The sequence below is a fragment of the Sphingomonas aracearum genome (assembly GCF_003345355.1).
In the GTDB taxonomy this organism is placed as follows: domain Bacteria; phylum Pseudomonadota; class Alphaproteobacteria; order Sphingomonadales; family Sphingomonadaceae; genus Sphingomonas; species Sphingomonas aracearum.
This window is the reverse complement of sequence record NZ_QQNB01000001.1, coordinates 777,642-832,282: the sequence shown is the minus strand read 5'-3', so window position 1 is coordinate 832,282 and position 54,641 is coordinate 777,642. Positions and strand designations below refer to the sequence as shown.

Sequence of the window (54,641 nt, the reverse complement as noted above, 5' to 3'; positions counted from 1 at the left end):
GCGGGGGCGCGGACAGGGGCGCCGAAAGCGCCGACCCGCACGCCAGCGCCACCAAGCCGCACGCCAGAACCCGCCTGATCCGCCGCATCGTTCCCGCCCCTGTTGCGGCGGCGATGGTTCAGGGAAGCGGGACGATTGTCAATGCGGGGTGGATTGGGGCGATCAAGGCCCGGGGCGGGCGGAAAGCGGACCTTTGGCTGCCCGGCGGCACATCTGATTTTCGGCACCGCCTGCGCCCGCGGACCCGGCCCGGCGGTTTTCGCGTTGGGGGGTCATGCGTCTGTCGATGAAGACTGTCTCCCTTGCCGACGCCACGTCCTGGATCGTTATCGGCGGCTTCGCGCTCGCCTGCCTGCTGCTGAGCCACGCCCTGGGTTTCGGCGTGCTGCCGGCGCGCGCCATGCTGCCTGCGCTTGGGGTGGCGGTGCTGGCGGGAGCGCTGGCGCTGGGAAGAAGGCGAGGGGACGCCCGGCTGGTGGCCGGAGCCACCGCGTTTCTGCAGATGACGTTGTTCACGATCCTGGGCGTGGTGCTCGCCTATCTGCTGGCAGCGCGCAACGGGCCGTTATGGGATGGGTGGCTCGCCGCGGCGGATGCACGGCTGGGACTGGACTGGCCCGCGATCCTCGCCGCGTCCGACCGGCTGCCGGCGCCGCTGCTGCTGGTCGGCGGCGTCGCCTATCACAGCCTGGTTCTGCAGATGGTGGGATGCATCGTGGTGCTCGCCGGCACCGGCCGGAGCGAGCGGCTGCGCACAACCGTCGCTGCCGCAATCCTGGCAGGCGCGGTGACGATCCTGCTGTCGGGACTGCTGCCGGCGGTCGGCAACCTGTTCGATCCCGATCGCTACCGCACGTTATGGCCATCCGTCGCCTGGCGGGATCACCCGTTGATCCTGGGTCTGCGCACCGGCGCCGTCCGGCAGGTGGACCTGTCGCACATGACGGGGATCGTCAGCTTTCCCAGCTATCACGCGGCGCTGCCGGTGATCCTCGTCTGGGGGCTGTACCCGGTTGCCCGCCTGCGCGCTCCGGCGGCGATCTGGGCGGGGCTGACGATCCTGGCAACCCCGCTGTTCGGCGGCCATTATGTCGTCGACGTGCTGGCGGGCCTGCTGCTGGCGATCGGTGCCCTTGCCGTCGCCGCGCGGCTGGCCGCGCACGTCCCCGCTCCAAATGGACTGCGCTCGCCCGCTATCCGTGCTACACGTCCCGCACGCGCCATTGGCCCGGGCTGTGCCGGCCGCACGCAGGGCGCCGAGGTAGTTCATGACCTGGTATGAGAAACTGCTGATCGTCCTGGCCATGGTGCTGTTCATGGAAGTGTTCGCCTGGGCGACGCACAAATATGTCATGCATGGCTGGGGCTGGGGCTGGCACCGCTCCCACCACGAGCCGCGCGAGGGCGCCTTCGAGCGCAACGACCTCTATGCGGCGACCTTCGCGGTGATCGTGATCGCGCTGTTCGCCCTCGGCACCGTCTGGGAGCCGGTCTGGTGGGTCGCGCTCGGCATCACCGTCTACGGCGCGATCTATGCCTTCGTCCACGACATGCTGGTGCACCAGAGGTTCGGGCTGCGCTGGGTGCCGCGGCGGGGCTATTTCAAGCGGCTGCACCAGGCGCATCGGCTGCACCATGCGGTGAAGGGCAAGGAAGGCGGCGTCAGCTTCGGCTTCCTGTTCGCACCCGATCCCGTCCGGCTCAAACGTCGGCTGGCCGAACGCGCCGAACGATGAGCCGGGAACGGCACGGGGGCGATGCGCGGCATGGCCTGGTGCTGGCCGCGGCGATCGGCGGCGCGTGGGCGGCGGTGCATGTCGGCGGCATCTTCTTCTGGCGGTGGAGCCCCGTTTCCGCGCTGCTGGCGCCGGTCGTCGTCCTCGCGCAGGCCTGGTTGAGCACCGGGCTGTTCATCATCGCGCACGATTGCATGCATGGCTCGCTGGCGCCGGGACGGCCGCGGCTGAACAGGATGGTGGGGACGCTGTGCCTGGGCGCCTATGCCGGCCTGTCCTACGGCGCGCTGCTGCCCAAGCATCACGCGCACCACGCCGCCCCCGGAACGACGAGCGATCCCGACTTTCATGCCGGCGCGCCGAGGCGGGCGCTGCCGTGGTTCGGGGCCTTCTTCCGCAATTACTATACGCATGGACAGATCGCGCGGATCACCGCCGCGGCGATCGTCTACCTGCTGCTGGGCGCTTCGCTTCTCAACATCGTGATCTTCTGGGCGATCCCCGCTCTGCTGGCGCTGGGACAATTGTTCGTGTTCGGCACCTATCTGCCGCACCGCCATGACGACCGGCCCTTCGCCGATGCGCACAATGCTCGCAGCAGCACGCTCAGGCCGCTCCTGTCGCTGATGACCTGCTTTCACTTCGGCGCCTATCACCACGAGCATCATCTCAGCCCGGGCACGCCGTGGTGGCGGCTGCCGGCGTTCAGGCGGGAGACGCTAGCGCGGCGGTGATGGCGGCCGCTGCGCCGGCTGCGCCACCCCCGGCGGCGATCTCGGCGGCGAGGCCATGCGCGGCCCGGGCGTAGCCCGGCCGGTCGATAACCTCCCGCAACGCGTCCGCCAGCGTTCGCGCGCTCAGCCGTCGCGGGGACAGCGTGCGGCCCGCCCCGATGCGAACGAGCCGGGCGGCGGTTGCCGGTTGCTCGAAGCCGATCGGCAGCGCCACGATCGGCACGCCTGCCGCCAGCGCATCGAGCACCGAGTTGAAGCCGCCATGCAAGATCGTCGCGGCGCACCGGCGCAGCACCGCCGCCTGCGGCCAGAAGGCGCGCACCAGCGGATCGCCGGGCAGGGCGGCTTCCTCCTCCCGCGACAGGCCGCCGCCATGGCCGATCACCGCCCGCGCGCCGATCATCGCGCAGGCCTGCGCCATGGTCGCGAACAACGCCCGGCGCGAGCCCTGGAGCGTGCCCAGCGAGCAGAAGACGAGCGGCCGGCCATCGTCGGGCAGGGGCGGCCCCTCCGCCTCCCCCGACCGCCAGGGCGAGCCGTAGCGGAACGTCGGCGGCAAGGCGCGGCGCGGGTAATCCAGCCCCTGCGGGCATTGCGCGACCTGCACGCGGGGCGGCTCGCCCGGCGCGGCGAGGCCCCATTCGCGCCGGTGCGCCTCCAGCACGTGCGCGACCGGCCGCATCAGCCAGTCGGTCACCGCATAGCCGCCCCGGTTCCGGAACCTGCCCAAGGCGTCGGGGCGATAGCGCCAGCCGAGAAAGGGCGGCGGCACGTCGGCCTCCCCCAGCAGCGGCAGGCCGGTGACCGCGACGGCATGCGGCAGGCCAAGCTTCCGGGCGATCAGCGCCCCGGCGGGCTCGACCGCATCGGTCAGCACCGCCGTGGCGCCGATCCGCTCCAGCACCGCCGGCGCTTCGGCCAGCAGGCGATCCGTCATCGCGGCCGTGGCGCGGATCATCCGGTTCAGCCGAACGGGTCCGTTCGGGTCCACCAGCGCCGCCAGATACGCGTCGAACACCGCCTTCGTCCCGCCTGGCAGGGGCGAAAAGCCGAGTGCGGGGTCGGTCACGAAATGCCGCGCCGGCTCCATGTGCACCATGGACACGCGCCAGCCCCGGCCGACCAGCTCTCTCGCCAGGACCCCTACGGGGTTGAGATGGCCCGGCACCGGCGCCGTGATGATGGCGAGGTGCCCTGCCGTCGACGGGCCGTTTCCAAGAGAGCCACTTTCGCGCATTTCGGGTGAGCATGACCGCACGGAAGTTCGGCGCGCAAGGGTGAAAGCACGTCGCCAGCTATACCCGGCACGGCTCGATTAAGGGATGTGTCGGCGGCGCGGTGAACGGACTGTTGGGAACAGGCAGACGTTTTCGAGGTTGCAGGTACGAGCGGGGTCGCTTGCGGGGACGCCCCTCCACCAGCCTTGCGGCTGGTCCCCCTCCCCGCGGAGCGGGGAGGATCGAACGACGAATAGCGGGCGCGCGTGTACGCGGCCCGTGAACACGAGGGAAAGGGATCGACCGGCGCGTCCTAGCCACGGTTTTGCACCCGGGGCTCGACGACTTTTGAGACACTCGCTGTAACTACGAAGCGTCGAGACTTCTTGTGTCTGCCGGGTATCGGCGACGCCCCCGGTACTCTGCCGCACCGGCTCTGGCATGGAGGGATGGTCTGGCTGCTCTCACCTAGCCAGCCCGTCCCTCCGGACGTCTTCAAACCTTCCCCGACCCTGATGAACGGACATCCGACTTTAGTCCCGGATGGCTCCGCGCCGGTCGATCGCCGGGCATGGTGCTTGTGACGGCACCACCACCGGCTGCTTTCGTCCAACCCCGCCGCAGGCCCTTACCGCGGTTCTGAACTGCGGCGGCGTATAGCCATATGGGTTCGTTGTGTCAAGGCCCTTGTTCCCCGGCGGAGGCCGGGGTCCAGTTGGGGGCGGGTGGTTGGGGGTCGCCGCGCTATCACTCCGGCCATCCCAACTGGGCCCCGGCCTTCGCCGGGGAACAGGGAGAAGGGTTGGTTCACGCGAAGACGCGAAGACGCGAAGAGAAGGCAGAAGAATAGGGTTCACGCGGAGGCGCGGAGGCGCGGAGGAGGGTGCGCTTGAGGGGAGCGGGTGGCCGTCTAACGGGATTACTGACGAGCTTTGCGCGTCGACTCCTCTCTCTCCTTCTCTGCGCCTCTGCGCCTCCGCGCCTCCGCGCGAACAACCTTCTTCGCGTCTTCGCGGTTTCGCGTGAACGGATCGCGCTACTTGCGCAGCTGACCGTCTTTGTCGGGCTGAGGTGCGGGCGCGATCGTCGGGGCGCACTGAAGTGCGTCATGGGCGGAGCCCATGACGTCGGTCGCCGCTATCGCGGCGCCGGCCGGAGCGCCGCCAAGCGCGGCCGAGCCGTCAGGCTCGGCCTTGCGCGGCGCTTAGTACACCCGCTTCTTGGGCTTGATATAGTCGACGTCGTCGGTGAGCGTATAGTCGTGGACCGGGCGGTAGCCGATGTCCACCGCGCCGCCGGTGCCGCCCCAGCCGGTGAAGGTGGAGGTGGTGTGCTTCATCCACTCGGCGTCGTTTCGCTCGGGGAAGTCCTCGTGCATGTGCGCGCCGCGCGATTCCTTGCGGTTGGCGGCGCTCTGGATCGTCACCATGCCCTGCGCGAGGAGATTGTCGAGCTCCAGCGTCTCGACCAGGTCGGTGTTCCAGATGAGCGAGCGGTCGGTGATGCCGACGTCCGCCAACGAAGCATAGACCTGCTTCATGTGCTCCACGCCCTCGTTGAGGAGCGCGGTGTCGCGGAACACGGCGCAGTGGCGCTGCATGGTGCGCTGCATGTCGGCGCGGATCTTCGCCGTCGGGAGGCTGCCCTTCGCATTGCGGAAATGGTCCAGGCGGGAAAGCGCCAGCTCCTCCGAGCCCTTGGGCAGCGGATTGTGCGGCGTGTTCTGCTTCAGCGTTTCCTTCAGGCGCAGGCCGGTGGCGCGGCCGAACACCACGAGGTCGATCAGCGAGTTCGAGCCGAGGCGGTTGGCGCCGTGGACGGACACGCAGGCGGCCTCGCCGACGGCATACAGGCCGGGCACGATGCTGTCGGGATCGCCGTCCTTCAGGCGCACGACCTCGCCGTGATAGTTACACGGGATGCCGCCCATGTTGTAGTGGACGGTGGGCACCACGGGCAGCGGCTGGCGCGTGAGGTCGACGCCGGCGAAGACCTTGCCGGTCTCGGTGATGCCGGGCAGGCGCTCGTGCAGCACCTTGGGATCGATATGGTCGAGGTGAAGGAAGATATGGTCCTTCTCCTTGCCCACGCCGCGGCCTTCGCGGATCTCCATCGCCATCGAGCGGGCGACCACGTCGCGCGACGCCAGGTCCTTGGCGGAGGGGGCGTAGCGCTCCATGAAGCGCTCCCCTTCGGAATTGGTGAGGTAGCCGCCTTCGCCGCGGGCTCCTTCGGTGATGAGCACGCCCGCACCGTAGATGCCGGTGGGGTGGAACTGCACGAATTCCATGTCCTGCAGCGGCAGGCCGGCGCGCAGCACCATGGCGTTGCCGTCACCGGTGCAGGTATGCGCCGACGTGGCGGACTGGTAGACGCGGCCGTACCCGCCGGTCGCCAGCACCACGGCATGGCTGCGGAAGCGGTGGATCGAGCCGTCCTCCATGCAGAGCGCGATCACGCCCCGGCACTCGCCGTTCTCCATGATGAGATCGAGCGCGAAATATTCGACGTAGAAGGTCGCGTCATACTTCAGCGACTGCTGGTAGAGCGCGTGGAGCATGGCGTGGCCGGTGCGGTCGGCGGCGGCGCAGGTGCGCTGCACCGGCGGGCCTTCGCCCATGTTCTGCATGTGGCCGCCGAACGGGCGCTGGTAGATGGTGCCGTCCTCGTTGCGGCTGAACGGCACGCCCGCGTGCTCGAGCTCGATCACCGCCTGCGGCGCCTCGCGCACCATGTATTCGATCGCGTCCTGGTCGCCCAGCCAGTCGGAACCCTTCACGGTATCGAACATGTGCCAGGACCAGTGGTCCGGCGAGTTGTTGCCGAGCGACGCGGCGATGCCGCCCTGCGCCGCCACCGTGTGGCTGCGGGTGGGGAACACCTTGGTGATGCAGGCGGTCTTCAGGCCCGTCTCGGCGATGCCCATGGTGGCGCGCAGGCCCGAACCGCCCGCGCCGACGACCACCGCGTCATAGGTGTGGTCGATGATCTTGTAGGCTTCAGCCATTATGCCGCGGCTCCGGTGGTCGCCGTGAAGGCGATCTTGAGGATGGAGAAGATCGCGATGGCACCCATGCCGACCGCAAAGAAGTTCAAGAGGATCATCAGCACGGTGCGGCTCTCGTCATGCTGATAGTCCTCGATCACCACCTGAAGCCCCAGGCGGAAATGGTAGAAGACCGAGATCACCAGCAGCACGAGCGGCACCGCCACCCACATGGAGCCGAGCCAGGCATGGACGCCGGCATAATCGAGCGCGGGCAGGCGCGCGAGCGAGAGCATGAACCAGCCCATGAGGAAGAAGTTCGACGCCGAGGTGAGGCGCTGGCGCCACCAATGGTGCGCGCCGTGCTTGGCGCTGCCCAGGCCGCGCACGCGGCCGATCGCGGTTCCGCGTCCCATCACTTCACCCCCAGGATATAGGCCCAGAACACGGCGGTGAGCACAACGGACACGACCATCGTCGCCATCGCGCCGGTCTTGTTGGTCTTCAGCTCGTAGCCGGCGCCCACGTCCAGGATCCAGTGGCGCACGCCTGTCGACATGTGCTGGAAGAACGCCCAGCTCAGCCCGATCGCCACCACATAGCCGATCGCCCCGCCGGCCAGCTCGCGGAAGAACCACAGCCAGGTGGCATAGGCCTCCGGCCCGGCGGCCTGTGCGGCGAGCCACCAGACGAGGCCCACGGTGCCGCCCAGTGCCATGGCGGTGCCGGTGGCGCGGTGCAGGATCGAGACCAGCATGTGCGGCCCCCAGCGCCAGATCTGCAGATGGGGACTGAGCGGTCGATTGATCGGGCGGCTGGCCAAGGCGTGGATCCTTGCTGAAGCGACAGGGCTGAAAAAGCAGGCGGAATGGCGACCTATTATCGCCCGGGCGGCATGATGCAAGGTGCATCGCGGCAACGCACCATGGCCGTTCACTAACCCGGCCTTAACCAGCACGCGGTTACCGCAAGTGCCAGACAGCCGGCCGGTGGGGCCCGGAACGGTCTACAACAGGGAGCTTCCGCCTTGCCTTCTGACCTGCCTGCCAGCGGCACCATCGCGGCCAAGATCGATCTCGGCACCCGGCTGAGGGCGTTCGATTTCGACGGCACGCTGCAAGGCGCCGCCCGCGACGTGTGGACGGTGATCGAGCCGGAAGCGGGCAAGATCGCCATGGCGTTCTGGCATCAATGGCGCCGCGCCGCCCCCGGCGTGCGCGACTGGCAGCCGCATGACGAACCGCGCATGGTGGAACTGGGCATCGCCTATCTGCGCAACCGCTTCTGCGACGTGACCGGCCGCGCCTGGGTGGAGTCAATGGAGCGTTCGGTCACCGCCGGCTATCAGGCGGGCGTGTCGACCATGGCGCTCCTGTCCATGACCTGCGCCAGCGACCGGGCGGCGCTCGATATCCTGCTCGGCCGCCTGAAGAGCGACGACCCGCGGCTGGCGACGATGATCGACACGCTGATGCGGCTGACCGGGCTGGAAAACGACATCACGGTGGAGATCTTCAACGCGCTGCGCGGGCGGGCCTCGCGCGGCGAGCGCGACCGGCTGGCCGTGGCCTTTCGCGAGGACATCGCGGCGGCGGTGGAGAATGCGACGCAGGAATCGGGCAGCCTGCGCGATCAATCGGTGCGCACGTCCAACGCGGCGCGCGGCATGCTGGGCAAGACCAGCGAGGTCGCGGCCGCCGCCGAACAGTCGGCGGTGGCGATGCGCGAGGCGGCGCAAACCGCGGCGGGGCTGATCCGCGCGATCGAGGATGCGCGGGGCGAAGTGGAGGTGGCGGCCGAGATCGCCAACCGCGCCAGCGACCAGGCGGGGCAGGCGGTGGGCATGAGCGAGGCCCTGAGCGACCATGCCAAGTCGATCGAATCGATCCTGGGCCTGATCCGTGACATTGCCGGGCAGACGAACCTGCTGGCGCTGAACGCCACGATCGAGGCGGCGCGGGCCGGCGATGCGGGCCGCGGCTTTGCCGTGGTGGCGCAGGAGGTGAAGAGCCTCGCCAGCCAGACCGCAAGGGCCACCGACGATATCGCTGCCAAGATCGCGGCGATCCAGTCGGCCACGCGCGGCACGGTGGAAACCAATGCGGGCATCAAGGCGACGGTCGCCGAGGTGCAGGAATCGGCGCAGCGCATCCGTTATGCCATGGAGGCGCAGGCGCAGACCGTAACGGCGATCACCGCGGCAGTGGACGAAACCGCGCTGGCGGCGGATTCGATGAGCAACACCATCGCGGCGATCCGCGAGGACACCGAAGGCGTCGCCACCGAGATCGAGGCGGTCGGCCAAGGCTTCGATGCACTGGATGGGCGTCTAGGCACGCTGAAGAACAGCGCCGGGGACTTCGTGGCAAAGGTCGCCGCTTAAGGAAAGTCGGAACGAGGATGGCGGAAAACGGGCTGGAGCGCTCCGGCACAAGCGCGGCGGCGGAGCGATCCGCGGCCACCCGGCTGCGCGCCTATGATTGGGACGGCACGCTGGCGGCGTCGCTGGCCGAGCTGCCGCCCTTGCTGGAAGGGCGGCATGAGGAGATCGCCGAGGCCTTCTGGGACGCGTATCTCGACCTGCCCGACACCGCGCATCTCCGCCGGTTGCTCGCCGATCCGGCACGCCGCGCCGCGCAGATGACGCGCAGCGCCGAGTATAGCCGCCAGAAATATACCCGCCCGTTCGACGATGCCTGGATCGGCGGCGCGTTCGACAATGCGCGGCAATCCTATGTCGCGCGGGTGCCGCTGCCGCTGCTGACCGCCGCGCTGTCCCGCGCGCACGGCAAGGCGCTGGAGGTGCTGGCGGAGCGGCTGGCGGGCGACCTGCCGCGGTTCCGCCGGCTGGCCGACGTGGTGCAGCGCCTGGCCATGCTGGAAGCGGCGGTGATGTCTGAATTCCTTGCCGCGCAGGCCGAAGGGCAGGCCGCGCGCGAGCGGCGGACCCGGGGCGAGGCGTTCACCGGCACCATCGCCGGCGCGATCGAGCGGATGGCGGTGCTCGGCCGGGGCATCGACGTGCAGGCGCACCAGGTGGCCGAGGCGGCGCAGGGAACGCTGGTGCGCACGAGCGAGGTCGCGGCGGCCGCCGAACAGTCGGCGGTGGCGATGCGCGAGGCGGCGCAGACCGCGGCGGGGCTGATCCGCGCGATCGAGGATGCGCGCGGCGAAGTGGAGGTGGCGGCCGAGATCGCCAACCGCGCCAGCGACCAGGCGGGGCAGGCGGTGGGCATGAGCGAGGCCCTGAGCGACCATGCCAAGTCGATCGAATCGATCCTGGGCCTGATCCGCGACATTGCCGGGCAGACGAACCTGCTGGCGCTGAACGCCACGATCGAGGCGGCGCGGGCCGGCGATGCGGGGCGCGGCTTTGCCGTGGTGGCGCAGGAGGTGAAGAGCCTCGCGAGCCAGACGGCGCGCGCGACGGACGACATCGCCGCCAAGATCGCCGCGATTCAGTCGGCCACCCGCGGCACGGTGGCAACCAATGCCGGCATCAAGGCGACGGTGGCCGAGGTGCAGGAATCGGCGCAGCGCATCCGTTATGCCATGGAGGCGCAGGCGCAGACCGTCACCGCGATCACCGCGGCGGTGGACGAAACCGCGCTGATCGCCGACGGCACTGCCGACACGGTGGCGGCGATCCTTTCCGAAACCGAGCAGGTGGCCGGCGACATCGCTGCCGTGCAAGCGAGCCTGATGGAGATCGGGCAGCGTTTCGACACGCTGAAGGACGCGGCGGAGCGGTTCTCGCAGACGGTGGCTGCCTGATCCTTCCGCCGTGACGCCGGCGCGGCGCCGCGCTACTTTCGATCCATGACCCGCATTCTCGCAACCGGCACCAGCCGCGGCATCGGCGCCGCCATTCTCCACTCGCTGTCCGACCAGCAGATCGTCGGCCATGCCACCCGGCCCGACAACGGCACCGCGATCCCGGCCGACTTCGACGAGCCCGGCGCGGCGAACGCCCTGTGGGACGAGGCGCTGGCGCGGCTGGGCGACGTGGACGTCCTCCTCAACAATGCCGGCATCTTCGAGGCGGTGCCGCTGGACGATCCCGACTGGCTGGCCGGGTGGGAGCGGACGATGCGGGTGAACCTGACCGCCTCGGCCGAACTGTGCCGGCGCGCCGTGCTGCACTGGCAGGCGCGGGGCCGGGGCGGGCGGATCGTCAACATCGCCAGCCGCGCCGCCTATCGCGGGGACAGCCCGGCGCACTGGCATTATGCCGCCGCCAAGGCCGGCATGGTGGCGATGACCAAGACCATTGCCCGCGCCTATGCGCGCGACGGCATCTACGCCTTTGCGATCTGCCCCGGCTTCACCATGACGGGCATGGCCGACGACTATCTGGCGAGCCGCGGCGGGACCGCGCTGCTGGCCGACATCCCGCTCGGCCGGGTGGCCGAGCCGGCGGAGATCGCCGCCATGGCCCGTTTCTGCGCGCTGGATGCGCCGCCGTCGATGACCGGCGCGGTGCTGGACGCCAACGGGGCCAGCTACGTGCGGTGACTGTTCGTATCCTCCCCTGCAAAGGGGAGGGGGACCGCCGCCGAAGGCGGGGGTGGAGGGGCGATGCCAGGAGCGCAGCGTCCGCGGCCGCGCCCCTCCACCAGCCTGCGGCTGGTCCCCCTCCCCGGGCCGGGGAGGATCCTTGTGCCTGGGCTTCGTTGGGGGTGATGAAAGGGGCTTGCGCTACTCCCACAGGTCTATTGACTACGGCTGTAATCGGCGTACGACTACAACCATAGTCAATACGGGAGCGAGTCGAATGGCCGAGCGGATCAGCGACGCGGAACATGCCGTGATGGAGGTTTTGTGGGACGAAAGCCCGCTCACCGCGCAGGACGTGGCGGAGCGGATTTCCCCGGCGCGCGACTGGTCCGCCAACACGGTGAAGACCCTGCTCGGGCGGCTGCTGGCCAAGAACATCATCGCGCATGAGGAGGACGGCCGGCGCTATCGCTATCGCCCGCTCGTCGCGCGGGGCGACTATGTGGAGGGCGAGAGCCGCAAGCTGATGGACCGGCTGTTCGGCGGCAAGCTGACGCCGCTGGTCGCCCACCTCGCCGAGCGCGATGCCCTGACCAGCAAGGACATCGCCGAGCTCGAAGCGCTGTTGAAGGACCTGAGGCAGTGACCGCCCCCCTCGTGCAATCCGGTCCGCTGATCGCCTGGGCGGTCGAGACCCTGGCCGCGTCCAGCGTGCTGATGGCGCTGGTGCTGCTGATCCGCGGGCGCGTGCGCCGGGCGTTCGGGCCGGACGTCGCCTATGCGCTGTGGGCGCTGCCGCTGCTGCGCATGGTGCTGCCGCCGCTGCCCGCCGCGTGGAAGAGCGCCGCACCGGTGGCGGCGGCGGGCGACACGATCACGGTCTACGTGGTGGAGCCGCTGAGCGGCGGGCAGGTCGCCGCCGCGACGGCCGCGGCCGCCTTTCCGTTCGGAACGGTGCTGCTGGGCCTGTGGCTGGCCGGCGCGCTGAGCTTTGCCGGCTGGCACATGGCCAGCCATGCGCGCTTCTGCCGGCGCCTCGTCGGCACCGCGGCGCGCGAGACAATGGTGGACGGCGTGCACCTGATCGAGAGCGACGCGGCCAGCGGACCGCTCGCCTTTGGCCTGCTGCGCCGGTACGTCGCGTTTCCGCGCGACTTTGCCGAACGCTACGAAAGCGACGAGCGCGACCTGGCGCTGGCGCACGAGCTGGGCCACCACCAGCGCGGCGACCTGCTGGCCAACTGGATCGCGCTGGCGGTGCTTGCCTGCCACTGGTTCAACCCGCTCGCGTGGCGCGCCTTTCGCGCCTTTCGCGCCGACCAGGAGATCGCCAACGATGCGCGCGTGCTGGCCGGCTGCAGCGCGGTGACCCGGCATGCCTATGCCTGCGCGATCGTGAAGGCGGCGCATGGCGGGGCGGTGTCCGCCGCCTGCCACCTCCATACCATCGAGGATCTGAAAGGGAGACTGACCATGCTGAAATCCGCTCGTCCCTCACGCTCGCGGCTGATGGCCGGCGGCGCGGCCGTGGCCTCCCTGACGCTGGCGGGGCTGGCGATCACCGCGTCCGGCACCGCCGCGGCCGAGCGGGTGCGGACGTCGGTGGAGACGGCAACCGGCGTCGAGCTGTCGCAGATCGCCGCGCCGGCAGCGCCGGCCGCGCCGCCCGCGCCGATGACGGTCGCCAGCCCGGCCACCCCTGCGCGGCCGGCGGCTCCCGCGCTGGCGGCCCCGGTGGCGCCTGCCGCCTTCTCGGCCGCGCTGGCAACGCCCGCCGTGCCTCCGGTACCCGCCGCGCCCCCGGTGCCGCCCGCGCCGGTTGCCGGCGAAAGCCGCTCCATCCAGGTGACCAGCACCGACGGCGGGCCCAAGAAATACCGCATCGTCGTGCAGAAAAGGGACGGCAGCGTGGAAACCCGCGAGGGCGTGGGCGATCCGGCGGCGGCGCTGGCCGGCATGCCCGAGGTGTCCGAGCAGAACTGCCCCGGCACCGATCGCGAGAAGATGGTGCGGCACGACAGCAGCGGCGGCCGCAACCGCATCGTGATCTGCACCAACCATATCGAGGCGGCGGCCAGCGAAGGCGCCAAGGTGGCCGTGAACGCCGCCCGGATCGAGCGCAACGCGATGCGCGCCGCGCGCGACAGCCTGCGCCAGGCGCGCAGCTCCATTGCCGCCAACCGCGACATGGGCGCGGCGCAACGGGCCGAGGCGCTGAAGGGCATCGACGAGGCGATGGCCGAACTGGACAACGAAAAGGATTGATCGGCCGATAGCGCCGGCCGCTCCTCCGCGAGCGGCCGGCGTTCGTCGCACGGCTTTACCTTTCGTTTACCGCTGCCGCCCGAAACCGGCACCCATGATCCACGATCGCACGCTGGAGCGCATCGCGCGCAAGATGCGCTCCGCCGAACCGCCCGCCACGGCCGAGCAGGTGCGGCTGCCGGACCTGCTCGCCCGGTTGCAGGCGGAGCTGGCGGCGCGCGGGCGGTAGCGACGGTTCGGGTTTGAGCTGACCGTGTGGAAGCTCACCGTCATGCCGGACTTGTTCCGGCAACCATCGTTCCGCCCCCATAGCAGTCGTGGTCTGCGTCCCACTGTGGACCCCGGAGCGGGTCCGGGGTGACGACACGTGCCGGGTGGCGCCCGGATCCTTGCAAGGGTCTGGCACAGGCCAGGGCCACTTGGGACGATGCATGTCACAAGGCGCTACCTGCATCGCGTCTGTCCCCCAGCTGGGCCCCGGCCTTCGCCGGGGAGCCGATGGTGTTTGTGGCAGGCGTCGGGTGATCGTGGGGCTTGGCTTGCCATCTGCGCGCCCCGCCGCCATCTCGACAGGATGAGCGATCAAACACCGGGCGTTGCCGAGCAGCTGGAGCCGCTGGTGGCGCGCGTGCTGGCGAACAACCCCTCGCCGTTCACGCACACGGGCACGCAGAGCTACATCGTCGGCACCGTCGACGTGGCGGTGATCGATCCGGGCCCGGAGGACGGCGCACATGTCGCCGCCTTGCTGAAGGCCATTGACGGTCGGCCGGTGCGGGCGATCGTGCTGACCCATACGCACCGCGATCACAGCCCGGCGAGCCGCCCGCTGGCGGCGGCGACGGGCGCGCCGATCGTCGGCTGCGCAGCCCTGGCGTTCGACGATCTCGGGCCGCGCGCCGATGCGTCGTTCGATCCCGATTACCGGCCGCAGCGGGTGCTGGCGGAGGGCGAGAGCGTGGAAGGCGAGGGCTGGACGCTGGCCGCGCTGGCGACGCCGGGGCATACGTCCAACCACCTCGCCTTTGCCTTGCCCGAAACGGGCGCGCTGTTCAGCGGCGACCATGTGATGGGCTGGTCCACCAGCATCGTCTCGCCGCCGGACGGCAACATGACCGACTATCTCGCCAGCCTGGAAAAGCTGCTCGGCCGCGAGGACCGGGTCTATTATCCCGGCCACGGCGATCCGGTGAGCAATCCGCAGCGGCTGGTGCGCGGGATGCTGGGCCATCGCAAGCAGCGCGAGGGGCAGATCCTGCGGCTGGTCGGCGAAGGGGTGGCGACGATCCCGGCCATGGTAGAGCGCATGTATGTCGGCGTGGACCGGCGGCTGTGGCCCGCGGCGGAGCGGTCGGTGCTGGCGCACCTGCTCGATCTGGAGGGCAGGGGGCTGGTGCGGCAGGACGGCGGCGGGTGGGCAGCGGCATGAACGGTCGCGCGATCGTGCAGGTGGTGGTCGGCGTGCTGGTGATCGGCGCGCTGCTGCTCGCGGCCCGGATCGGCTATGACCGCTACACCGAGCATTATGTGGTGGAGCGGCGCGACGACGGGCAGGCGGTAACGAAGGTGGTGGCCGCAACCTTCGCCAGGGCCAGCGCGCTGAAGGTGGGGCAGTTGTCGGGCACCGTGCAATCCACCGCCAGCGACAGCCGCCTGTGGGGCATGCTGTCGTCCGACAAGGTGGTGAAGGCGCCGTTCCAGGTGGACTATTTCGTCGACGTCTCGCGGCTGGGGCGGGATGCGTACCGCTGGGACCAGGCGAACCGCACGCTGACGATCGACGCGCCCGACATCCATGCCGGCAAGCCCAACGTGGACGAGGCCGCCGCGACGCTCAGCCAGACGCGCGGGCTGTTCGTGACGCGCAAGGCCGCGGACCAGCTCGCCCGGCGCGCGTCGGGCGCGGCGCAGAACGCGGCGCGCGCGGAGGCGGCGAAGCCCGAGCGGGTGGCGCAGGCGCGCGACAATGCGCGGCGTGCCTTGGGCCAGCTCGTCCGCGCGCCCCTGGAGGCGGCGGGGATCGCGGGCGTGCGGGTGATCGTCACCTTTCCGTACGAGCGGGGCGGCGACACTGAGCGCTGGGACGTGTCGCGCTCGATCCCGGAGGTACTCGCCAACGCGCGGTAGCTTTCCAACATTCCTGCCGTCACCCCGGACTTGTTCCGGGGCCCACCGTGCGGCATGCGCGGGGGGAGTGGCTCGGAGCGCAGGATCGGCGGCTCCGTGAACCCCGGCACAAGGCCGGGGTGACGGTTGAGGAGCAGGACGGGAATGGACGCACGTAACGGTTTCGGTGGCTCGCTGGCCGGCACGGACCTGCTGGCCGAGATCGACCGGCTGCGCCGCGAGCGCAAGGCGGTGATCCTCGCGCATTATTACCAGAAGCCGGAGATCCAGGACCTGGCCGATTTCGTCGGCGACAGCCTGGACCTTTCCCGCAAGGCGGCGGAAACCGATGCCGAGGTGATCGCCTTTTGCGGCGTGCGCTTCATGGCGGAAACGGCCAAGATCCTGAGCCCGCAGAAGACGGTGGTGCTGCCGGACATGAACGCCGGCTGCTCGCTGGAGGACAGCTGCCCGCCCGAACAGTTCGCCGCCTTCCGCGCGCAGCATCCCGAGGCGATCGCGCTGACCTACATCAACTGCTCGGCCGAGGTGAAGGGCCTGTCGGACGTGATCGTCACCTCCTCGTCGGCCGAGAAGATCCTGTCGCAGATCCCGAAGGACCAGCCGATCATCTTCGGGCCGGACCGCAACCTCGGCGGCTATCTGGCGCGCAAGACGGGTCGCGACCTGATCCTGTGGCCGGGCGTGTGCATCGTGCACGAGGCGTTCAGCGAGACGGAGCTGCTGAAGCTGAAGGCGCAGCATCCGGGCGCGCCGGTCGCCGCGCATCCGGAATGCCCGGCGGTGATCCTGGACCATGCCGATTATGTCGGCTCCACCCGCGGCATCCTGGATTATGCGATCGCCATGGCCGGCGACACGCTGATCGTCGCCACCGAGCCGCACATCATCCACCAGATGGAAAAGGCGCTGCCGAACAAGACCTTCATCGGCGCGCCGGGGGCGGACGGGAACTGCAACTGCAACATCTGCCCGTACATGGCGCTGAACACGATCGAGAAGCTGTACCTGGCGCTGCGCGATCTGGAGCCGCGCATCGAGATCCGCGAGGACCTGCGGCTGCGGGCAAAGAAGAGCCTGGATGCGATGCTCTCCATGGCGAGCGCCACCGTCGGCATGGGCGATCTGGGCCCGGCAAGGGTGACGGGCGACTGACCGGTGGAGGTCGCCGCCGCCGACCTGGCGCGGGAGCGCGGCGTTGACCCCAAGCGGCTGCGCGCCGCGTTGCGGGCCGAGGGGTTCGACTGGCACGAGCACCACGGCCGCTGGACGGCCGAGACCGGGAGCGAGCAACACCGGCAGATCGTCGCGGTGCTCGACCGGTTGACGGGGCGTGACCGCGGAGAGATGCGCGCGCTGGTCGTCTCGGCGCTGTCGGACGATCTTTCCGGCACCGCGCCGGCGACCGTTGCCGCACCGGTTCGCGGGCCGGAACAGGTGCTGGTGCGGGTGCGCGCGGCGTCGCTCAACTATCCCGACCTGCTGATGACGCGCGGGGCCTATCAGCTGAAGCCGCCGCTGCCCTTCGTGCCGGGCATGGAAGTGGCGGGCGAGGTGATCGAGGCGGCGGCCGGGACCGGCTTTGCGCCCGGCGACCGGGTGGTGGCGGCGACGCGCACCGGCGGGCTGGCGGAGCAGGTGGCGGTGGACGCCGCGCGGGTGCGGGCGCTGCCGGAGGCGCTGGATTTCGCCACCGCCGCGAGCATCGGCGCGGTTTACCTCACCGCCTATGTCGCGCTGGTGCGGCTGGCGCGGGTGCAGCCGGGCGAGTGGGTGCTGGTGCATGGCGCGAGCGGCGGGGTGGGGCTCGCCGCGCTGGACCTGGCGCAGGTGCTGGGCGCGCGGGCGATCGCCACGTCGCGATCGGCGGAAAAGCGGGCGTGGATCGCGGAGCGGTTCGCGGTGCCGGTGCTGCCCGCGACCGGCTTTCGCGCGGCGGTGAAGGAACTGACCGGGGGCGGCGCGGACGTGGTGGTCGATCCGGTGGGCGGCGACGTTTTCGACGAGAGCACGCGCTGCATCGCTTTCGGCGGTCGATTGTTGGTGACCGGGTTCACTTCTGGGCGGATCGCGACCGTGCCGAGCAACATTCCGCTCATCAAAGGCTTTTCCGTGATCGGCGTGCGCGCCGGCGAATATGCACGCCGCTATCCGGAGCGGGGTGCCGAGAACGAGAAAGCGATATGGGACATGGCGGCGCGCGGGCTGCTGCGCCCGCACGTCGATGCCGCCCTGCCGCTGGCGCGGTGGCGCGAGGCGTTCGAGAGCCTGCAAGGCAGCCGCCACCGCGGCAAGCTGGTGCTGCTGCCGTGAGCGACCTGCGGGGCGCCATTGCCGGGCAGGTGCGCGGCTGGGTGGGTTCGGGCGAGATCGACCTGACGCGCCCGCCCGGCGACGACGGGCTGTTCGGCCCGGGCTCGGCGGCGTGGGAAGTGCATGGCGACTTCACCGCCATGATGATCGGCGGCATTTCCGCGCTGCTGCTCCAGATGCTGCATCCCGGCGCGCTGGCGGGCGTGTGGGACCATTCGGACGTGAGCGGCGACATGTCCGGCCGGCTGAAGCGCACGGCGCAGTTCCTCAGCGTGACGACCTTCGGCTCGACCGCGGCGGCGGAGTCCATGATCGCCCGCGTGCGCGCGGTGCACGATCGCGTCACCGGCATGCTGCCCGACGGCACGCCCTATTCGGCGAGCGATCCGGACCTGCTCGAATGGGTGCACGTGGCGGAGGCGGACAGCTTCCTGCGCGCGCATCTGCGCTACAAGGACGCGCTGATGCCGCGGGCGCGGCAGGACCACTATTTCGAGGAGATGGCGCTGGTGGCGGCGAAACTGGGCGCGCCGGACGTGCCGCGCAGCCGCCATGCCGCGGAGCGCTACCTTGCGGCCATGCGCCCCGCCTTGCGCTTCGACGCGCGGACAAAGGCGGTGCAGGAAGCGGTGCTGCGGCAACGCGCGCCCTATGCCGCGCTGGCGCCGGCGACCACGCTGATGCTGCAGGCCGGCGTGGACATGCTGCCCGCCTGGGCGCGCGCCATGCACCGGCTGGACGTGCCGCTGCCGGGCCGCCCGGTGGTGCGGCTGGGCGCGCTGGGGGTGGGGCGGGTGCTCAGGTGGGCGCTGAGCGGGTAGGGCAATGGTGCTGGCGGGAGCGGCCTATTGCGGCACCTGCGTCTGCTTGACGATCGAGCGGACGATGGTGTGCGTTTCGGTGATCGCCCTGCCGTTCGGCCGGGTCCGGTAGAGCCCGCGCAGAAAGCCTCTGTCGACATCGGTCATCTGCGCCGGCGGCGGCGGCCCGTCGTCGAACAAGGTGAGGATCGTATCCGGGCCGCCCGGCCTTTCGGGCGGTCGGGCGCCCGCCAGGGTCCGCATGGCGGCATAATCCGCGAGCTGGGTCAGTGTCTTTCCGGCAAGCGCCTGCGCGTTGATGACCAGAACGGAACGCCAGACCACCTGCTGCGTGGTTTCGAACATGCGGGAAGCGCGCCGCACCACCAGGATCTTCACGCCCTCGTCGGTCGCTCCGCTGATCCGCTCGCCGTCCTCGTTCTGCACCTCCACGCTGTTCCAGGCGTGAACCGGACCGCTCTTCAGGGCGCGGCTGAGTTCCGCAGCGGGAAGATCGTTGAAGATGCCCGGCAGGCGGCGGCGGGTGGCCGTCACGAAGGCGTCGGCATCCTGCGCGACCACCAGCAGGAGATTGGCGGCGCATTGCGGCTTGCCCTGCTTGACCGACGCCTCCGCCGCGACTTGCCGGATACGGTTCTCGATCGCAGCATTGGACGGGGGCGCCAGCCCGACGACAAGCGGGCAGACCGGCGCGGCAAAGCGGGAAAGCTGCCCCTCCCGCGCGGTTGCCACCTGCCGCACGAAGCGCCGAGCCTCCTGCGCGGTGCGCCCGTCCGGCGCGCGGACGACGATGTCCTTCTTGGGCGCCTCCTGTTGCGCAGGCGCGGTGGCGGGCTGAACCGCGAGGAGCACCGCCAGAGCGGGCAGCCAACCGGAAGGCCGACCGGCGCGCATGCGGCGCCTACGGCGCAACCGGCACGCAAGGAGTGCCCGGAACACCCGCCTTCACGCCCGCACAGACCTTGGCCACCGCCGCGGAGGAGGCGAAGGGTCCGGCCTGGAGCCGGGTGAGGCTGCCGGCATGGACCAGGAACGGCTGCGCGCCGGCCAGCGCGGGAACGCCGGCCTTGAGCTGTTCCCACAGCGCCTTAGCGTTTGCTTCGTCGCGAAACGCGCCGAACTGCACGCGCCAGCCCTTGCCGCGGACGGGCACCGGGGCCGGCGCGGGAGCGGGCGCGCGCGGCGCGGGGCGGGTGGTGACGACCGGACGGCTCGGCTCCGCCGGCGGCGGCACCTGGCCGCTGCCGTACACGCCGGGGGCGGGGCGCGAGACGGCGCCGCGGCCGTCCCTCGCGGGTGCCGGGATCGGACGGGGGGCGGCGGTCACGCCCTCGTCCACGGCGGCCGAAGGGGGCACCGGCTGGCCGCGGATCGGGCGGGATGGCGGCGGAGGGACGTTCTGTGCCATCGCGACCGGCGGCAGCGCCGGGCGCTGCGCCTGCGCCTCGTACTGGCGGGCGAGATCGAGGCCGGCGCGGCGCTGATCCTCCGGGATATACTGGTCCATCTGCGCGCGCACCTGCGTCGCCTGTTCCATGCCGGAGCCGGACGCGCGGACCATCAGCGCATAAGCGCGGGGCCAGTCGCGGGGCACGCCGTCGCCATTGTAGAGCATGGTGCCGAGCACCAGCTGCGCGCGCGGCTCGCCGCGGGCGACCGCCTTTTCCAGCCACGGCCGCGCCTGGTCGCGCTTGCCGTTCTGGAACAGGATCAGGCCGTAATTGGTCTCGGCATCGGGATGGCCCTGCGCGGCGGCCTTCTGGTACCAGCTTTCCGCGACCGGCAGGTCCACGGGCACGCCGCGGCCGAGCTTGTAGGCCTGGCCGAGATTGAACTGCGCGTCGGCGTCGTTCGCCCTGGCGGCGGCGCGCCATTCGTTGACGGCGGTGCGATAGTCGCCGCGCTGCCACGCCTCGACGCCCGCCTTGGTGTCGGCCAGCGCCGGCCCGGCCGACGCGAGCAGCGCCGCTGCCGCAATGATGGTTCCCGCCCGCATGATCCTGATCCCGCTGTTTCTTGCCGTTCGCCGCCATAATGCAGCGACGGGCCGACATGGCAAAGATTTCCTTCACCAGCGACCCGTTTCGCCGGCCCGCGGAGCTCCGTTAACCTCTTCTTGATGCCTCCCGTGTCACTTCGGCAGCGTAGACGGGGCAAATCAGGGGCATTCATGCGCGTTCTCGCCATGGCATCACAGAAAGGCGGATCGGGCAAGACCACCCTGTCCGGCCATCTCGCCACCCAGGCACAGCTGGCCGGCGCCGGCCCGGTGGTGCTGATCGACATCGATCCGCAGGGATCGCTGTCCGATTGGTGGAACGAGCGGCAGACCGAGTATCCGGCGTTCGCGCAGACCACCGTGGCGCGGCTCGCCGCCGACCTGGAGGTGCTGCGCCAGCAGGGCTTCAAGCTGGCGATGATCGACACGCCGCCGGCCATCACCATGGCGATCCAGAGCGTGATCGCGGTCGCCGAGCTGATCGTGATCCCGACCCGCCCCAGCCCGCACGACCTGCGCGCGGTGGGCGCCACCGTTGACCTGTGCGAGCGGGCGGGCAAGCCCTTGCTGTTCGTGGTGAACGGCGCGACGCCGAAGGCGAAGATCACGTCCGAAGCCGCGGTGGCGCTGTCGCAGCACGGCACGGTGGCGCCGGTCACCCTTCACCACCGCACCGATTTCGCCGCCTCCATGATCGACGGGCGCACGGTGATGGAAGTGGACCCCAAGAGCCGCTCCGCCGGCGAGGTGCAGGCCTTGTGGTCGTACATCTCCGACCGGCTGGAGAAGAATTTCCGCCGCACCGTGTTCTCCGCGCCCAGCGCGGCGAGCTTCGGGGCGCCGCGCAACGCCTCGGGCGGCTTCGGCCGCCGCGTGGTGAGCTGAGGAGGGTGGCGATGTTCGGACAGCCAAAGCCACTCGCCTCGCTTTCCTCGGGTTTGCTCGCCCGCAAGGGGCAGGCCCGCCCCGCCATGCGCCCGCAAGGGTTCGGCGGGTTCGGCGGACCTGGCGAAGCGCTCGACGATCTCGGCTGGAACGACATGGGCGATGCGTCCGCGTCGGAGCCGACGCCCGCGCCCGCAGCCGAGCTGCCGGCGGAAGCGCCGGTGCCGCCGGTGCTGCGCCAGCGCGAGGCGCTGGAACACGAGTTCGCTCCCTCCGCGGCGGTCGCCGAGCCGGAGCCGGAGCCTGCGGCCGCAAACACCGCCGAGCCGGCCAGGCCGCGGATCGCCCGTGCGCCCGTGACGCGCGGTGCCAAGGCCGCGTTCACCCTGCGCCTGGATGCCGAGCGCCACCTGCGCCTGCGGCTGGCCAGCGCGACCCGCAACCGTTCCGCCCAGCTTCTCGTCACCGAGGCGCTGGACCAGTTCCTCGCCACCTTGCCCGAGATCGAGGAGCTTGCACGCCAATGTGCCGAACCGGGCAAGTCCTCGGGAGAGACTCGATGACCCTTCGTGCCGCCATTGCCCTGGGTGCCTCGGCGCTCGTTCTCGGCGGGATCGCCGCTGCCGGTGTCACCGCCGCCGATCACGGGGACGCCAAGACGCTGAAGGCCGCGCGCCAGGAAGCGGGCCGCGCGGGCAAGCTGCTCGACAAGGCGCGCGCCGAAGAGGCGGTGGCGCATGCCGAGGCCGCGGTGCGCTTCGCGCCGCAGGTGGCGAGCTATCGCACGCTGCTGGGCCTCAGCTACATGAAGGCGGGCCGCTTCACCTCCGCGCATTCCGCCTTTGCCGATGCGCTGACGCTGGACCCGCAGGACGGTCGCGCGGCGCTGAACCTCGCGCTGGCGCAGATCGCCGAGGGGCAGTGGAGCGCGGCGCGCGAGACGCTGGACGCCAATGCCCGGACGATCGCGCCGAGCGACCGCGGCCTTGCCATCGCGCTGGCCGGCGACCCGAGCGCTGCCGTGGAGATCCTGGGCGCCGCGGTGCGTGCGCCGGATGCCGATGCCAAGACGCGGCAGAATTTCGCGCTGGCGCTGGCGCTCGCCGGCCAGTGGCAGATGGCCAAGACGATGGTTTCGGTCGACCTGCCGCCCCTGGAGGCGGACAAGCGCATCATGCACTGGGCGCAGTTCGCCAAGCCGAAATCCGCGTCCGACCAGGTGGCAAGCCTGCTGGGCGTGCAGCCGGTGATGGATGCCGGCATGCCGGTGGCGCTGGCGCTCAACGCGCCGGTGGGCGTGGCGGAGGCGGCGCCGGTGGAGGCGTTCATGCCCGGCCAGTCCGCGGGCAAGGCGGTGGTGGAGATCGCCGTGCCGGCGCCCGCGCTGCCGGGCAAGCCGGTGGAGGTCGCCGCCGCGCCGGCGGAGCTGAACGCCGCCGCCGTGGCGATCCGCTTTGCCGCGCCGCGCGAAGTGCTGCAGGCGCTGCCAGCGCGCAGCGCGCCGGTGCTGGTCGCCCGCGCGCCCTACAAGGCGCGGCTGGCAAGCGCTCCGTCGCTGGCCACCGTGGCGACCGACGCGCCGGCACGGGGCAATTATTACGTGCAGCTCGGCGCCTTCCAGAGCGCGTCGGTGGCCCGCGACCGGTGGGCCGCCATTCGCAGCCGGGCGCCGCTGTTCGCCGCCTATCAGCCGCAGGGCGTGAACGCGTCGGTGAAGGGGGGCAGTTTCTACCGGCTGTCGGTGGGCGGGTTCCCCCGGGGCGAGGCGACGCGGCTGTGCGCGTCGTGGCGCGCCAAGGGCGGCAAGTGCTTCGTGCGCATCGGCGCCGGCGACCAGATGGCGGCGTGGCTGAAGGCGGGCATGCAGGTCGCCTCGCGCTGAGGCGGCGGACCCGAGCCGTCCTTTAGCGGTCAGGCCAGCGCCCGGCCGCCCTTGAACAGCTGAACCACCTTGCCCTGCACCGGCAGCCCGTCGAACGGCGTGTTGCCGGCCCTGGCGCGGAAGCGGTCGCCGTCGATCTGCCACGGGGCGTCGCGGTCGAAGACCAGGAGGTCGGCCGGCCGGCCCACTTCCAGCGTGCCCGTCTCCACGCCCAACAGACGCGCAGGATTGGCCGCGAGCAGCGCGAACAAGCGGTCCAGCGACAGCCGCTCGTCGCGCACCAGCCCCAGGCTCAGGGCGAGCAGCGTTTCCGCCCCCGCCATGCCGGGTGTCGCATCCGCGAACGGCAGGCGCTTCTCCTCCGGACCGCGCGGGTCGTGGCCGGAACACAGCACGTCGATCGTCCCGTCCGCCAGCGCGGCCAGCGCCGCCTGCCGATCGCTTTCGTCGCGCAGGGGAGGGGACAGGCGCAGGAAGGTGCGGAAGTCGCTCATCGCGATGTCGGACAGGAGGAGGTGCGCCGGGGTGATGCCGCAGGTAACGGCCACGCCGCGGCGCTTGGCGGCGCGCACCAGCTTGAACCCCGCGGCGGTGGTCACCTCGCGCAGGTGAAGCCGGGCGCCGGTTTCCTCCGCCAGCAGGAGGTCGCGGGCGATCGCCAGCGGCTCGGCCAGCGAGGGTGCGGAAGGCAGGCCCATGCGCGTCGCCGTCTCGCCGGCGGTGGCGACGGCGTTGCCGGTCAGGCCGCCATCCTCGGCATGGGCGATCACCGGCAGGCCAAGGTCGGCGGCATAGGCCAGCACGCGCCGCATCACGCCCGAATCGGCGATCCAGCGCGCACCGGTGCCGACCGCGCGCGCGCCCGCCGCGTGGGTCAGCGCCATTTCGCCCAGCTCCACCCCGGCCAGCGCGCGGGTGGCGGCGGCGATGGGATGGATCCACAGGTCGGGCCGGCCGATCAGCGCGGCGCGCTGCACCGCGCCGGGCTCGTCCAGCACCGGCGACTGGTCCGGCATCAGGCCGACGCGGACGATGCCGCCGGCATGAAAGGCGGGCAGGTCGATCGCGCGCACGCCGAGGTCGACGATCGCGGGGGCGAGATGCGCGCCGTTGCAGTCGATCACCTCCGCATGCGACGGGATGTCGATCGTGCCCGTCGCGGCGATCGCCTCGTCCACCACCAGCAGCGCGCCCTCGCGCTCGCCACCGGCCGGGCAGACGAGCCGGGCGTTGAGAAAGGCGAGCGGCCTCATGCCCAGCCCTCCACGCCGCGCGCCGACCTTGTCAGCACGTCCAGGCAGGCCATGCGCACCGCCACGCCCGTCTCCACCTGCTCGGTGATGGCGGAGCGCGTCTTGTCGTCGGCAACGGCGGAGGTGATCTCCACCCCGCGGTTCATCGGGCCGGGATGCATGACCAGCGCATCGGGCGCGGCGCGCTTCAGCCGCTCCTCCGTCAGGCCATAGCGCGCGGCGAACTCGCGGTTGGAAGGGAGAAAGCCGCCCGACATCCGCTCGTTCTGCACGCGCAGCATCATCACCACGTCCGCTCCTTCCAGTGCCGCGTCGAAATCGGTGAACGGCGTCACGAACATGCGCTCGATCGCCGCGGGCATCAGCGTGGAGGGCGCGCAGACGCGGACGTCCGCCGCCAGCGCGGTGAGCGCCAGGATGTTGGAGCGGGCAACGCGGCTGTGCAGGATGTCGCCGCAGATCACCACGCGCTGGCCGGCGACCGAGCCCTTGCGGCGGCGGATGGTCAGCGCATCGAGCAGCGCCTGCGTCGGATGTTCGTGGCTGCCGTCGCCGGCGTTGAGCACGGGGCAGTCCACCTTGTCGGCGATCAGCCGCACCGCGCCCGACGACTGGTGGCGAATGACGATCACGTCCGCGCGCATGGCGTTAAGCGTGATGGCGGTGTCGATCAGCGTTTCACCCTTCTTCACCGAGCTTTGCCCGACATGCATGTTGACCACGTCGGCGCCGAGCCGCTTGCCGGCGATCTCGAAGCTGAGCAGCGTGCGGGTGGAATTCTCGAAAAAGGCGTTGATCTGGGTAAGGCCGGCGAGCCGCTTGTCCGGTTCGGCGCGGCGGCGGTTCAGCTCGATCCAGCCTTCCGCCTCGTCGAGGAGAAAGGTGATCTCGTGCGGCTGCAGCCCCTCGATGCCGGTGAGGTGCCGGTGCGGGAAATGGAGGCGGCCGGAAGAAGGGGCCGCGGCGGGCTGGGGCATCGGCGGGTCCGCATGGCAGGAGGAGGATGGGAGGGCGGGTAGCGCCAATCGCCCGCATCGTCCACCGCGCGCTTGCCCCCTTCAGGGGCGCTGCGCGAACCAGAGATGGTGGCGCAGGCCCCTGGCGCCGCCCCGCGCGCGCACCGGGGCTTCCTCCACGACGAAGCCGGCCTGGGCGAGCCGCCGGGTGAAGCGCGGGTCGGGCGCTGCGGACCAGACCGCCAGCACGCCTCCGGGCGCGAGCGCGCCGCGCGCGGCGGCAAGGCCGGCGGCGGAGTAGAGCCCGTCATTGGCCGCGCGGGTGAGGCCGTCCGGGCCGTTGTCCACGTCCAGCAGGATCGCGTCGAAATCCTGCCGCGCGGCGGCGATCGCGGCGCCGACATCGCCGACGACCAGCCGGACGCGCGGATCGTCCAGCGCCTCCCCGGTCAGCTCGGCCATCGGCCCGCGCGCCCAGTCGAGGATCTCCGGCACCAGCTCGACGACGGTGACCGCGGCTTGCGCCGGCAGCACCGCCAGTGCCGCGCGCAGGGTGAAGCCCATGCCATAGCCGCCGATCAGCAGCCGGGGCGCGGGCGCGGCGAGGCGGGCGACCGTCATCGTCGCCAGCGCCTCCTCCGATCCGCTGGACCGCGTGGTCATCAACTCGTTGCCGCCGAGCAGGATCATGTGCTCGCCGCCGCGGCGATACAGGCGCAGCTCCCCGCCCTCCGCGCCCGGCACGCGCGCGACGGCGATGCGTTCGCGCGGGATCATGCGCCCGTCCCCAGGAGACGGTCGATGGCCCCGATCGCCAGCCGGGTGTCGCGGCGCAGGCCGAACCGCTCGCCGCGCCCTTCCGAATGGTCCAGCCAGGCACGGCCCAGCGTGGTGAAGCCCAGCGTGCCCGCGATGCCCGCCACGCGATGCGCAAGGCCGACCGCCTCGCCGGAGGCGGTCGCCGCCAGCCCTTCGACCAGCAGATCGCGGAAGCGCGCCAGCAGCGCGTCGATCTCCGCCCGCCCGAAGACGCGCTGGAGCCAGTCTGCCTCCACCCCTTGCGCGCGCGGGCGCCACCGTTCGGCGCAGGCCAGCAGTTCGGCCGCGGTGCAGGGCTTGGCGAGGTAATCGTCGAACCCCCGCGCCAGCAGGGGCGCCACGTCCTCAAGCCGGGTCGCGGTGAAGGCGATCACCGGAACCGCGGCGTTGCGGGAGGCGGCGCGCATCGCCGCAAGGGTGGCCGCGCCATCCATTCCGGCCATGTGCAGGTCGAGCAGCACGAGCGCCGCCGGCTCGTCCAGGGCGGCGACCGCGGCCGCGCCCTCGGCCACGGCCTCCGCCTGCCACCCCGCGGCGGCGAGCACGCGCTGCGCAAAGCAGCGCTGCAGCGGCTCGTCATCGACGATCAGCACGCGCGGCCGGGGTGGTAAATTCAACATTGCGCCAGATCGGCCCTATTACGCATGGATCATTAACACCGGGAGAATAGTTTTGTCTCCTACGGCAGAGCATATAGCCGGCCACACAGGGCCGAGAAAACAGGGGTTATTGACGTGGCAGGGCGCATCCTTGTCGCAGATGACCATCCGCTTACCCGCGAGGGGATCGCTCTGGCCGCGCGCGCGGCGCTGCCGGGGGCGACGGTGGTGGGGGTGGGGTCCATCGCGGACGCCGCGGCGGCGATGAACAGCCGCCCGCCCTTTCGGCTGATCGTGCTGGATTTCCAATTGCCGGATGCGCACGGCTATTCGGGGCTGCTGAAGCTCCAGCATCGCGACGCCTCCATCCCGATCGTGATGGTAACGGCGCGCGAGGACGCCTCCCTGGTCGAGGCGGCGCGCGCGCTGGGCGCGGCCGGGTTCGTCTACAAGAGCCTGCCGCTGGACGAGATTGCCGCCGTGTTCCGCCGGCTGATCCTGGGCGGTACGTATTTTCCGGTGGCCACCAATGTAAGCCCCGGCATTGCGGCGGCGCGGGCGAAGATCGCCGATCTCACCCCGGCGCAGCGCGACGTGCTGCTGGCGCTCGCCGATGGCCGGTCCAACAAGGAGGTCGCCCGCGACCTGTCGATCACCGAAGCGACGGTGAAGGCGCATCTTACCGCTGTGTTTCGCAAGCTCGGCGTGTCCAATCGCACGCAGGCGCTGCTGGCGGTGCAACCCCTGTTCGGTGCGGAGCGTCCGGGAATGGCGGTGTGACGGCGGGCGAGCGCTGGTCGGCATGGCAGGTGCGCGGGCCGCGCGCCTGGCCGTACATGGCGGTGGCGGTGCTGGTCACGATGGCGCTGGTCACCACCCTGGTGGTGCAGCGCAACCACCTCCAGCGATCCGAAGCGTTGCGCGCGGCGGCCGAACGCTCCTTTGCCCGCCGCGAGCAGCAGGCGGACCTGCTTTCCATCCTGCGCGATGCCGAATCGGCGCAGCGCGGTTATCTGCTGACGGGTGACCCCTCCTTTCTCCGGGCGTATCGCGCGACGCGCAAGAGCATCGCTCAGTGTCTCGCCTCGCCCGCCAAGCCCTTTGCGAGCGCGCCGCAGATTGCGGGACTGGTGGCGATGCGCATCGACATTCTCGACCGTGCGGTGGCCCTGGCGCAGGCGGGGCGCCATGCACAGGCGGTCGCGATCGTCGCGGACCGGCGCGGGCGACAGGTGATGAACCGCCTGTGGCGCACCATTAACGAGGCGATGGGGCGCGAAACCAAGGGCAACGAAGACCGCCGCCGGGATGCGTCAACGAGGCGCAATCGGCTGTATCGCAGCACGCTGCTGGCGGGGGCCGGAACCATGCTGCTGTTCGGCGCCCTCTACATGCTGTGGCAACGCCGCCGCCTTCGCCATGCGCGGCAGGTGGCCGATGTGGAGGCGGCGGCGCGCCACACCACCATTCTCGACAGCACAATCGACGCGATCCTGATCGTCAGCCCCGCGGGCTCGATCGAGACGATGAACGCGGCGGCCTGCACGATGCTGGGCTACCGGACGGTGGAGATGCGCGGCCGCGACATCAACACGATCGTGAACATCGCGCCGGGGGAGGGCAGCTTCGACCAGCGGGTCGGGCTGAGGAACGGCGAACTCGGCCGCAGCTATCTCTCGGACCGGCCGGCGCGACAGCGGGACGGGCAGGTCATCCCCGTCGACGTCGCGCTGGGCGTCATGCGGCTGCCGGGCGGCGATCATCTGATCGTGTCCCTGCGCGACATCACCGAACGCAAGCGGGTGGAGAACGCCAAGGATGAGCTGATCTCCACCGTCAGCCACGAGTTGCGCACCCCGCTGACCTCCGTTGTCGGATCGCTGGGCCTGTTGCGGGCGGGCGCCGCCGGGACCCTGCCGCCGGGCGCCGCGCGGCTGGTGGAGATCGCGGACAGCAACTCCCGCCGGCTGATCCGCCTTATCAACGACATGCTGGACATCGAGCGGGTGGAGTCCGGCTGTCTCACCTTCGACCGCGGGTTGATTGACCTGCGCCATGTGGTGGAACAGGCCTGCACCGGCAGCGAGGGGCTGGCACGCGGCAGCGGCCTGGAGCTGATCTGCGAGGTTCCGGACGAGCCGGTTCCCGTGCACGGCGACGAGGGCCGGCTGGTGCAGGTGGTGGGCAATCTCGTCTCCAACGCGATCCGCGTCTCGCCTGCGGGCGCGCCGGTGCGGATCGACCTTGTTGCCGATGGTCGCGGGCGGGCGGTCGTGCGGGTGGAGGATCGGGGGCCGGGCGTGCCGTTCCAGTTCCGCCAGCGCATCTTCGGACGGTTCGAGCGTGCCTTTCCGCATGATGGATCCGCGGGCACCGGCCTGGGGCTCGCCGCTTTCGGTCTTGTATGTGGACGACGACGCGGACATCCGGTTCATCGTCGACCTGGCCTTTGCCCGCGACCCGGCGATCACCCTGCGCTGCGCCGCCACCGCGGCCGAGGCGCTGGAGATTCTCGAGGGCGGGTGGCGGCCGGACGTGGCAATGCTGGACGTGATGATGCCCGGGGTCGACGGCCCGACATTGCTGGCCAGCCTGCGCCATTCGGCGAACACGGCGACCCTGCCGGTGATCTTCGTCACCGCGCGTTCCCGCCCGGGCGACGTGGCGGCCTACAAGGCCGGCGGAGCGGTGGGCGTGATCGTTAAGCCGTTCGATCCGCTGACCCTGGCCGAGGACGTGCGCGCGCTGCTGTCGGCGGGGGCGGATCAGGGCGCGATCACGCGGTAATGCAGGGCAAGCGAGTAGAGCACGCTGGCTTCACATTCGAGCCGCTCCTCGAGGGTGGCGAGCATCGCGCGGCTTTCCGCGGCGAAACCGGACCAATCGGCGGCGATCCGGTCCCCGGTCCAGCGAGACAGGCAGGCGGACCAGCTTTCGCGCAGCAACTGGAACTCGCGCTCGAATCGGGCGGCCAGCTCGGCATGTCGATCGCCGGCGGCGGCCTCCCGCGTGCTGCGGAACAGGGGCGCTTCCCCGTCGATATGCTCTAGCAGCAGAAGTGCGAGTTCCTGCAGCAGTGCCGCGGCGGCCTTCGCCCGCGGATGGCGCGACGCGACGCAGTTCCGCAGCTTCCGCGCCGATGCCTTGATGGCGGCGTGGCCCGCGACTAGCTCGGTATAGGTCAAGCACGCTCTCCGACCGGTGGCGTTGCGCGCGGCTCCGCGACCCACGCCAGCGCTGCTCCCTCCGATTCGTTTCACATCATGGGACGAATGCCGGAATTAACATAGCCCAATGACGTGGTTTAGCGGATCTGCGCCGGTCCGATGCCGGCGCACCACCGGCAGCCCGGATCCTTGGGCAGCGACAGAGTGCGGAAGCGCAGGGAAAGCGCATCGGCGAGCAGCAGCTTGCCGGCGCTGTCGTCCCCGAACGGGACAATGCAGCGGATGACCTCCAGCGCGGCCAGCGTTCCCAGGACGCCGGTCATCGCGCCCAGCACCCCCTGTTCGGCGCAGGTGTCCTCTTCACGGCCGGGCGCGTCGCCGACGAAGCACCGGTAGCAGGGGCGGTCCGGTTCCCAGCCGCGGAAAACGCCCAATTGCCCTTCGAACTGGTTCACCGCGGCCGACACCAGCGGGATGCGCGCGGCAAGCGCCGCGTCGGCGACGGCAAGGCGGGTGGCGAAATTGTCGGTGCCGTCGATCACCACGTCCATGCCGGCAATCAGTTCGGCCGCACCCGCGGCGCCGACGATGCGCGCCTGGCGGGCTTCCACCTGGACGAGCGGGTTGATCCGCGACGCGGCACGGGCCGCTGCCTCGACCTTGGGCGCGCCGAGGTCCGCATCGCCGAACACGATCTGGCGCTGAAGGTTGGAGAGTTCCACCCGGTCGTCGTCGATCAGGCGCAAGGTGCCGAGGCCGGCGGCGGCGAGATACTGGATCACCGGCGCGCCGATCCCGCCGGCGCCGATCACCGCGACGCGCGCCGCCTTGAGCCGCCGCTGTCCCCGCCCGCCGATCTCCCGCAGCACCAGGTGGCGGGCGTAGCGATCGAGCTCCTCGTCGGTGAGCGCGATCACCGGAGCGTTATTTCCACGTGAAGTTCATCGCCGTGCGATACCAGCCATCGCCCTGCATCGATGCCAGGCGGACGTTGCCGCGGGTGAGGTTCTGCACCAGCCCCACCGTATATTGCTCCACCGTGGGGCAGCCGATGGCGGCGGGCACCATCCGCTTCACCGTGCCGGTGGCGCTCAACTGCACCACCAGCGGCACGCGCACGCGAAAGGTGCCGTCGGCATCCGGCGCGATGTCGCATCGGCCGCTGCGCACTTCCTCCACCACGAAGCGGACATAGCTGCCGCGAAGGCGCGGCACGTTGACATAGGGCAGCTCGGCCAGCGCGCCCCAGTCGGTCGGCACGTCGCCGGCAACCGGGGCCGGCGCAGGGCCGGGCGTGGCTTGCAGGGCAAGAACGGAGGCGAGCAGAAGGGCGGTCATCGTCCCGTCGATCCGAAGCCGCCGATGCCGCGGGCCGTGTCGTCGAGCTCGGAAACCTCGACCATGCGCGCAGGCTGTACCCGCGCCGGCACCAGCTGGGCGATCCGCTCCCCGCGGCGCACCGGGAAGGACCGGTCGCCCAGATTGGCGAGGATCACCTTCACCTCGCCGCGATAGTCGCTGTCGATCGTGCCCGGCGTGTTGAGGCAGGTGACGCCATGCTTCAGCGCCAGACCGGAGCGTGGGCGCACCTGCACCTCGAAGCCGGCGGGTATGCCCAGCGCAAATCCGGTCGCCACGGCATGGCGGGCACCGGGCGCGAGATCCACGTCCTCCGCCGCCACCACGTCGAGCCCGGCGGCGCCGGAGGTGGCATAAACAGGCAGCGGCAGGCCGGCGCCGTGCGGCAGTCGCTTGATCGCGATCGGCAGCGTTTCGCTCATGCCACGGGCTATAGCGGCAGCGAAACGGTTTGTCGAAACCGTCAGGCCTTGTCGCGGCTCAAGCCAGGCTTTCGCCCGAAAGCGCCGCGGCGATCCGCTCGGCCAGCCGCGTCGCCACCGCGGCCTTGGGCAGTTGCGGCCAGCTGTCCACGCCGGCGGCGGTGACGATGTGGATCGCGTTGGTCTCGCCCCCCATCACGTCGCCGGACACATCGTTGGCGACGATCCAGTCCGCGCCCTTGCGCGCGAGCTTGGCGCGGGCATTCTCGACCACCGTGTCGGTTTCGGCCGCAAAGCCGACAACCAGGCGCGGGCGGCGGGCGGCATGGCCGATCGTGGCGAGGATGTCCGGGTTCTCGACCAGGGCGAGGGCGGGCGGGGCGCCTGCGCCTTTCTTGATCTTGCCCGCGGCCGGCTCCACCCGCCAGTCCGCGACGGCGGCCACCATCACCGCGGCATCCGCAGGCAGCGCGCCTTCGGCCGCGGCGGCCATCTCGCGCGCGGTCTGCACGTCGATGCGCGACACGCCCGCCGGGGTCGGCAGCGAGACGGGGCCGGCGACCAAGGTCACGCGGGCGCCCAGCGCGACCAGGGCTTCGGCGATGGCGAAACCCTGCTTGCCCGAGGAACGGTTGCCGAGAAAGCGCACCGGATCGATCGGCTCGTGCGTGGGGCCGGCGGTGACCAGGATGTGGCGGCCCGTCAGGCTTTGCGGCGCCGGTGCGAGCCGGCGCTGGATCGCGGCAAAGATCGCCTCGGGTTCGGGCAGGCGGCCGGGGCCGAACTCGCCGCAGGCCATGACGCCTTCGTCCGGCGCCATCACCTCCACGCCGTCGGCGCGCAGTTGGGCGACGTTGCGCTGCGTGGCCGGGTGCAGCCACATGCGCACGTTCATCGCCGGCGCGGCGAGCACGGGCGTGTCGGTGGCGAGCAGCACGGTGGTGGCGAGATCGTCGGCGATGCCGGCGGCCATGCGCGCCATCAGGTCCGCGGTGGCGGGGGCGACCACGAGAAGGTCCGCCTCGCGGCTGAGCTGGATATGGCCCATCTCCGCCTCGTCCTTGAGGTCCCACAAACTGGTGAACACCTGGTTCTCGCTGAGTGCTGCCAGCGTCATGGGGGTGACGAAATGCTCCGCGCCCGCCGTGGTGACGCAGCGCACGGCGATGCCGGCGCGGCGGCACAGGCGGATCAGCTCGCAGGCCTTGTACGCGGCGATGCCGCCGCCGACGATCAACAGGATGCGCTTCATGGCTGCACTCGCGTCACGGTGATGCGCCGCCCGTCGCGCGCGGCGGCCACTAGGTCGCGCAGGCCATCGGGCAGGAAGGCGAGGCCGAGGAGGAGCGTGGGCGCGACCATCAGCCCCCAATAGAAGGTGTCGGTGCGTCCGAACAGGGACAGGAGCAATGCATAGCCGGCCAGCGTGGCAAGCACGCGCAGCGCCGTGCCGCTTGCCCAGCAGAACCAGCCGAACAGGGCGAAACCGACCAGCAGCGCGGCCAGCAATGCCGGCGCCAGCGCCAGCGCGGTGGACAGGGTCATGGTCTTTACGAAGAAGCCGAAGCCGAGCATCCCGGCCCAGCCCGGCGAGGCGGGATCGAGCGGGCGGACCACCTGCTCCACGGCGCGGGCGTGGAGCACCACCACCACCGCGAACACGGCGAGCGCCCCCGCCCAGCCGCCCGCTTCGCGCCCGCGGCCCTCCAGCAGGGCAAGGCCGAGCATGATCGCGACATACAGCGCGGCGGTTTCCCGGATCAGCATGGCGACGAGGCCCAGCGCGACCGCTTCGGTCCAGCGATCCTCGCGGCGCACCGCCAGGCCGAGCGCGATCAGGAGCCCGGCCCAGACCTCGTGAAAGGTGGCGAGTTCCGCCTGCACGAAGGCCGCCATGCCGGCGATCAGCAGCACCAGCGCCACCGCAAGCGGGGGCGGACGGACAAAGGCGGGGCGCAGCCGGCCGTACCATGCGGCGACGACCCCGGCCGCCAGCGCATATAGCAACAGCGGCACGGCAAAGGGCGGCAGATGCGCCTGCACCACCGCCAGCGTGGGCAGGCGGAAGGTCACAAAGGGGCGCAGCGGGTAATTGCCGGCGCGCAGCGCGTGCGCGGCGACGTCGTAATATTCCCCGCCATGGCGCACGCCGGAGACGATGCCTTCGTACAGCACCACATCGGCCTGGTCGTTGCCGCGCTGCGCCGGATCGTGGCTGACCGGCGGCGGCCCGGGCGAGGCGAGCGCCGTCAGGCAGGCGGCGAGCAACAGTGCAAGCAGCGCCAGCACCAGCCGCGCGCGCGGGCGCGACAGGCCGGCAAAGCGGCTGCCCTCCGCCAGCCACAGCGGAGGCAGGCGCCGCGTCAGCCGAGCACCAGCCATGTCGCCAGCACCGCCAGCGCGGCGCTGAACAACGCCACCGCGACATAGCGCCAGCCGGAGCCGATCCGCACCACCTCGATCTCGCGCAGGGGCGGGGCAGGGGGCGCGCCGCCGGGCGCGGGATAGCGCGCCTCGATGTTGCGGATGAGGTCGGGCAGGCGCGCAAAGGTGCGCAGGTCGGTGATGAGCCGGTCGGCGATCGCGGCCTCGGGGCCAAGCTCCGTGCGGATCCACTCGCGCACGAACGGCGCGGCGGCGTTCCACAGGTTGATATCCGGATCGAGCGCGGTGGCGACGCCTTCCACCATGACCATGGTCTTTTGCAGCAGCAGCAGGTGCGGCTGCGTTTGCATGTCGAAATCGCGGGTGATGGAGAACAGGCCGTCCAGCATCATGCCGATCGACATGTCCTTCACCGGCAAGCCGCGCATCGGCTCGCCCACGGCGCGCAAGGCGGTCGCGAACTCCGCCACGCTGTGGTGCGGCGGCACGTATCCGGCCTCGAAGTGGATCTCGGCCACACGCTTGTAGTTGCCGGTGATGAGGCCGTAGAGGATCTCGGCCAGCCACACGCGGGCGCGCCGGTCGATCCGGCCCATGATGCCGAAATCGATCGCGGCAATGCGCCCCCGCCCGTTGGCACCGGGCAGGGCGAACAGGTTGCCCTGGTGCATGTCCGCGTGGAAAAAGCCCTCGGCGATCGCCTGGCGCAGGAACGCGTGGACGAGCGTGTTGGCCAGCCGCGGCAGGTCATAGCCCGCCTCGATCAGCGCGGTGCGGTTCGACAGCTTGATGCCGCCGATCCATTCCAGCGTCAGCACCTTGCCGCTGGTGCGCGCCCAGTCGATCTCCGGCACGTGGAAGTCCGGCTCGGCGGCCATCGAGTCCTTCAGCTCGGAGGCGGAGGCGGCCTCGCGGCGCAGGTCCAGCTCGCGCGCGGTCCAGCGCTTGAACGTCTCGATGACTAGGCGCGGGCGCAGGCGGGCGAGCTCGCCGCCCATGCCCTCGATCTGCGCCGCGGCCCATTGATAGGTGTCGATCGCGCGGGCGAAATCCTCCTCCACGCCGGGCCGCTGCACCTTCACCGCCACGGTGCGGCCATCGGTGGTGATCGCCCGGTGCACCTGCGCAATGGAGGCCGCGCCGACCGGCTGCTCCTCGATGCGCGCGAACAGGTCCATCGGATCGCGCCCGAACGCGGCGGTCATGGAGGCGTAAACCGTCTCGAACGGCACGGAAGGCAGGTTGTCCTGCAGCCGCTGGAGGTCGAGCGCGGCGGCTTCGCCGATGATGTCGGGCCGCGTGGCGAGCGTCTGGCCGAGCTTCACCGCGGCCGGGCCGATCGCCTGCAGCGCATCGGCATAGCGCGGCACCTTGGGCACCCGCGCGCCAAAGCGGGCGAGGCGCAGCAGGCGGCGCAAATTGGGCGGCGTGTTCGGATCGCGCTCGATCCCGCGCAAGGCGCCATGCCGCGCGAGGATGCGGCCCCATTTCAGGAGCCGCCAGGTATGGACGACGGGAGAGGTCACGCCCTTGATCCTCCCCCGGAGGGGGAAGGGGACCGCCGCCGCAGGCGGTGGTGGAGGGGTAGCGCGCTATCGAGAGGTGGATACCCCTCCACCACGCGCTGCGCGCGCGGTCCCCCTCCCCTTGCAGGGGAGGATCGAATTGTGGCCACCCTCAAATCTTCCAGCCGCTGTGAATGGCGACAAGGCCACCCATGATCGGCTCCACTCTAACCTGCACGAAGCCGGCCTCGGCGATCATCGCCTTGAACTCGGGCATTTTCGGGAAGCGGCGGATCGATTCGATGAGGTAGCGATAGCTGTCGGCATCATTCGCCAGCAGCTTGCCGATCTGCGGCACCAGCTTGTGCGAATAGGCGTCGTACACGTCGCCAAAGCCCGGCCATTCGGTGGTGGAGAATTCGAGGCAGAAGAAGCGCCCGCCGCGCTTCAGCACGCGGTGCGCCTCGCGCAGGGCGGCGGGGATGTCGGTCACGTTGCGGATGCCGAACGCGATCGTGTAGCCGTCGAAGAAGCGATCGGGGAACTGGAGCGTCTCGGCGTTCGCCTCGGTCCAGACGAGGCCGTCCAGCCCGCGCTTGGCGGCGCGGTCCATGCCGACCTCCAGCATCGCCGGGTTGATGTCCGCCACCGTGACGCTCGCGCCGGAGCGGGCGATGCGAAAGGCGATGTCGCCGGTGCCGCCGGCCATGTCGAGGATCTGCTCGCCCTCGCGCGGTTTCAGCTTGGCGACGAAGCGGTCCTTCCACAAGCGGTGCATGCCGCCGGACATGGCATCGTTCATGAGATCGTATTTGGCCGCCACGTTGGTGAAGACGCCGCCGACGCGGGCGGTCTTCTCCTCGGGGGAAACGTCCTGGTAGCCGAAGGAAACGGTGTCGCTCATGGCCCGGCTCTAGCGGGGCCTTGTGGGCGGAGCAAACGCAACCTAGCGGGAAGGCGTGCCGGAGCTACCCGAAGTCGAGACAACCGTGCGCGGCCTGCGCCCCGTGCTGGAAGGGCAGCGCCTCCTGCTCGTGGAGCCGCGCCGCGGCGATCTGCGTCATCCGTTTCCGCCGGATCTGCGCCAGCGGATGACGGGGGCGACCGTCACGGCGCTTGCCCGGCGCGCCAAATACGGGCTGGTGGAGACGGATCGCGGCGACACGATGATCTTTCACCTGGGCATGTCGGGGCGCTGGCGCGTCGATCCGGTCGAGCTGCTGCCGCACGACCATCTGGTGATCGAGACGGCGGGCGGGTGGCGGCTGGCGCTCAACGATCCGCGGCGATTCGGCTTTGTCGATCTCCTGCCCACGAGCGGGCTGGCCCATGCCTATCCGCCGTTCCGCGCGCTGGGGCCGGAGCCGCTCGGGCCCGAGCTGACCGCGGCGCACCTCCATGCGGCCTTTGCCGGGCGGAAAACATCGGTGAAGCAGCTGCTGCTGGACCAGCGGATCGTCGCCGGGCTGGGCAACATCTATGTCTGCGAGGCGCTGTACGAGGCGCGCATCTCGCCCAGGCGCGCCGGCGGGCGAATCGCGCTGGCCCGGCTGGAGCGGCTGGTGCCCGCGATCCGGCTGGTGCTGGAACAGGCGATCGCGGCCGGCGGCTCCACCCTGCGCGACTTTGCCGCGCCCGACGGGGAACTGGGTTATTTCTCCAAGCAGTTCCAGGTCTATGGCCGCGAAGGACTGCCCTGCGGCTGCGGCGGCACGGTGAAGCGCTACACGGAGGGCGGCCGCTCCACCTTCTGGTGCCCCGCTTGCCAGACGTGAGTTGACCGCGCGGGTGCTTCTCGCTAAGGAGCCGCACTTTCCGGGGCCGGGAGCAACTCGCGGCCCTTTTCCATTTGCACCGGCATAGAGGTTTTCATGGCGAACACGCCGCAAGCGAAGAAGCGCATCCGCCGCAACGACCGTCGCGCGGAGGTCAACGGCAACCGCGTTGGCCGTATCCGTACCTTCATCAAGAAGGTGGAGGCCGCCCTGGCCGCCGGCGACAAGGAAGCGGCCACCACCGCGCTTGCCGCTGCACAGCCGGAGCTGGCGCGCGGCGTCGCCAAGGGCGTGTTCCACAAGAACACCGCCAGCCGGAAGTTCTCGCGCCTGACCAAGGCGGTGTCCTCGCTCGGCTGAGCCGATCGACTGCCGGATGAAAGGCCCGTCGGGAGCGATCCCGGCGGGCTTTTTTCGTGCCCGTGACGGCGCAAAACGGAACCTTCCGGGGCGCGCCAATCGGCTGCGGAGAACGAATCTAGAAAACGCAGGATTTACAACGATTCGAGTTGCAGGGCATTTCGCCGGGTCTCCAAAAACTCAGCGAAAACAATGCCTTGTAAGTTTTTCAACGCGTTTCTGCGGCGGAAGTCGAGTCAACATCCTTTATTTCAGTAATGTGGCGTGTCGGGCTCTTGATCGCTGCCCGCCGTTCTTCATACATCGACCTCGCAGCGGCGTTCTGTCGCCGGCTCTTGCACAAGAGCGTTGGCTGGTTCGGGACGAGGCGGGGGCCGCGTCCAGGGGACTGTAGGCATTGAAACCAAGCGCGACGGAGCACCCGCTTCGCCGCATGGAGAGGAGTTGCGCGTGCTGGCCAGGGCTGGAGACCGGATGAGCGACACCGCACGTGCCTGGGCGATCGTACGCCAGCACCTGCGCGAGTCGGCCGGTGCCCGGCTGTTCGAACAGTGGCTGAAGCCGATGGAGCTGATCGAGACCGGCGACCCGGAGCACGTCCGCCTGGGCCTGCCGTCCGCATTCATGACCAACTGGGTGCGCAATCATTATGCCGAGCGCCTGCTGGCCGAATTCCGCCAGCAGCTGCCCCAGGTGCGCAGCGTGGAAGTGGAAACGCGGATCGCGCGTGCGACGCCGCAGGTGCTGACCGCCGCCAACGCGCCGGAGCCCGCGGACGTCGCGGTCGTGCCGGGCCTCGCCGCAGCACCGTCGCCGGCGCCTGCCGCCGCGCCTGCGGTGGTGGCGAGCATCGCCCCGGACGAGCGCCCGCCGCTGGATCCGCGCTTCACCTTCGAGCGGTTCGTGGTGGACGCCTCCAACATGGTGGCGTTCAACGCCGCCAGGGCGCTGGCCGAGCCCGGCGTGCCGCGTTTCAGCCCGCTGTTCCTCCATTCGGGCACGGGGCTCGGCAAGACGCACCTGATGCACGCCATCGCGCACGCCTATCTGGAGGCGGTGCCGGCGGCGCGGGTGATCCTGATGTCGGCCGAGCGCTTCATGTTCGAGTTCGTGCAGGCGCTGCGCAACCGCGACACCTTTGCCTTCAAGGCGCGGCTGCGCTCCGCCGACGTCCTGATGATCGACGACCTGCAGTTCATCGCCGGCAAGGACTCGACGCAGGAGGAGTTCTTCCACACGATCGCCGAGGTGATGGCGGCGGGCAAGCGGCTGGTCATCAGCGCCGATCGCTGCCCGCAGGGGCTGGACGGGGTGGAAGCGCGGATCACCTCGCGCCTGTCCGTCGGTCTCGTGGCCGACATCAAGGCGCCCGACGCCGCGATGCGCCGCGCGATCCTGAACGCCAAGCGCGCCGACCTGCCCGAGTTGCGCGTGCCGGAAGAGGTGATGGAGCTGCTGGCGAGCCGCATCAGCGCCAGCGTGCGCGAGCTGGAAGGCGCGCTGAACCGCGTGATCGCCTATTCGCAGCTGACCGGGGAGGCGATCACGCTGGATTTCGCGGTGGCGACGCTTGGCGAGCTGCTGCGCGGGGCCGAGCGGCGGGTGACCATCGACGAGATCCAGAAGGCGGTGTCGCAGCATTTCGAGCTGAAGCCGCTTGACCTCGTCTCCGCGCGCCGCGCCGTGGTGGTGGCACGCCCGCGCCAGATCGCCATGTATCTCGCCAAGCGCCTGACAACGCGCTCGCTGCCGGAGATCGGCCGCAAGTTCGGCGGGCGCGACCATTCCACTGTGATCCACGCCGTGCGCCGCATCGAGGAGCTGCGCGACAAGGACCGCGACGTGGACTCGGCGGTGCGGGTGCTGCTGCGCCAGCTGGAGGGCTGAGGGCTAAGCCCTCGGGATCAGCGAGTCGGTGCCGCGCACCGCCCCTCCATCGACCCCTCGCTTGTTTCGCTCATGGTGCAATGGGGCGAGGCCGAGATCAAGAATCTCGGGCGCCCAACGTGGAAACCTGCAACCCCATGGTCCGCTGCACGTCCAGCAGCAGCGGCGCGGCGAGCGCGCGGGCGCGTTCGGCGCCGGCCTCCAGCAGCCGGCCGACCTCCGCGCGGTCGTCCAGCAGGCGCAGCATGCGGTCGCGGATCGGGCCGAGCGTGGCGACGGCAAGGTCGGCCAGCGCCGGCTTGAACGCGCCGAAGCCCTGCCCGGCGAACTCGGCGAGCACCGCATCCGGCGTGGAGCCCGAGAGCGCGGCATAGATGGTGACGAGGTTCCTCGCCTCCGGCCGGTCGGCGAGGCCGGCAACGCTGTCCGGCAGCACGTCTGCATCGCTCTTGGCCTTGCGGAACTTGGCGGCGATCGTGTCGTCGTCGTCGATCAGGTTGACCCGCGCCTGTTCGGAGGGGTTGGACTTCGACATCTTGGCGCCCGGATCGCGCAGGCTCATGACGCGCGGCGCCTCCGTGCTGACCATCGGTTCGGGCAGCACGAACAGCTCGCGGCGGTAATCCTGGTTGAACTTGGTGGCGATGTCGCGGGTCAGCTCCAGATGCTGCTTCTGGTCCTCGCCGACGGGCACGTGGGTGGCGTTGTAGAGCAGCACGTCGGCCGCCATGAGCACCGGATAGTCGTAGAGGCCGACGGAGGCGCCTTCGCGGTTCTTGCCGGCCTTGTCCTTGAACTGCGTCATGCGGTTGAGCCAGCCGACCCGCGCGACGTTGTTGAGCAGCCAGGACAGCTCCGAATGCTGCGGCACGCGGGCCTGGTTGAACAGGATCGACCGGGCGGGGTCGATCCCGGCGGCGATCAGCGCGGCGGCCATCTCGATCGTGTGGCCGGCGAGCTCCTCCGGCGCGATCCACTCGGTCAGGCCATGGAGGTCGGCGATGAAGAACAGGCTTTCGCCGCCTTTCGCGGCCACATCGTCCTGCATCACGACCCATTGCCGGATCGCGCCGAGATAGTTGCCGAGGTGCAGGTTGCCGGTGGGCTTGATGCCGGAAACGACGCGCATGGTGGTCATCGGGAAGAGGCTCTGCGACGAAGGAGGGACTTGAGGTCGGACAGGCGATAGGCGCCGGTGACGACGCAGGCGAGGCCATAAACGGCAACGCCTGCGCCGACCAGAGCGCCAAGCGCCAGGCCGCGGCGCACCAGCGAGCCGGTGAGGTGCGGCTCGATCCACGGCGTCACCAGCAGCAAAGCGGCGCCCATCAGCAGGGCGGCCAGTGCCAGGCGCGGCACCTTGCGGCGCACCGCCTGGTCCAGCACGAAATGCCCGCGCCGGGCGAGCGTGACATACAGCGCCGCGACGTTGACGGTGGAGGCGATCGCGGTGGCCAGCGGCGGGCCGACCTGGCCGATGTCGTGGCGGCCGAGGAGCGGGATCAGCAGCAGGTTGCCGACCAGGTTCACGCCCACCGACCAGAGCGCCAGCCGCACCGGCGTCCTGGTGTCGGCCCGGGCGTAGAAGCCGGGGGTCAGCACCTTGACCAGCACATAGCTGGGCAGGCCGAGCGAAAAGGCGGTCAGGGCGAGCGCCGCGCGGCGCGTGTCGGCCGCATCGAAGGCGCCATGCTGGAACAGTCCGCGCACGATCGGCTCGGCTGCGAAGACGAAGGCGGCGGTGGCGGGCAGGGTGAGGAACAGCGCCAGTTCCAGGCCCCGGTTCTGCGTCTCCATCGCTTCGGCCTCGCGCCCCTCGCTCAGCAGGCGGGACACGACCGGCAGCAGGATGGTGCCCAGGCCGATGCCGATCATGCCGAGCGGCAGCTGGTTCAGACGGTCCGCATAATAGATGGCCGAGATCGAGCCGGCCGACAGGAGGCCGCCGGCAAGCGCGGTGGAGATCGCAAGGTTGATCTGCGCCGCGCCCGCGCCCGCCGCCGCCGGCACGATCAGGCGCAGCAGCTGGCGCACGTCGTCGTCCATGCGCGGCAGCCGCAGGCGGAGCTTCACGCCGGCGCGGGCGCAGGCAAAGGCAAGCCAGACCAGCTGCAACGCCCCGCCCACCGTCACGGAGATCGCCTGGGTGCGGGCGGTGGCATAAGCGTCCGCGCCGTGGAAGAAGACCAGCCCCCCGATCATCGCCACGTTGAGCAGGACCGGCGCCGCCGCGTTCACCCAGAAGCGGTTCAGCGAATTGAGAATGCCGCCCAGCAGGGAAACCAGGCTGATCAGCATCAGATAGGGAATGGTGCAGCGCGACAGCGTCACCGCAAAGGCGAACTGTTCGGGCGTGGGGTGCTGGCGCTCGAACCCGCCGGAAAGCGCCCAGGTGATCGGTCCGGCCGCGATCAGCATGGCGACGGTGAACAGCGCCAGCACGGGAAAGAGCACGGCCAGCGCGCGCTCGGCGAAGTCCACACCCGCGGGCGTGCCGCCGCCTTCCGCCACCTTGCGGTTGAACAGGGGGATAAAGGCCGCGGAAAAGGCGCCCTCCGCGAAGAGGGCGCGAAACATGTTGGGCAGCCGGAACGCGACAAAGAAGGCGTCGGAGGCGAAACCCGCCCCGACATAGCTCGCCTGCAGCGTGTCGCGCACCAGCGCCAGCACGCGGCTGGCAAGCGTGAGCCCGCCCACCGAGCCGAGCGCGCGGCCAAGATTCATCGTCGCGCGCCCGAACCCGCCCGGTCAGCCCCGATCAGGCCTGACCACTCTGTCCGGCGATGCTGATCCCGTCCGCCTCGGCCTGCTGGAGGTAGAGCGAGGAGAAGTCGATCGGATCGAGCATCAGCTGCGGGAAGCCGCCGTCGCGCACCGCATCGGCCAGCACGCGGCGGGCGAAGGGGAACAGGAGACGCGGCGCTTCGCCGAGCAGGAACGGGCGCAGATGCTCTTCCGGCACGTTGCGGATGCCGAACAGGCCGGCAAAGGACAGGTCGACGATGAACGCCACGGTGCCCTCGGCCTCGGCGCGCGCCTCGATCTTCAGCACCACTTCGTGCACGTCGTCGCCGACCTGGCTGGTGCCGATGTTGAACTGCACGTCGATCGCGGGCTGTGCGGCCGACTGGTAGATGGCCGGCGCGTTCGGGTTCTCGAACGACAGGTCCTTCACATATTGCGAGATGAGGCCGATCGCCGGCGCGGTGTCGGCGCCGTTGGCCAGCGGCTCCGCGAAGTTGATGCCGTCCGTCTCGTCTGCCATGCGTGCTCGTCCTGTTCGTGAAAGCGCGGCGACTAGCAGCCGCGCCGCGCTTGTTCAACGTTCCTGCTGCCTTGCGCATGCGGCGATTTGAACATGTCGCGCGTTGCGCCTATGTACCGGGAAGCTCGAGGTGCCCGTTTATCATGTTCTACGTCGTTGTTCTCGCCATGGTGGCCATGTTCCTCGCCCTTCGCCTGTACACGGTGCTGGGCAAGCGCACCGGCCATGAGCAGCCGCTGCCCAAGGCCGCGGAGGATCGTGCGCCGATCACCACGCTGCCGCGCCCGATCGAAACGGTGCCGGAAGCGCGCGAGGCCGCCAACCGCAACATCGAGCGTGGCGCCGAGGCCGGCCTGCGCGCGATCGTGGCGGCGGAGCCCGGTTTCGACCTGACGCGCTTCCTGGAAGGCGCGCAGGGCGCCTATCGCATGGTGCTGGAGGCGTTCTGGCAGGGCGACGAACGGCAGCTCGACTGGCTGGCCGCGCCGGACGTGCGCGACGCCTTCGTGGCGGCCATCGCCGAGCGCAAGGCGGCGGGCCATGTGCTGGACAACCGCCTGGTCTCGATCGAGCGCGCGGTGGTGAGCGATGCGACGCTCAACGGGCGCGAGGCGCGGATCACCGTGCGCTTCGATGCGGACATCGCCGCGGTGACGCGCGACGCGGACGGCAACGTGATCGCCGGATCGATGACCGATGCGGTGGAAACGCATGACGTGTGGACCTTCGCCCGCACGCTGAAGAGCAGCGATCCGAACTGGAAGCTTGCCGACACCGACGAGGCCTGATCGTTGTTCCGGGGGGAAGGGGCGGCGCGCAGCCGCAGCATTGTCGCATCGCTCGCCGCGCTGGCGCTCGGCGCCTGCGTGAGCACGGTGGAGCCGCCGGCGCGTCCGGCCGGCCGCACGCCGGTCGTGGGGCGCCCTCCTGCGGGCCGTCCGTCCGCATCGATCCCCACGCCGCCTGTCCGCCAGCCGATCCCCTCCGTGCCGATGGCGCCGGTGCCGGTGGTTGCGCCGCCGAGCCCGGCCAGTGCGGCGGGCGCGGGCGTGGTGCCTGGACCGGCGATCGAAAGCCTGCCGCTGACGGAGGCGCAGGCCGCCGCGGCGCTGGCCGGCTTTCGCAATTCGTGCGCCTCCCTCGTGCGGCGGGCGGACCTGTCCGGGCTCACACAGGGGGCGGACTGGCAGCCGGCGTGCACCGCCGCGCGCACGGTGCCGGCGGGCGGCGCACGCGCCTTCTTCGCCACCTATCTGGAGGCGGTGCAGGTGGGCGACGGCAAGGCGTTCGCCACCGGCTATTACATTCCCACCATCGCCGGTTCTCGCGATCGGCGGGAGGGCTATGAAACGCCGGTCTATGGCCGCCCGCGCGACCTGATCGACGTGGATCTCGGCGCGTTCAACCCGGAGCTCGCCGGCAAGGCGGTGCGCGGGCGGGTCGAGGGCAGCAAGCTGGTACCCTATTTCGACCGCACGCAGATCGAGGAAGGCGCGCTGCACAACCGCGCGCCGATCATCGCCTGGGCCGCGGACCCGGTGGAGCTGTTCTTCCTGCAGGTGCAGGGCTCGGGCGAGCTGCAGCTGCCCGACGGCGGCACCATGCGCATCGGCTACGACACGCAGAACGGCCGCGGCTATACCGGCATCGGCAAGCTGATGCTGGATCGCGGGCTGGTGGACCGCAGCCAGGCCTCCATGCAGGGCCTCGTCGCCTGGCTCCACGCGCATCCCGAGGAGGGGCGGCAGGTGATGCGCGAGAACAAGAGCTATGTGTTCTTCCGCGAGCTGGCGGGAGCGCCATTGGGCGCGCTCGGCCTGCCGGTGCTGGGCCAGGTGACGGTGGCCGCCGATCCGAAGTTCATCCCGCTGGGCGCGCCCGTGTTCCTGTCCATGGACCGGGCCGACGCGAACGGCCTGTGGGTGGCGCAGGATACCGGCGGCGCGATCCGCGGGCCCAACCGGGTGGACACGTTCTGGGGCGCGGGTGCCGACGCGCGGGCGATCGCCGGCGGCATGTCGGCGCGCGGCACCGCCTTTCTCTTCCTTCCGCGTGGCACTGCGGCCCGGCTGGCGGGCAGCCGCCCGGCGCCGCGGCCGGATCTCGGCGCCGCGCTCGGCATTTCGGGCGGCAATGGCGGATCGTCCGCTCAGCCCTGACGAGCGCGCGCTGTGGGCGCGTGTGCTCGTCAGCGTGCGTCCGCTGCACCGCACGGCCTTGCCGGTGAGAGCCGCCGCCGCGACAACGGCGCAGGCCAGGCCGGTGGCTGCCCCGCCGCCGGCAAGGGCGGCCAAGGCGAAAGCAGGGCGCGTGCCGGCGGCGGCTCCTGCGCCGCCTCCACCGCCGCCCGCCGCGCGCCCGCTGGACAGCGCGACGCTGGACGGCAGCTGGGACCGGCAGGTGACGCGCGGGCTCGTTGTTCCGGATCGCACGGTCGACCTGCACGGCCACAATCTGCATTCTGCCTATGGCCTGCTCGACGATGCGCTGGAGCGGGCGATCGCGGCGGGCGATCGCGTGATCCTGCTGGTCACCGGCAAGCCGCCGCGCCCGGAAAGCGAGCGACCGCATGCGCGCGGGGCGATCCGCGCGGCAGTGAACGACTGGCTGGCCGGATCGCGCCATTCCTCGGCCATTGCCGCCGTTCGCGGCGCGCATCCGCGCCATGGCGGCAGCGGCGCCCTGTATATCGTCCTGCGCCGCGCGCGCGACCCGCGCCGCTGACACCACCCCGCGTCTCTGTCGAGCGGGCAGGGCAGGGCGATTTCTTTGCCCGCCGGCGGCGGTTGGAACGACTTTCTTAACCTTTGCCCTCCATTTTCGATCGTGCCCGAACTGCATCGGGTGTTTGCCGCAGGGGCGGAACAGCGATCAGATGGAAGGCGTAACGTTACATTCGCGCGCCGTCCGCTTTGCGCTGGCCTCGGGCGCAGTGGCGTTCTTCCTTGCGCTGCTGGCGACTTCCGCCGGCGGGTCGATCGGCTGGGCCAATATCGGCTCCGCGCTGATCCCGGCGATCGTCTGCGCCGTGTTCTGCTGGGCGTCGGCCGAGCGGGCGATCTCCAACACGGCGGGAGCGATCGATGCGGCCATTGCGCGCCTGTCGCGCGCCGCGCACGGCGATCTCGAAAGCGAGGTGCCGGCGGAGATCGGCGAAGCGGTGCCGCAGCTCGCCGACGCCATGCACGGCCTGTTCGCGCAGCTCCACGCCAATCTGGAGAGCGTGCACCGGCTCGCCATGTTCGATCCGGTCACCGCGCTGCCGAACCGCACCAATTTCCGCCGTTCGGCCGAGCGGATGCTGGCGGAGATGCCGCCGGACCAGACCGGGGCCTTGTTCTTCATCGACCTCGATCGGTTCAAGTCGGTCAACGACACGATGGGCCATGCCATGGGCGACATGCTGCTAGGCATGGTGGCCAACCGGTTGCGGGCGGTTGCCGACCGGTTCTGCGCGGAAACGGACTCGCCGGTGCCGCTGATCGGGCGGCTGGCGGGCGACGAGTTCACGATGTTCTTTCCCAACGTGCGGGACGCGCGCGAGGCGGCGCGGATCGGGCGCGGCGCGCTGTTCGCACTGGGGGAAACCTTCGACCTGATGGGCACGGATGTCGAGATCGGCGCCTCCATCGGCATCGCGCTGCGCCCCGACCACGGCGAGAACCTGACGGACCTGATGCGCGCGGCCGATGTCGCCATGTATCATGCCAAGGCCAATGGCCGGGGGCGGGCAGAGCATTTCACGGCCGCGCTGGCCGCGGAGATCGCCGAGCGCATCCGGCTGGAGGGCGACCTGCGCGAGGCGATCGCGCGCGACCAGTTCACGCTCGTGTTCCAGCCGCAGATTTCCATGAGCACGGGCCGCATCGTGGCGGCCGAGGCGCTGCTGCGCTGGCAGCACCCGGTGGACGGCCTGCGCCTGCCCGGAACCTTCCTGCGCCGCGCGGAGGAAACCGGGCTGATCGTGGAGATCGGCGAATGGGTGATCGCCGCGGTGGCCGACACGATCGCGCGCTGGGCGAGGGGCGGGATCGAGCAGCGGCTTGCCGTCAACATCTCGGCGCGTCAGCTCGACCATGCGGGCTTCTTCCGCCGCCTGCGCGAGGCGATGATGCTGGCCGATGCGCCGGCGCGGCTGCTGGAGCTGGAGATCACCGAAACGCTGGCCATGCATTGTTCGGACGAGGTGGTCGCCGCCATTGCCGCGCTGCGTCGTGACGGCGCGACGATCGCGGTGGACGATTTCGGCACCGGCTATACCAACCTCGCGCGGCTTCGCTCCTTGCCGATCGATCGCATCAAGCTGGACCGCAGCCTGATCGAGCATATCGCCGACGAGCCGGAGGCGCGCGCGGTGGCGCAGGCGCTGGTCGGGCTGGTCCATGGCATCGGCTGCGAGGCCGTGGCCGAGGGCATCGAAACCCGGGCACAGGCCGATGTGATGCGAGTGATCGGGTGCGACGTGGTGCAGGGCTATGGCGTGGCCGAGCCGATGCCGGAGGCCGCCTTCGTCGCCTGGGCGCGCGATCTTGCCCAGCCGCTGGTGATGGTGGGCTGACCTTCGCCCGCCGGTGGAGAGGCTAACCTTCATCAACCCCGATTTTACCGGATATTCAAGGCCTTGTTCCATGAGGGACCAAGGAGGACCGATCCATGCTTCAACTCGTTTATATCAGCAGCGCGCGCAACGCGCCGGACGTGGAGGCGATCCTGGCCGTTTCCCGCCGCAACAATGCCCGCGATTCGATCACCGGGCTGCTTTATTCGGACGGGGTCCGCTTCCTGCAGGTGCTGGAAGGGCCGGAGGACAAGGTGGAAGCGGCGTTCGCGCGCATCCAGCAGAATCCATGGCACCGCGCGATCGTCGCGCGGTCGCGCCGTCACGTGGAGACGCGCGAGTTCGGCCTGTGGCAGATGGCGCACCGCTCGCCGGGCGGCGACGGCGATGCGTTCGTCGCGAAGCTGGAGCCGATGCTGGCGCGCGCCGACAAGAATGTGCGGGCGACGTTCGAGAGCTTCGCCAAGATCAAGCGCGCGGCCTGATCGGAACGGGCCGGCTTCCGCCCGGGAAAGCCGGCCCGGCGGGACTCACGCCGCGGTGAAGGCGGCGTGGATGTGGATGTTCACGGTGTCGGACACGATCGGCGCGGCGAGGTCCACGCCGAAGTCGCTGCGCTTGATGGTGGTGCGCGCGCCGAAGCCGATGTTCAGCTTCTTGCTCATCGGATTGTCGCCCGCGCCCATGAAGGTGGCGTCGAGCACGACGGGCTTGGTGATGCCCTTGATCGTCAGGTTGCCGGTGATCTTCGCCTTGGTGCCGGTGGCCACCACGGAAGTGGAGACGAACCGCGCGGTGGGGAATTGCGCCACGTTGAAGATCTGGTCGGACTTCAGGTGGTTGGCGAAGGCGGGGGCGGTGACCGATAGCTGGTCGACCTGGAAGGTGATGTCCACCTTCGCCGCGTTCGGGTTCTTCGGGTCGATCGTCAGCGAGCCCGACGAGGCCGGGAACAGGCCCTCCAGCATGGAAATGCCCATGTGGTTCACTTCCCACGCCACCTGGGTGTGGGCGGGATCGACCTGATAGGTGCCGGCGGTGACGCGGGCGGGCTGCGCCTGGCCCGGCATCTGCGGCGTGGTGGGGATCATCTGTGCGGAAACACCGGCAACGGCGGTGGTGGCGAGAATCGCGGCGAGAATGACGCGCATGGGGCAGGCTCCCTGTTGTGGTGCGCGCGTTGAGCCACATTCCGCGCGCCGGGGGAAGCGCCGCGTGCGAAACGATCGGTTTCAACGTCCAATGTCGCGGCTGGCCGGAGGCGACCGGCTACTCGGCGGGGCCTTCCACCAGATCGAACCTGATCCGAACCCAGGCGCCGACCTGCGGCTTGCCGTTGACCGTCGGCGGGCGGACGAGGAACTGCCACGCCGCCTGGCGCAGGCCGCGGGCGATGCCGGAGCCCGGCGTTTCGCCGAGTTCCTGGCAATCCTCCACATGGTATCGGTCCACCGTGCGGCAGGCGATCATGCCCCAGCCGGTCTTGCCGGCCGGCATGTAGGGCGCGGTTTGCGAGCGGGGCGGGCGGCGATACCATTGGGCGGGGTAGAGCTTCTGCCCGTTCGGGCCGCGCCCCACGCTGCCGTCGTCGTCGCTGTCGCGGGTGCCGCCGCCGGCATCGGCCAGCGCGTCGCCGGCCTTGCTGTCGCCCTTCGACGGGAAGCGGCCGATATCTGTCTTGGCGAACTCCTCGCGGCTGAGCTTCATCACGCCGGGCAGCACCCACTGGCTGGGCGGCACGGGCAGGGGCGGGGGCGTTTCGCGCGGCGTGACGGGCCGGGGAGCGGGCGCCTGCTGCTGCCGCGCGCGCTCCACGCGGGGAGACTGCCGGGCGGCGGCCTTTTCGCTCTTGCCCTCCGGGGTCACATCGAACGTGGCGAGCGGCCGGCCCTCGCCGAACCGGTCCGGCAGCACGCCGCCCAGCCGGAACAGCGCCAGCAGGATGAGAAGGACGATCCCCGCCGCCGCCACGAACGACGCCGCCCGGCTCCGGGGCGAGGAGCGGGCGGCGTAGGAGGAAGTCCGGTAGGTCGCCGCCCGCATCGTGGGGTGCTTCTACTTGGGTCCGCGCGGTGCGGCAAATGAACTTATCTTCCCCGGCACGGGGAGGGGGACCGCCGAAGTCTGGTGGAGGGGCGCTTCCGCAAGCGCCTCGCTCGCGGCAATGCCCCTCCACCACTCGCTCCGCGAGCGGTCCCCCTCCCTTTGCAGGGGAGGACAGGAAGTTAGTGGCCGCCGCCGCTCTTGGACGTGTCCACCAGCTTGTTGGCGTTGATCCACGGCATCATCGCCCGCAGCTCCGCACCGGTCTTCTCGATCGGGTGGGCGGCGGCGGCCTTGCGGCTGGCCTTGAGCTCCGGCTGCCCGGCGCGGTTGTCGAGCACGAAGTTCTTCACGAAGCGGCCCTGCTGGATGTCCGCCAGCACGCGCTTCATCTCCTTCTTCGTCTCCTCGGTGATGATGCGCGGACCGATCGTGATGTCGCCGTACTCGGCGGTGTTCGAGATCGAGTGGCGCATGTTGGCGATGCCGCCCTCGTAGAGGAGGTCCACGATCAGCTTGGTTTCGTGCAGGCACTCGAAATAGGCCATTTCGGGAGCGTAGCCCGCCTCCACCAGCGTTTCGAACCCCGCGGTGATGAGGGCCGTGAGACCGCCGCACAGCACCACCTGCTCGCCGAACAGGTCGGTTTCGCATTCCTCGCGGAAGTTCGTCTCGATGACGCCCGAGCGCCCGCCGCCCACGCCGCTGGCATAGGCCAGCGCCACGTCATGCGCGTTGCCGCTGGCGTCCTGGTGGATGGCGATCAGGCACGGCACGCCGCCGCCGCGCACATATTCGGAGCGCACCGTATGCCCCGGCCCCTTGGGTGCGATCATGATGACGTCGATGTCGGCAGGCGGCTCGATCAGGCCGAAATGCACGTTGAGGCCATGCGCGAAGGCGAGCGCCGCCCCCGGCTTCAGATTGCCCTTGAGGTCCGCCTCCCAGATCGCGGCCTGGTGCTCGTCGGGCGCGAGGATCATCAGGATGTCGGCCCAGCCCGCCGCGTCCTTGTTGCTCATCACCTGGAAGCCCGCGCCCTCCGCCTTGGCGGCCGAGGCGGAGCCGGGGCGCAGGGCGATGGCGATGTTCTTCACGCCGGAATCGCGCAGGTTCTGCGCATGGGCGTGGCCCTGGCTGCCATAGCCGAGAATGGCGATCTTCTTGTCGGAGATCAGGTTCAGATCGGCGTCCCGATCGTAATAGACACGCATGGTGGTTGCTCCCTTTTCACTGATGTCATGCCGGACTGCTTCCGGCATCCACGGAGCCGCGGGCGTGATCGCCTGAGGCGCGGTGGACCCCGGAACAGGTCCGGGGTGACGGGCTGGTTGATCGATCCGCTGACTAGATCGCGGCGTTGCCCCGCGCGATGGCGACAATGCCGGTTCGGGCGACCTCGATCAGGCCGACTTCGCCCATCAGCTCGATGAACTTGTCGATCTTGGCCGACCCGCCGGTCACTTCGAACACGAAGCTGGTGGTGGTCGCATCCACCACCCGCGCGCGGTAGACCTCGGCGAGGCGCAGCGCCTCGATCCGGTGGTCGCCGCTGCCGCGCACCTTCACCATGGCGAGCTCGCGCTCGACATGATCGCCGTGCACGGTCAGGTCGACGACCTTGTGCACCGGCACCAGCCGCTCGAGCTGGGCGATGATCTGCTCCATCACGTGCTCGCTCGCCGAGGTGACGATGGTCACCCGGCTGACCGCCTTGTCCGCGGTGATCTCGGACACGGTGAGGCTCTGGATGTTGTAGCCGCGGGCGGTGAACAGGCCGGCGATGCGGGCGAGGATGCCCGGCTCGTTGTCGACCATCACCGCCAGCGTGTGGCTGGCGGCCGCTTCTTCCTTGATCTGCATGAGCTTACACCAGCGCCTTTGCTTCGTCGTCCATGGTGCCCGACACCTCGTTGGCCTGCAGGATCATGTCGGTATGGGCGGCACCCGACGGGATCATGGGGAAGCAGTTGGCGAGCTTCGCCACCATGCAGTCCACCATCACCGGTCCGTCATGCGCCAGCATGTCGGCGATGCCCTGTTCCAACTGATCCGGCCCCTCGATGCGGATGCCCTTCCAGCCGTAAGCCTCGGCCAGCTTCACGAAATCGGGCAGCGAGTCCGAATAGCTCTCGGCATAGCGGCTCTCATAGGTCAGTTCCTGCCACTGGCGGACCATGCCCATATATTCGTTGTTGAGGATGAACACCTTGATCGGCAGGCGATACTGGCTCGCCGTCGCCAGTTCCTGGATGTTCATCTGGATCGAGGCCTCGCCGGCGATGTCGATGACGAGCGCGCGGGGGTTCCCCATCTGCGCGCCGATCGCCGCGGGCAGGCCATAGCCCATCGTGCCGAGCCCGCCCGAGGTCAGCCACTTGTTGGGTGCTTCGAACCCGAAATATTGCGCCGCCCACATCTGGTGCTGGCCGACCTCGGTGGTGATGATCGGGCTGAGATGCGCGGTGGCGGCGTGCAGCGAGCGGATCGCCCGTTGCGGCATGATCTCCGTCCCGTTCTCGGGAAAGCCGAGGCTGTCGGCCGCGCGCCAGCCGGCGATGCGCCGCCACCAGTCGGCGAGGTCCGGCCGGGGATGCTGGCGGGCCTTCCACACGCGCACCATGTCCTCCAGCGCGTGGCCGACGTCCGCCACGACCGGCAGGTCGATGCGCACGGTCTTGTTGATGCTCGACCGATCGATGTCGATATGCACCTTGCGGCTGTTGGGGCTGAAGGCGTCGAGCCGCCCGGTGACACGGTCGTCGAACCGCGCACCGAACGCGATGATGAGGTCCGCCTGGTTCATCGCCCAGTTCGCCTCGTACGTGCCGTGCATTCCCAGCATGCCGAGGAACTGGTCCGACGAGGAAGGGAAGGCGCCCAGTCCCATCAGCGTGGCGGTAACCGGTGCGCCGGTAATCCGCGCCAGCTCGCGCAGCAGCTGCGAGGCGGCCGGGCCGGAGTTGATGACGCCGCCGCCGACATAGAAGACCGGGCGCTCGGCCGCGGCGAGCATGTCGACCACCTGCTCGATGGCGTGCGGATCGGCCTTCACCTGCGGGCGGTAGGTCTTGTGCTTGATCGGGCCGGGCTTGGTGTAGCGCGCGGTGGCGATCTGCACGTTCTTGGGGATATCCACGACGACCGGGCCGGGGCGGCCGGAGGTGGCGATGTGGAACGCCTCGTGGATCACGTCGCCCAGCCTGGCGGGGTCCTTCACCAGGTAATTGTGCTTGGAACAATGGCGCGTGATGCCGACGGTGTCCGCTTCCTGAAAGGCGTCGGTGCCGATCAGCTGGGTGGGAACCTGGCCGGTGAGGACGACCATCGGGATCGAATCCATCAGCGCATCGGTGATGCCGGTAACGGCGTTGGTCGCGCCGGGGCCGGAGGTGACGAGCACCACGCCCGGCTTGCCGGTGGAGCGGGCATAGCCCTCCGCCGCATGGGTCGCGGCCTGTTCGTGGCGGACGAGGACGTGGCGGATGCGGCCGGAGCGGAACATCGCGTCGTAGATCGGCAGCACCGCGCCGCCCGGATAGCCGAACACCACCTCGACGCCGAGATCGCACAGGGCATCGATCAGGATGTCGGCTCCGCTCTTCTCTGACGTCATGGCAATCCCGCGCGCCGCGGCGCGTCCTCCTTGGTGGAAAGGCGCGCCTAGAGAGCGGCATTGCGTGCGTCAACCCTTTTCGAGCAATAAACTTTCAATTGCGGGCATTTGATCGCAACTTTCTGTAGCACTCGTCCGCACCCATTCGGACGGCGGTTGGTTGCGGAACCAGGTGAATTGCCGCTTCGCATATTGCCGCGTCGCCAGCCGGGCGCGGGCGAGCGCCTCCTCGTCGGTGATCGTTCCGGCCAGCATGGCGGCGATTTCCGGCACCCCGATCGCGCGGCGCACCGGGGCGTCCTCCGCTACATCGCGACGCGCGAGCAAAGCGGCGACTTCCCCCACCGCGCCTTCGCGGAACATCGCGGCCAGCCGCCGGTCGCAGCGTTCGAACAGCCAGTCGCGCGGGGGCAGCAGGATCGCGGCGGCGAGGTGCACGGCGCCGCCGATGCCGCCCTCGCGCGCGGCCTGCCACGCCGCCAGCGTCCGTCCGGTCGAGCGCACCACCTCGAGCGCGCGCGCCACGCGTGTCGTGTCGGCGGGCGCAAGCCGTGCAGCGGCGGCGGGGTCTTCGTTCCGAAGCGCCGCATGCGCCTCGGCGACCGGCAGCGCGCGCACCGCCGCGCGCACCGCCGGATCGATCTCCGGCACCGGCGCGATGCCGTCGAGCAGCGTGCGCAGGTACAGCCCGGTGCCGCCGACCAGGATCGGCAGCTTGCCCGCGGCGTGGGCGGCGGCGACCTCTGCCCGCGCGTCGCCCGCCCAGCGCGCCGCCGAGCAGCTGTCCGCGCCATCGACATAGCCGAACAGGCGGTGGGGTGCGCGGGCCTCCTCCGGCGAGGGCCGCGCGGACAGCACGCGCAGGTCGCGATAGACCTGCGCGCTGTCGGCATTGATGACCACGCCGTCGTGCCGCTCCGCCAGCGCCAGCGCGAGTGCGGACTTGCCGCTGGCCGTCGGCCCTGCAATGAGCGCCAGTCTCGGGAGGTGCCCTTTGTTCATCGCAACGCTGATAGCAGCCGGAACGCTCGGCGACACTGCCGCGCGCGAGGCGGAGGAGCGCCTGGCCGCCGCGGGCTGCGCGCCGCAGGGCTTGCTGGCGCTGGATACGGGCAAGGCGGCGGATATCGGCTTCGCGCAGGGCCTGGCCGCGGCACGCGCCGCGCTGGAGGGGATGGCGGACGTGGACGTGGTCGTGCAGCCCGCCGCG

General features: G+C 70.4%; 55 protein-coding genes and 2 pseudogenes (2 of these 57 cut by a window edge). 29 read left to right on the top strand and 28 right to left on the bottom strand.

Annotation, left to right across the window (positions count from 1 at the left end; genetic code table 11):
• Positions 1-88 carry the beginning of a C13 family peptidase gene (locus tag DVW87_RS04090; RefSeq protein ID WP_114686443.1) on the bottom strand. Its footprint begins 920 nt before the window's first position, so 88 of the gene's 1,008 nt are visible here — the first part of the coding sequence; its start codon is at positions 86-88; the stop codon falls past the left edge of the window.
• Positions 89-286: 198 nt separating this feature from the next.
• Between DVW87_RS04090 and DVW87_RS04085 the strand changes: the two genes are divergently transcribed.
• The 3 genes from DVW87_RS04085 to DVW87_RS04075 are packed head-to-tail and all read left to right on the top strand — an operon-like array spanning position 287 to position 2,470.
• Entirely contained in the window at positions 287-1,282 is a 996-nt protein-coding gene (locus DVW87_RS04085) for a phosphatase PAP2 family protein (protein ID WP_181814715.1), read from the top strand.
• Positions 1,269-1,736, top strand: a complete 468-nt coding sequence (locus DVW87_RS04080) for a sterol desaturase family protein (protein ID WP_114686441.1) — start codon at positions 1,269-1,271, stop codon at positions 1,734-1,736. The genes DVW87_RS04085 and DVW87_RS04080 overlap by 14 nt, the downstream gene beginning before the upstream one ends.
• Positions 1,733-2,470 carry a fatty acid desaturase gene (locus DVW87_RS04075; RefSeq protein ID WP_114686440.1) on the top strand — a complete coding sequence of 246 codons (738 nt, stop codon included), beginning with the start codon at positions 1,733-1,735 and terminating at the stop codon, positions 2,468-2,470. The genes DVW87_RS04080 and DVW87_RS04075 overlap by 4 nt, the downstream gene beginning before the upstream one ends.
• Here the strand turns inward: DVW87_RS04075 and DVW87_RS04070 are convergent.
• The 4 genes from DVW87_RS04070 to sdhC all read right to left on the bottom strand — a co-directional run bounded on the left by DVW87_RS04070 (position 2,442) and on the right by sdhC (position 7,496).
• Positions 2,442-3,707, bottom strand: coding sequence for a glycosyltransferase (locus DVW87_RS04070; protein ID WP_114686439.1), 1,266 nt, complete (start codon positions 3,705-3,707; stop codon positions 2,442-2,444). The genes DVW87_RS04075 and DVW87_RS04070 overlap by 29 nt on opposite strands.
• Positions 3,708-4,891: 1,184 nt before the next feature.
• A complete protein-coding gene (gene sdhA / locus DVW87_RS04065) occupies positions 4,892-6,694 on the bottom strand; it encodes a succinate dehydrogenase flavoprotein subunit (RefSeq protein ID WP_114686438.1) in 1,803 nt (600 codons plus the stop codon).
• The gene (sdhD, locus tag DVW87_RS04060; protein WP_114686437.1) at positions 6,694-7,089 is read right to left on the bottom strand and encodes a succinate dehydrogenase, hydrophobic membrane anchor protein; all 396 of its coding nucleotides are present in this window, start codon (positions 7,087-7,089) and stop codon (positions 6,694-6,696) included. Before sdhD ends, sdhA begins: the two co-directional genes overlap by 1 nt.
• On the bottom strand, positions 7,089-7,496 hold the full coding sequence (gene sdhC / locus DVW87_RS04055) for a succinate dehydrogenase, cytochrome b556 subunit (protein WP_114686436.1): 408 nt from the start codon (positions 7,494-7,496) through the stop codon (positions 7,089-7,091). Before sdhC ends, sdhD begins: the two co-directional genes overlap by 1 nt.
• Positions 7,497-7,712: 216 nt before the next feature.
• Between sdhC and DVW87_RS04050 the strand changes: the two genes are divergently transcribed.
• The 11 genes from DVW87_RS04050 to DVW87_RS04005 all read left to right on the top strand — a co-directional run bounded on the left by DVW87_RS04050 (position 7,713) and on the right by DVW87_RS04005 (position 18,696).
• Positions 7,713-9,056, top strand: coding sequence for a methyl-accepting chemotaxis protein (locus DVW87_RS04050; protein WP_114687060.1), 1,344 nt, complete (start codon positions 7,713-7,715; stop codon positions 9,054-9,056).
• A 17-nt stretch (positions 9,057-9,073) separates the two neighbouring features.
• Positions 9,074-10,447, top strand: coding sequence for a methyl-accepting chemotaxis protein (locus DVW87_RS04045; protein WP_114686435.1), 1,374 nt, complete (start codon positions 9,074-9,076; stop codon positions 10,445-10,447).
• 45 nt (positions 10,448-10,492) lie between these two features.
• Positions 10,493-11,188, top strand: a complete 696-nt coding sequence (locus DVW87_RS04040; RefSeq protein WP_114686434.1) for an SDR family NAD(P)-dependent oxidoreductase — start codon at positions 10,493-10,495, stop codon at positions 11,186-11,188.
• 259 nt (positions 11,189-11,447) lie between these two features.
• On the top strand, positions 11,448-11,816 hold the full coding sequence (locus DVW87_RS04035) for a BlaI/MecI/CopY family transcriptional regulator (RefSeq protein ID WP_114686433.1): 369 nt from the start codon (positions 11,448-11,450) through the stop codon (positions 11,814-11,816).
• Complete coding sequence (locus DVW87_RS04030; RefSeq protein WP_239017741.1) at positions 11,813-13,435, top strand: M56 family metallopeptidase; 1,623 nt, start codon at positions 11,813-11,815, stop codon at positions 13,433-13,435. Before DVW87_RS04035 ends, DVW87_RS04030 begins: the two co-directional genes overlap by 4 nt.
• A 94-nt stretch (positions 13,436-13,529) precedes the next feature.
• Positions 13,530-13,664, top strand: a complete 135-nt coding sequence (locus DVW87_RS18460; protein WP_275402070.1) for a hypothetical protein — start codon at positions 13,530-13,532, stop codon at positions 13,662-13,664.
• Positions 13,665-14,009: 345 nt separating this feature from the next.
• Positions 14,010-14,864, top strand: a complete 855-nt coding sequence (locus DVW87_RS04025) for an MBL fold metallo-hydrolase (RefSeq protein ID WP_114686432.1) — start codon at positions 14,010-14,012, stop codon at positions 14,862-14,864.
• Positions 14,861-15,562 (top strand): DUF4230 domain-containing protein, encoded by a 702-nt coding sequence (locus DVW87_RS04020; RefSeq protein ID WP_114687058.1) that lies wholly within the window; start codon positions 14,861-14,863, stop codon positions 15,560-15,562. The genes DVW87_RS04025 and DVW87_RS04020 overlap by 4 nt, the downstream gene beginning before the upstream one ends.
• 144 nt (positions 15,563-15,706) lie before the next feature.
• Positions 15,707-16,717, top strand: coding sequence for a quinolinate synthase NadA (nadA, locus tag DVW87_RS04015; RefSeq protein WP_114686431.1), 1,011 nt, complete (start codon positions 15,707-15,709; stop codon positions 16,715-16,717).
• A 3-nt stretch (positions 16,718-16,720) separates the two neighbouring features.
• A complete protein-coding gene (locus DVW87_RS04010; RefSeq protein ID WP_338056361.1) occupies positions 16,721-17,875 on the top strand; it encodes an NADPH:quinone oxidoreductase family protein in 1,155 nt (384 codons plus the stop codon).
• Positions 17,872-18,696: an oxygenase MpaB family protein gene (locus DVW87_RS04005; protein ID WP_114686430.1), complete on the top strand. Its 825-nt coding sequence runs from the start codon at positions 17,872-17,874 to the stop codon at positions 18,694-18,696. The genes DVW87_RS04010 and DVW87_RS04005 overlap by 4 nt, the downstream gene beginning before the upstream one ends.
• Positions 18,697-18,720: 24 nt before the next feature.
• On the opposite strand, the gene DVW87_RS04000 is transcribed toward DVW87_RS04005, so the two are convergent.
• Together DVW87_RS04000 and DVW87_RS03995 are read right to left on the bottom strand one after the other, a co-directional pair.
• Positions 18,721-19,590: a hypothetical protein gene (locus tag DVW87_RS04000; RefSeq protein ID WP_114686429.1), complete on the bottom strand. Its 870-nt coding sequence runs from the start codon at positions 19,588-19,590 to the stop codon at positions 18,721-18,723.
• A 7-nt stretch (positions 19,591-19,597) separates the two neighbouring features.
• The gene (locus DVW87_RS03995; protein ID WP_114686428.1) at positions 19,598-20,692 is read right to left on the bottom strand and encodes an SPOR domain-containing protein; all 1,095 of its coding nucleotides are present in this window, start codon (positions 20,690-20,692) and stop codon (positions 19,598-19,600) included.
• 174 nt (positions 20,693-20,866) lie between these two features.
• Between DVW87_RS03995 and DVW87_RS03990 the strand changes: the two genes are divergently transcribed.
• Genes DVW87_RS03990 through DVW87_RS03980 form a run of 3 tightly spaced genes read left to right on the top strand, consistent with a single transcriptional unit; the run spans position 20,867 to position 23,462 of the window.
• Positions 20,867-21,580 (top strand): ParA family protein, encoded by a 714-nt coding sequence (locus tag DVW87_RS03990; RefSeq protein ID WP_114686427.1) that lies wholly within the window; start codon positions 20,867-20,869, stop codon positions 21,578-21,580.
• A gap of 11 nt (positions 21,581-21,591) precedes the next feature.
• The gene (locus tag DVW87_RS03985; RefSeq protein WP_181814714.1) at positions 21,592-22,143 is read left to right on the top strand and encodes a hypothetical protein; all 552 of its coding nucleotides are present in this window, start codon (positions 21,592-21,594) and stop codon (positions 22,141-22,143) included.
• Positions 22,140-23,462, top strand: coding sequence for an SPOR domain-containing protein (locus DVW87_RS03980; protein WP_114686425.1), 1,323 nt, complete (start codon positions 22,140-22,142; stop codon positions 23,460-23,462). Before DVW87_RS03985 ends, DVW87_RS03980 begins: the two co-directional genes overlap by 4 nt.
• Before the next feature lie 29 nt (positions 23,463-23,491).
• Here DVW87_RS03980 and DVW87_RS03975 read toward each other — a convergent pair whose 3' ends face one another.
• The 4 genes from DVW87_RS03975 to DVW87_RS03960 form a co-directional block, all read right to left on the bottom strand.
• Positions 23,492-24,715: a dihydroorotase gene (locus DVW87_RS03975; RefSeq protein ID WP_114686424.1), complete on the bottom strand. Its 1,224-nt coding sequence runs from the start codon at positions 24,713-24,715 to the stop codon at positions 23,492-23,494.
• On the bottom strand, positions 24,712-25,692 hold the full coding sequence (locus DVW87_RS03970) for an aspartate carbamoyltransferase catalytic subunit (protein ID WP_114686423.1): 981 nt from the start codon (positions 25,690-25,692) through the stop codon (positions 24,712-24,714). The genes DVW87_RS03975 and DVW87_RS03970 overlap by 4 nt, the downstream gene beginning before the upstream one ends.
• Positions 25,693-25,773: 81 nt before the next feature.
• Positions 25,774-26,448: a spermidine synthase gene (locus DVW87_RS03965; RefSeq protein WP_114686422.1), complete on the bottom strand. Its 675-nt coding sequence runs from the start codon at positions 26,446-26,448 to the stop codon at positions 25,774-25,776.
• The gene (locus DVW87_RS03960; protein WP_181814713.1) at positions 26,445-27,083 is read right to left on the bottom strand and encodes a response regulator; all 639 of its coding nucleotides are present in this window, start codon (positions 27,081-27,083) and stop codon (positions 26,445-26,447) included. Before DVW87_RS03960 ends, DVW87_RS03965 begins: the two co-directional genes overlap by 4 nt.
• 141 nt (positions 27,084-27,224) lie before the next feature.
• On the opposite strand from DVW87_RS03960, the gene DVW87_RS03955 reads away from it, so the two are divergent.
• The 3 genes and pseudogenes from DVW87_RS03955 to DVW87_RS18260 form a co-directional block, all read left to right on the top strand.
• Positions 27,225-27,869 (top strand): response regulator, encoded by a 645-nt coding sequence (locus tag DVW87_RS03955; RefSeq protein WP_239017740.1) that lies wholly within the window; start codon positions 27,225-27,227, stop codon positions 27,867-27,869.
• A 56-nt stretch (positions 27,870-27,925) separates the two neighbouring features.
• Positions 27,926-29,467, top strand: a pseudogene (locus DVW87_RS03950) (sensor histidine kinase); the annotation flags it as partial.
• A pseudogene (locus tag DVW87_RS18260) lies at positions 29,445-29,768 on the top strand (response regulator); the annotation flags it as partial. The pseudogenes DVW87_RS03950 and DVW87_RS18260, both read left to right, overlap by 23 nt.
• Positions 29,769-29,854: 86 nt before the next feature.
• On the opposite strand, the gene DVW87_RS03945 reads toward DVW87_RS18260, so the two are convergent.
• From DVW87_RS03945 to DVW87_RS03910, 8 genes are all read right to left on the bottom strand, one after another.
• Positions 29,855-30,274, bottom strand: coding sequence for a hypothetical protein (locus tag DVW87_RS03945; RefSeq protein ID WP_114686419.1), 420 nt, complete (start codon positions 30,272-30,274; stop codon positions 29,855-29,857).
• Between the two features lie 119 nt (positions 30,275-30,393).
• On the bottom strand, positions 30,394-31,170 hold the full coding sequence (locus DVW87_RS03940; RefSeq protein WP_114687055.1) for a HesA/MoeB/ThiF family protein: 777 nt from the start codon (positions 31,168-31,170) through the stop codon (positions 30,394-30,396).
• A gap of 10 nt (positions 31,171-31,180) precedes the next feature.
• Complete coding sequence (locus tag DVW87_RS03935; RefSeq protein WP_114686418.1) at positions 31,181-31,594, bottom strand: hypothetical protein; 414 nt, start codon at positions 31,592-31,594, stop codon at positions 31,181-31,183.
• A complete protein-coding gene (gene dut, locus DVW87_RS03930) occupies positions 31,591-32,037 on the bottom strand; it encodes a dUTP diphosphatase (protein ID WP_114686417.1) in 447 nt (148 codons plus the stop codon). The genes DVW87_RS03935 and dut overlap by 4 nt, the downstream gene beginning before the upstream one ends.
• A gap of 58 nt (positions 32,038-32,095) precedes the next feature.
• Entirely contained in the window at positions 32,096-33,289 is a 1,194-nt protein-coding gene (coaBC, locus tag DVW87_RS03925) for a bifunctional phosphopantothenoylcysteine decarboxylase/phosphopantothenate--cysteine ligase CoaBC (protein ID WP_114686416.1), read from the bottom strand.
• Positions 33,286-34,419 carry a glycosyltransferase family protein gene (locus DVW87_RS03920; protein ID WP_114686415.1) on the bottom strand — a complete coding sequence of 378 codons (1,134 nt, stop codon included), beginning with the start codon at positions 34,417-34,419 and terminating at the stop codon, positions 33,286-33,288. Before DVW87_RS03920 ends, coaBC begins: the two co-directional genes overlap by 4 nt.
• A complete protein-coding gene (gene ubiB, locus DVW87_RS03915) occupies positions 34,401-35,948 on the bottom strand; it encodes a 2-polyprenylphenol 6-hydroxylase (protein ID WP_114686414.1) in 1,548 nt (515 codons plus the stop codon). The genes DVW87_RS03920 and ubiB overlap by 19 nt, the downstream gene beginning before the upstream one ends.
• 151 nt (positions 35,949-36,099) lie before the next feature.
• Positions 36,100-36,831: a class I SAM-dependent methyltransferase gene (locus DVW87_RS03910; RefSeq protein ID WP_114686413.1), complete on the bottom strand. Its 732-nt coding sequence runs from the start codon at positions 36,829-36,831 to the stop codon at positions 36,100-36,102.
• 55 nt (positions 36,832-36,886) lie between these two features.
• On the opposite strand from DVW87_RS03910, the gene mutM reads away from it, so the two are divergent.
• The 3 genes from mutM (at position 36,887) to dnaA (ending at position 39,949) form a co-directional block, all read left to right on the top strand.
• On the top strand, positions 36,887-37,702 hold the full coding sequence (mutM, locus tag DVW87_RS03905; RefSeq protein ID WP_114686412.1) for a bifunctional DNA-formamidopyrimidine glycosylase/DNA-(apurinic or apyrimidinic site) lyase: 816 nt from the start codon (positions 36,887-36,889) through the stop codon (positions 37,700-37,702).
• A gap of 96 nt (positions 37,703-37,798) precedes the next feature.
• Entirely contained in the window at positions 37,799-38,062 is a 264-nt protein-coding gene (gene rpsT / locus DVW87_RS03900) for a 30S ribosomal protein S20 (protein WP_114686411.1), read from the top strand.
• 474 nt (positions 38,063-38,536) lie between these two features.
• Entirely contained in the window at positions 38,537-39,949 is a 1,413-nt protein-coding gene (gene dnaA, locus DVW87_RS03895) for a chromosomal replication initiator protein DnaA (RefSeq protein WP_114686410.1), read from the top strand.
• A 97-nt stretch (positions 39,950-40,046) separates the two neighbouring features.
• Here dnaA and trpS read toward each other — a convergent pair whose 3' ends face one another.
• The 3 genes from trpS to secB are packed head-to-tail and all read right to left on the bottom strand — an operon-like array spanning position 40,047 to position 43,214.
• Complete coding sequence (gene trpS / locus DVW87_RS03890) at positions 40,047-41,078, bottom strand: tryptophan--tRNA ligase (protein ID WP_114687054.1); 1,032 nt, start codon at positions 41,076-41,078, stop codon at positions 40,047-40,049.
• Positions 41,079-41,083: 5 nt separating this feature from the next.
• Positions 41,084-42,673, bottom strand: a complete 1,590-nt coding sequence (gene murJ / locus DVW87_RS03885; RefSeq protein WP_114686409.1) for a murein biosynthesis integral membrane protein MurJ — start codon at positions 42,671-42,673, stop codon at positions 41,084-41,086.
• Positions 42,674-42,707: 34 nt separating this feature from the next.
• Positions 42,708-43,214, bottom strand: coding sequence for a protein-export chaperone SecB (gene secB / locus DVW87_RS03880; RefSeq protein WP_114686408.1), 507 nt, complete (start codon positions 43,212-43,214; stop codon positions 42,708-42,710).
• A 143-nt stretch (positions 43,215-43,357) separates the two neighbouring features.
• Between secB and DVW87_RS03875 the strand changes: the two genes are divergently transcribed.
• From DVW87_RS03875 to DVW87_RS03855, 5 genes are all read left to right on the top strand, one after another.
• Positions 43,358-44,002 (top strand): Tim44/TimA family putative adaptor protein, encoded by a 645-nt coding sequence (locus DVW87_RS03875; protein ID WP_147276210.1) that lies wholly within the window; start codon positions 43,358-43,360, stop codon positions 44,000-44,002.
• A 3-nt stretch (positions 44,003-44,005) separates the two neighbouring features.
• The gene (mltA, locus tag DVW87_RS03870; protein WP_420822316.1) at positions 44,006-45,373 is read left to right on the top strand and encodes a murein transglycosylase A; all 1,368 of its coding nucleotides are present in this window, start codon (positions 44,006-44,008) and stop codon (positions 45,371-45,373) included.
• Positions 45,348-45,938: a Smr/MutS family protein gene (locus DVW87_RS03865; protein WP_114686407.1), complete on the top strand. Its 591-nt coding sequence runs from the start codon at positions 45,348-45,350 to the stop codon at positions 45,936-45,938. The genes mltA and DVW87_RS03865 overlap by 26 nt, the downstream gene beginning before the upstream one ends.
• Positions 45,939-46,089: 151 nt before the next feature.
• Positions 46,090-47,772 (top strand): putative bifunctional diguanylate cyclase/phosphodiesterase, encoded by a 1,683-nt coding sequence (locus DVW87_RS03860; RefSeq protein ID WP_114686406.1) that lies wholly within the window; start codon positions 46,090-46,092, stop codon positions 47,770-47,772.
• A gap of 95 nt (positions 47,773-47,867) precedes the next feature.
• Complete coding sequence (locus DVW87_RS03855) at positions 47,868-48,257, top strand: BLUF domain-containing protein (protein ID WP_114686405.1); 390 nt, start codon at positions 47,868-47,870, stop codon at positions 48,255-48,257.
• Between the two features lie 45 nt (positions 48,258-48,302).
• Here the strand turns inward: DVW87_RS03855 and DVW87_RS03850 are convergent, their stop codons facing one another.
• From DVW87_RS03850 to miaA, 6 genes are all read right to left on the bottom strand, one after another.
• Positions 48,303-48,923: a YceI family protein gene (locus DVW87_RS03850; RefSeq protein WP_114686404.1), complete on the bottom strand. Its 621-nt coding sequence runs from the start codon at positions 48,921-48,923 to the stop codon at positions 48,303-48,305.
• 118 nt (positions 48,924-49,041) lie between these two features.
• Entirely contained in the window at positions 49,042-49,815 is a 774-nt protein-coding gene (locus DVW87_RS03845; protein ID WP_114686403.1) for a hypothetical protein, read from the bottom strand.
• A gap of 182 nt (positions 49,816-49,997) precedes the next feature.
• On the bottom strand, positions 49,998-51,029 hold the full coding sequence (gene ilvC, locus DVW87_RS03840; protein WP_114686402.1) for a ketol-acid reductoisomerase: 1,032 nt from the start codon (positions 51,027-51,029) through the stop codon (positions 49,998-50,000).
• Positions 51,030-51,162: 133 nt separating this feature from the next.
• Positions 51,163-51,678 (bottom strand): acetolactate synthase small subunit, encoded by a 516-nt coding sequence (ilvN, locus tag DVW87_RS03835; protein ID WP_114686401.1) that lies wholly within the window; start codon positions 51,676-51,678, stop codon positions 51,163-51,165.
• Between the two features lie 4 nt (positions 51,679-51,682).
• Positions 51,683-53,431 (bottom strand): biosynthetic-type acetolactate synthase large subunit, encoded by a 1,749-nt coding sequence (ilvB, locus tag DVW87_RS03830; protein WP_114686400.1) that lies wholly within the window; start codon positions 53,429-53,431, stop codon positions 51,683-51,685.
• 69 nt (positions 53,432-53,500) lie between these two features.
• Positions 53,501-54,433, bottom strand: coding sequence for a tRNA (adenosine(37)-N6)-dimethylallyltransferase MiaA (gene miaA / locus DVW87_RS03825; RefSeq protein WP_114686399.1), 933 nt, complete (start codon positions 54,431-54,433; stop codon positions 53,501-53,503).
• Here miaA and serB point away from each other — a divergent pair.
• Positions 54,426-54,641, top strand: the 5' end (the start) of a protein-coding gene (gene serB / locus DVW87_RS03820) for a phosphoserine phosphatase SerB (protein WP_114686398.1). Its footprint extends 669 nt past the window's final position; only the first 216 of its 885 coding nucleotides appear in the window; the start codon lies at positions 54,426-54,428; the stop codon falls past the right edge of the window. The two genes, miaA and serB, sit on opposite strands and share 8 nt — an antisense overlap.

Excerpts from the sequence above, each read along its gene's own strand:
- DVW87_RS03845 (WP_114686403.1), bottom strand. The coding sequence starts at position 49,815 with ATGCGGGCGGCGACCTACCGGACTTCCTCCTACGCCGCCCGCTCCTCG.
- dnaA (WP_114686410.1), top strand. The coding sequence starts at position 38,537 with ATGAGCGACACCGCACGTGCCTGGGCGATCGTACGCCAGCACCTGCGC.
- DVW87_RS03970 (WP_114686423.1), bottom strand. The coding sequence starts at position 25,692 with ATGCCCCAGCCCGCCGCGGCCCCTTCTTCCGGCCGCCTCCATTTCCCG.
- DVW87_RS04020 (WP_114687058.1), top strand. The coding sequence starts at position 14,861 with ATGAACGGTCGCGCGATCGTGCAGGTGGTGGTCGGCGTGCTGGTGATC.
- DVW87_RS03965 (WP_114686422.1), bottom strand. The coding sequence starts at position 26,448 with ATGATCCCGCGCGAACGCATCGCCGTCGCGCGCGTGCCGGGCGCGGAG.
- DVW87_RS03995 (WP_114686428.1), bottom strand. The coding sequence starts at position 20,692 with ATGCGGGCGGGAACCATCATTGCGGCAGCGGCGCTGCTCGCGTCGGCC.
- DVW87_RS03855 (WP_114686405.1), top strand. The coding sequence starts at position 47,868 with ATGCTTCAACTCGTTTATATCAGCAGCGCGCGCAACGCGCCGGACGTG.
- dut (WP_114686417.1), bottom strand. The coding sequence starts at position 32,037 with ATGAGCGAAACGCTGCCGATCGCGATCAAGCGACTGCCGCACGGCGCC.
- DVW87_RS03980 (WP_114686425.1), top strand. The coding sequence starts at position 22,140 with ATGACCCTTCGTGCCGCCATTGCCCTGGGTGCCTCGGCGCTCGTTCTC.
- trpS (WP_114687054.1), bottom strand. The coding sequence starts at position 41,078 with ATGCGCGTCGTTTCCGGCATCAAGCCCACCGGCAACCTGCACCTCGGC.
- ilvB (WP_114686400.1), bottom strand. The coding sequence starts at position 53,431 with ATGACGTCAGAGAAGAGCGGAGCCGACATCCTGATCGATGCCCTGTGC.
- sdhA (WP_114686438.1), bottom strand. The coding sequence starts at position 6,694 with ATGGCTGAAGCCTACAAGATCATCGACCACACCTATGACGCGGTGGTC.
- nadA (WP_114686431.1), top strand. The coding sequence starts at position 15,707 with ATGGACGCACGTAACGGTTTCGGTGGCTCGCTGGCCGGCACGGACCTG.
- DVW87_RS04040 (WP_114686434.1), top strand. The coding sequence starts at position 10,493 with ATGACCCGCATTCTCGCAACCGGCACCAGCCGCGGCATCGGCGCCGCC.
- DVW87_RS03975 (WP_114686424.1), bottom strand. The coding sequence starts at position 24,715 with ATGAGGCCGCTCGCCTTTCTCAACGCCCGGCTCGTCTGCCCGGCCGGT.
- DVW87_RS03935 (WP_114686418.1), bottom strand. The coding sequence starts at position 31,594 with ATGACCGCCCTTCTGCTCGCCTCCGTTCTTGCCCTGCAAGCCACGCCC.
- ilvN (WP_114686401.1), bottom strand. The coding sequence starts at position 51,678 with ATGCAGATCAAGGAAGAAGCGGCCGCCAGCCACACGCTGGCGGTGATG.
- murJ (WP_114686409.1), bottom strand. The coding sequence starts at position 42,673 with ATGAATCTTGGCCGCGCGCTCGGCTCGGTGGGCGGGCTCACGCTTGCC.
- DVW87_RS04075 (WP_114686440.1), top strand. The coding sequence starts at position 1,733 with ATGAGCCGGGAACGGCACGGGGGCGATGCGCGGCATGGCCTGGTGCTG.
- DVW87_RS03985 (WP_181814714.1), top strand. The coding sequence starts at position 21,592 with ATGTTCGGACAGCCAAAGCCACTCGCCTCGCTTTCCTCGGGTTTGCTC.
- DVW87_RS18460 (WP_275402070.1), top strand. The coding sequence starts at position 13,530 with ATGATCCACGATCGCACGCTGGAGCGCATCGCGCGCAAGATGCGCTCC.
- coaBC (WP_114686416.1), bottom strand. The coding sequence starts at position 33,289 with ATGAAGCGCATCCTGTTGATCGTCGGCGGCGGCATCGCCGCGTACAAG.
- secB (WP_114686408.1), bottom strand. The coding sequence starts at position 43,214 with ATGGCAGACGAGACGGACGGCATCAACTTCGCGGAGCCGCTGGCCAAC.
- DVW87_RS04045 (WP_114686435.1), top strand. The coding sequence starts at position 9,074 with ATGGCGGAAAACGGGCTGGAGCGCTCCGGCACAAGCGCGGCGGCGGAG.
- DVW87_RS03920 (WP_114686415.1), bottom strand. The coding sequence starts at position 34,419 with ATGGCTGGTGCTCGGCTGACGCGGCGCCTGCCTCCGCTGTGGCTGGCG.
- DVW87_RS04000 (WP_114686429.1), bottom strand. The coding sequence starts at position 19,590 with ATGCGCGCCGGTCGGCCTTCCGGTTGGCTGCCCGCTCTGGCGGTGCTC.
- ilvC (WP_114686402.1), bottom strand. The coding sequence starts at position 51,029 with ATGCGTGTCTATTACGATCGGGACGCCGATCTGAACCTGATCTCCGAC.
- DVW87_RS03860 (WP_114686406.1), top strand. The coding sequence starts at position 46,090 with ATGGAAGGCGTAACGTTACATTCGCGCGCCGTCCGCTTTGCGCTGGCC.
- DVW87_RS03990 (WP_114686427.1), top strand. The coding sequence starts at position 20,867 with ATGCGCGTTCTCGCCATGGCATCACAGAAAGGCGGATCGGGCAAGACC.
- DVW87_RS03875 (WP_147276210.1), top strand. The coding sequence starts at position 43,358 with ATGTTCTACGTCGTTGTTCTCGCCATGGTGGCCATGTTCCTCGCCCTT.
- DVW87_RS04070 (WP_114686439.1), bottom strand. The coding sequence starts at position 3,707 with ATGCGCGAAAGTGGCTCTCTTGGAAACGGCCCGTCGACGGCAGGGCAC.
- DVW87_RS03850 (WP_114686404.1), bottom strand. The coding sequence starts at position 48,923 with ATGCGCGTCATTCTCGCCGCGATTCTCGCCACCACCGCCGTTGCCGGT.
- miaA (WP_114686399.1), bottom strand. The coding sequence starts at position 54,433 with ATGAACAAAGGGCACCTCCCGAGACTGGCGCTCATTGCAGGGCCGACG.
- DVW87_RS04035 (WP_114686433.1), top strand. The coding sequence starts at position 11,448 with ATGGCCGAGCGGATCAGCGACGCGGAACATGCCGTGATGGAGGTTTTG.
- sdhD (WP_114686437.1), bottom strand. The coding sequence starts at position 7,089 with ATGGGACGCGGAACCGCGATCGGCCGCGTGCGCGGCCTGGGCAGCGCC.
- DVW87_RS04080 (WP_114686441.1), top strand. The coding sequence starts at position 1,269 with ATGACCTGGTATGAGAAACTGCTGATCGTCCTGGCCATGGTGCTGTTC.
- DVW87_RS04085 (WP_181814715.1), top strand. The coding sequence starts at position 287 with ATGAAGACTGTCTCCCTTGCCGACGCCACGTCCTGGATCGTTATCGGC.
- DVW87_RS04025 (WP_114686432.1), top strand. The coding sequence starts at position 14,010 with ATGAGCGATCAAACACCGGGCGTTGCCGAGCAGCTGGAGCCGCTGGTG.
- DVW87_RS03865 (WP_114686407.1), top strand. The coding sequence starts at position 45,348 with ATGGCGGATCGTCCGCTCAGCCCTGACGAGCGCGCGCTGTGGGCGCGT.
- DVW87_RS03910 (WP_114686413.1), bottom strand. The coding sequence starts at position 36,831 with ATGAGCGACACCGTTTCCTTCGGCTACCAGGACGTTTCCCCCGAGGAG.
- rpsT (WP_114686411.1), top strand. The coding sequence starts at position 37,799 with ATGGCGAACACGCCGCAAGCGAAGAAGCGCATCCGCCGCAACGACCGT.